The 56884-nt window shown below is 57.0% G+C and carries 59 protein-coding genes (2 of these 59 only partly in view); 43 read left to right on the top strand and 16 right to left on the bottom strand.

Features of this window, described 5'->3' with window-relative positions; genetic code table 11:
• From HY010_10890 to flgL, 28 genes are all read left to right on the top strand, one after another.
• Positions 1-1247, top strand: partial view of a FliI/YscN family ATPase gene (locus HY010_10890; protein ID MBI3476231.1) — the 3' portion only. The gene continues 64 nt to the left of window position 1, outside the view; the window shows 1247 of its 1311 coding nt (coding positions 65-1311); its start codon lies beyond the left edge, outside the window; it ends in the stop codon at positions 1245-1247.
• 3 nt (positions 1248-1250) lie between these two features.
• Positions 1251-1691 carry a hypothetical protein gene (locus HY010_10885; GenBank protein ID MBI3476230.1) on the top strand — a complete coding sequence of 147 codons (441 nt, stop codon included), beginning with the start codon at positions 1251-1253 and terminating at the stop codon, positions 1689-1691.
• 187 nt (positions 1692-1878) lie between these two features.
• Positions 1879-3615, top strand: coding sequence for a hypothetical protein (locus tag HY010_10880; protein ID MBI3476229.1), 1737 nt, complete (start codon positions 1879-1881; stop codon positions 3613-3615).
• 16 nt (positions 3616-3631) lie between these two features.
• Positions 3632-3868: a flagellar biosynthesis protein FlgD gene (locus HY010_10875; GenBank protein ID MBI3476228.1), complete on the top strand. Its 237-nt coding sequence runs from the start codon at positions 3632-3634 to the stop codon at positions 3866-3868.
• 36 nt (positions 3869-3904) lie between these two features.
• Positions 3905-5143, top strand: coding sequence for a flagellar hook protein FlgE (locus HY010_10870; protein MBI3476227.1), 1239 nt, complete (start codon positions 3905-3907; stop codon positions 5141-5143).
• A gap of 271 nt (positions 5144-5414) precedes the next feature.
• Entirely contained in the window at positions 5415-5879 is a 465-nt protein-coding gene (locus tag HY010_10865; protein ID MBI3476226.1) for a flagellar basal body-associated FliL family protein, read from the top strand.
• A 27-nt stretch (positions 5880-5906) separates the two neighbouring features.
• Complete coding sequence (locus HY010_10860; protein ID MBI3476225.1) at positions 5907-6173, top strand: FliM/FliN family flagellar motor switch protein; 267 nt, start codon at positions 5907-5909, stop codon at positions 6171-6173.
• Entirely contained in the window at positions 6170-6652 is a 483-nt protein-coding gene (locus HY010_10855) for a flagellar biosynthetic protein FliO (GenBank protein MBI3476224.1), read from the top strand. The genes HY010_10860 and HY010_10855 overlap by 4 nt, the downstream gene beginning before the upstream one ends.
• A gap of 44 nt (positions 6653-6696) precedes the next feature.
• A complete protein-coding gene (fliP, locus tag HY010_10850; GenBank protein ID MBI3476223.1) occupies positions 6697-7518 on the top strand; it encodes a flagellar type III secretion system pore protein FliP in 822 nt (273 codons plus the stop codon).
• A gap of 4 nt (positions 7519-7522) precedes the next feature.
• Entirely contained in the window at positions 7523-7789 is a 267-nt protein-coding gene (locus HY010_10845; GenBank protein ID MBI3476222.1) for a flagellar biosynthetic protein FliQ, read from the top strand.
• Positions 7790-7791: 2 nt separating this feature from the next.
• Positions 7792-8559 carry a flagellar biosynthetic protein FliR gene (fliR, locus tag HY010_10840; protein ID MBI3476221.1) on the top strand — a complete coding sequence of 256 codons (768 nt, stop codon included), beginning with the start codon at positions 7792-7794 and terminating at the stop codon, positions 8557-8559.
• Positions 8560-8564: 5 nt separating this feature from the next.
• Positions 8565-9632 (top strand): EscU/YscU/HrcU family type III secretion system export apparatus switch protein, encoded by a 1068-nt coding sequence (locus HY010_10835; GenBank protein MBI3476220.1) that lies wholly within the window; start codon positions 8565-8567, stop codon positions 9630-9632.
• 30 nt (positions 9633-9662) lie between these two features.
• Positions 9663-11744 (top strand): flagellar biosynthesis protein FlhA, encoded by a 2082-nt coding sequence (gene flhA / locus HY010_10830; GenBank protein MBI3476219.1) that lies wholly within the window; start codon positions 9663-9665, stop codon positions 11742-11744.
• A gap of 31 nt (positions 11745-11775) precedes the next feature.
• On the top strand, positions 11776-12555 hold the full coding sequence (locus tag HY010_10825; GenBank protein ID MBI3476218.1) for a FliA/WhiG family RNA polymerase sigma factor: 780 nt from the start codon (positions 11776-11778) through the stop codon (positions 12553-12555).
• A 95-nt stretch (positions 12556-12650) separates the two neighbouring features.
• Entirely contained in the window at positions 12651-13556 is a 906-nt protein-coding gene (locus tag HY010_10820; protein ID MBI3476217.1) for a FliM/FliN family flagellar motor switch protein, read from the top strand.
• Positions 13557-14101: 545 nt separating this feature from the next.
• A complete protein-coding gene (locus tag HY010_10815) occupies positions 14102-14326 on the top strand; it encodes a FliM/FliN family flagellar motor switch protein (protein ID MBI3476216.1) in 225 nt (74 codons plus the stop codon).
• On the top strand, positions 14323-15207 hold the full coding sequence (locus HY010_10810) for a hypothetical protein (protein ID MBI3476215.1): 885 nt from the start codon (positions 14323-14325) through the stop codon (positions 15205-15207). The genes HY010_10815 and HY010_10810 overlap by 4 nt, the downstream gene beginning before the upstream one ends.
• A gap of 62 nt (positions 15208-15269) precedes the next feature.
• Positions 15270-16088: an HDOD domain-containing protein gene (locus tag HY010_10805; protein ID MBI3476214.1), complete on the top strand. Its 819-nt coding sequence runs from the start codon at positions 15270-15272 to the stop codon at positions 16086-16088.
• 197 nt (positions 16089-16285) lie between these two features.
• On the top strand, positions 16286-17020 hold the full coding sequence (gene flgF, locus HY010_10800; GenBank protein MBI3476213.1) for a flagellar basal-body rod protein FlgF: 735 nt from the start codon (positions 16286-16288) through the stop codon (positions 17018-17020).
• 22 nt (positions 17021-17042) lie between these two features.
• The gene (gene flgG / locus HY010_10795; GenBank protein MBI3476212.1) at positions 17043-17834 is read left to right on the top strand and encodes a flagellar basal-body rod protein FlgG; all 792 of its coding nucleotides are present in this window, start codon (positions 17043-17045) and stop codon (positions 17832-17834) included.
• Positions 17835-17864: 30 nt separating this feature from the next.
• Entirely contained in the window at positions 17865-18437 is a 573-nt protein-coding gene (locus tag HY010_10790; protein ID MBI3476211.1) for a flagella basal body P-ring formation protein FlgA, read from the top strand.
• A gap of 2 nt (positions 18438-18439) precedes the next feature.
• Entirely contained in the window at positions 18440-19147 is a 708-nt protein-coding gene (locus tag HY010_10785) for a flagellar basal body L-ring protein FlgH (GenBank protein ID MBI3476210.1), read from the top strand.
• Positions 19148-19185: 38 nt separating this feature from the next.
• Positions 19186-20358, top strand: a complete 1173-nt coding sequence (locus tag HY010_10780) for a flagellar basal body P-ring protein FlgI (GenBank protein MBI3476209.1) — start codon at positions 19186-19188, stop codon at positions 20356-20358.
• 1 nt (position 20359) lies between these two features.
• Positions 20360-20707 carry a hypothetical protein gene (locus HY010_10775; protein MBI3476208.1) on the top strand — a complete coding sequence of 116 codons (348 nt, stop codon included), beginning with the start codon at positions 20360-20362 and terminating at the stop codon, positions 20705-20707.
• Positions 20708-20830: 123 nt separating this feature from the next.
• On the top strand, positions 20831-21115 hold the full coding sequence (gene flgM / locus HY010_10770) for a flagellar biosynthesis anti-sigma factor FlgM (protein ID MBI3476207.1): 285 nt from the start codon (positions 20831-20833) through the stop codon (positions 21113-21115).
• 15 nt (positions 21116-21130) lie between these two features.
• On the top strand, positions 21131-21520 hold the full coding sequence (locus HY010_10765) for a hypothetical protein (protein ID MBI3476206.1): 390 nt from the start codon (positions 21131-21133) through the stop codon (positions 21518-21520).
• Positions 21521-21523: 3 nt separating this feature from the next.
• Positions 21524-22891, top strand: a complete 1368-nt coding sequence (flgK, locus tag HY010_10760; GenBank protein ID MBI3476205.1) for a flagellar hook-associated protein FlgK — start codon at positions 21524-21526, stop codon at positions 22889-22891.
• A gap of 4 nt (positions 22892-22895) precedes the next feature.
• Positions 22896-23780 carry a flagellar hook-associated protein FlgL gene (gene flgL / locus HY010_10755; protein MBI3476204.1) on the top strand — a complete coding sequence of 295 codons (885 nt, stop codon included), beginning with the start codon at positions 22896-22898 and terminating at the stop codon, positions 23778-23780.
• A 148-nt stretch (positions 23781-23928) separates the two neighbouring features.
• Here flgL and HY010_10750 read toward each other — a convergent pair whose 3' ends face one another.
• The 4 genes from HY010_10750 to HY010_10735 all read right to left on the bottom strand — a co-directional run bounded on the left by HY010_10750 (position 23929) and on the right by HY010_10735 (position 26957).
• Positions 23929-24360 (bottom strand): flagellar protein FliS, encoded by a 432-nt coding sequence (locus tag HY010_10750; GenBank protein ID MBI3476203.1) that lies wholly within the window; start codon positions 24358-24360, stop codon positions 23929-23931.
• Positions 24357-25706 carry a flagellar filament capping protein FliD gene (gene fliD, locus HY010_10745; GenBank protein ID MBI3476202.1) on the bottom strand — a complete coding sequence of 450 codons (1350 nt, stop codon included), beginning with the start codon at positions 25704-25706 and terminating at the stop codon, positions 24357-24359. Before fliD ends, HY010_10750 begins: the two co-directional genes overlap by 4 nt.
• Before the next feature lie 6 nt (positions 25707-25712).
• Complete coding sequence (locus HY010_10740) at positions 25713-26042, bottom strand: flagellar protein FlaG (GenBank protein MBI3476201.1); 330 nt, start codon at positions 26040-26042, stop codon at positions 25713-25715.
• 66 nt (positions 26043-26108) lie between these two features.
• Positions 26109-26957 (bottom strand): flagellin, encoded by an 849-nt coding sequence (locus HY010_10735; protein MBI3476200.1) that lies wholly within the window; start codon positions 26955-26957, stop codon positions 26109-26111.
• A 359-nt stretch (positions 26958-27316) separates the two neighbouring features.
• Here HY010_10735 and HY010_10730 point away from each other — a divergent pair, with 359 nt between their 5' ends.
• From HY010_10730 to HY010_10710, 5 genes are all read left to right on the top strand, one after another.
• The gene (locus HY010_10730; protein ID MBI3476199.1) at positions 27317-27595 is read left to right on the top strand and encodes a flagellar FlbD family protein; all 279 of its coding nucleotides are present in this window, start codon (positions 27317-27319) and stop codon (positions 27593-27595) included.
• Positions 27588-28361: a flagellar motor protein gene (locus tag HY010_10725; GenBank protein ID MBI3476198.1), complete on the top strand. Its 774-nt coding sequence runs from the start codon at positions 27588-27590 to the stop codon at positions 28359-28361. The genes HY010_10730 and HY010_10725 overlap by 8 nt, the downstream gene beginning before the upstream one ends.
• Positions 28358-29179, top strand: coding sequence for a flagellar motor protein MotB (locus HY010_10720; protein ID MBI3476197.1), 822 nt, complete (start codon positions 28358-28360; stop codon positions 29177-29179). The genes HY010_10725 and HY010_10720 overlap by 4 nt, the downstream gene beginning before the upstream one ends.
• 228 nt (positions 29180-29407) lie before the next feature.
• On the top strand, positions 29408-30886 hold the full coding sequence (locus HY010_10715) for a hypothetical protein (GenBank protein ID MBI3476196.1): 1479 nt from the start codon (positions 29408-29410) through the stop codon (positions 30884-30886).
• Between the two features lie 68 nt (positions 30887-30954).
• Positions 30955-32931 (top strand): choice-of-anchor D domain-containing protein, encoded by a 1977-nt coding sequence (locus tag HY010_10710; protein ID MBI3476195.1) that lies wholly within the window; start codon positions 30955-30957, stop codon positions 32929-32931.
• A gap of 205 nt (positions 32932-33136) precedes the next feature.
• Here the strand turns inward: HY010_10710 and HY010_10705 are convergent, their stop codons facing one another.
• The gene (locus HY010_10705; GenBank protein MBI3476194.1) at positions 33137-33496 is read right to left on the bottom strand and encodes a PilZ domain-containing protein; all 360 of its coding nucleotides are present in this window, start codon (positions 33494-33496) and stop codon (positions 33137-33139) included.
• Positions 33497-33699: 203 nt separating this feature from the next.
• Positions 33700-34665, bottom strand: coding sequence for a diguanylate cyclase (locus tag HY010_10700; GenBank protein ID MBI3476193.1), 966 nt, complete (start codon positions 34663-34665; stop codon positions 33700-33702).
• Between the two features lie 115 nt (positions 34666-34780).
• On the opposite strand from HY010_10700, the gene HY010_10695 reads away from it, so the two are divergent.
• The 4 genes from HY010_10695 to HY010_10680 all read left to right on the top strand — a co-directional run bounded on the left by HY010_10695 (position 34781) and on the right by HY010_10680 (position 37989).
• Positions 34781-35686 (top strand): pirin family protein, encoded by a 906-nt coding sequence (locus HY010_10695; GenBank protein MBI3476192.1) that lies wholly within the window; start codon positions 34781-34783, stop codon positions 35684-35686.
• 48 nt (positions 35687-35734) lie between these two features.
• Positions 35735-36199 carry a hypothetical protein gene (locus HY010_10690; GenBank protein MBI3476191.1) on the top strand — a complete coding sequence of 155 codons (465 nt, stop codon included), beginning with the start codon at positions 35735-35737 and terminating at the stop codon, positions 36197-36199.
• The gene (locus HY010_10685) at positions 36192-37319 is read left to right on the top strand and encodes a beta-lactamase family protein (GenBank protein ID MBI3476190.1); all 1128 of its coding nucleotides are present in this window, start codon (positions 36192-36194) and stop codon (positions 37317-37319) included. The genes HY010_10690 and HY010_10685 overlap by 8 nt, the downstream gene beginning before the upstream one ends.
• Before the next feature lie 133 nt (positions 37320-37452).
• The gene (locus HY010_10680; GenBank protein MBI3476189.1) at positions 37453-37989 is read left to right on the top strand and encodes a DUF3617 domain-containing protein; all 537 of its coding nucleotides are present in this window, start codon (positions 37453-37455) and stop codon (positions 37987-37989) included.
• A 65-nt stretch (positions 37990-38054) separates the two neighbouring features.
• Here the strand turns inward: HY010_10680 and HY010_10675 are convergent, their stop codons facing one another.
• The 5 genes from HY010_10675 to HY010_10655 all read right to left on the bottom strand — a co-directional run bounded on the left by HY010_10675 (position 38055) and on the right by HY010_10655 (position 43513).
• Positions 38055-38609, bottom strand: a complete 555-nt coding sequence (locus HY010_10675) for a fasciclin domain-containing protein (GenBank protein ID MBI3476188.1) — start codon at positions 38607-38609, stop codon at positions 38055-38057.
• A 410-nt stretch (positions 38610-39019) separates the two neighbouring features.
• On the bottom strand, positions 39020-39577 hold the full coding sequence (locus HY010_10670) for a hypothetical protein (protein ID MBI3476187.1): 558 nt from the start codon (positions 39575-39577) through the stop codon (positions 39020-39022).
• A gap of 74 nt (positions 39578-39651) precedes the next feature.
• Positions 39652-41190 carry a CapA family protein gene (locus HY010_10665; GenBank protein MBI3476186.1) on the bottom strand — a complete coding sequence of 513 codons (1539 nt, stop codon included), beginning with the start codon at positions 41188-41190 and terminating at the stop codon, positions 39652-39654.
• A gap of 230 nt (positions 41191-41420) precedes the next feature.
• A complete protein-coding gene (gene groL, locus HY010_10660; protein MBI3476185.1) occupies positions 41421-43091 on the bottom strand; it encodes a chaperonin GroEL in 1671 nt (556 codons plus the stop codon).
• Between the two features lie 92 nt (positions 43092-43183).
• Positions 43184-43513, bottom strand: coding sequence for a co-chaperone GroES (locus HY010_10655; GenBank protein MBI3476184.1), 330 nt, complete (start codon positions 43511-43513; stop codon positions 43184-43186).
• Positions 43514-43841: 328 nt separating this feature from the next.
• Between HY010_10655 and HY010_10650 the strand changes: the two genes are divergently transcribed.
• The gene (locus HY010_10650) at positions 43842-44303 is read left to right on the top strand and encodes a carboxypeptidase regulatory-like domain-containing protein (GenBank protein MBI3476183.1); all 462 of its coding nucleotides are present in this window, start codon (positions 43842-43844) and stop codon (positions 44301-44303) included.
• 15 nt (positions 44304-44318) lie between these two features.
• On the opposite strand, the gene HY010_10645 is transcribed toward HY010_10650, so the two are convergent.
• Together HY010_10645 and HY010_10640 are read right to left on the bottom strand one after the other, a co-directional pair.
• Positions 44319-45389, bottom strand: a complete 1071-nt coding sequence (locus HY010_10645; protein MBI3476182.1) for an MBL fold metallo-hydrolase — start codon at positions 45387-45389, stop codon at positions 44319-44321.
• 94 nt (positions 45390-45483) lie between these two features.
• Positions 45484-46341, bottom strand: coding sequence for an AraC family transcriptional regulator (locus tag HY010_10640; GenBank protein MBI3476181.1), 858 nt, complete (start codon positions 46339-46341; stop codon positions 45484-45486).
• 146 nt (positions 46342-46487) lie between these two features.
• Between HY010_10640 and HY010_10635 the strand changes: the two genes are divergently transcribed.
• The 4 genes from HY010_10635 to HY010_10620 all read left to right on the top strand — a co-directional run bounded on the left by HY010_10635 (position 46488) and on the right by HY010_10620 (position 52036).
• Complete coding sequence (locus HY010_10635; GenBank protein ID MBI3476180.1) at positions 46488-46850, top strand: STAS domain-containing protein; 363 nt, start codon at positions 46488-46490, stop codon at positions 46848-46850.
• A gap of 84 nt (positions 46851-46934) precedes the next feature.
• Positions 46935-47645 (top strand): hypothetical protein, encoded by a 711-nt coding sequence (locus HY010_10630; protein ID MBI3476179.1) that lies wholly within the window; start codon positions 46935-46937, stop codon positions 47643-47645.
• A gap of 425 nt (positions 47646-48070) precedes the next feature.
• The gene (locus tag HY010_10625; protein MBI3476178.1) at positions 48071-51553 is read left to right on the top strand and encodes a TonB-dependent receptor; all 3483 of its coding nucleotides are present in this window, start codon (positions 48071-48073) and stop codon (positions 51551-51553) included.
• Positions 51554-51655: 102 nt separating this feature from the next.
• Entirely contained in the window at positions 51656-52036 is a 381-nt protein-coding gene (locus HY010_10620) for an EVE domain-containing protein (protein ID MBI3476177.1), read from the top strand.
• A 33-nt stretch (positions 52037-52069) separates the two neighbouring features.
• Here HY010_10620 and HY010_10615 read toward each other — a convergent pair whose 3' ends face one another.
• A complete protein-coding gene (locus tag HY010_10615) occupies positions 52070-53215 on the bottom strand; it encodes an FtsX-like permease family protein (GenBank protein MBI3476176.1) in 1146 nt (381 codons plus the stop codon).
• A 233-nt stretch (positions 53216-53448) separates the two neighbouring features.
• On the opposite strand from HY010_10615, the gene HY010_10610 reads away from it, so the two are divergent.
• Positions 53449-54978: a DUF839 domain-containing protein gene (locus HY010_10610; protein ID MBI3476175.1), complete on the top strand. Its 1530-nt coding sequence runs from the start codon at positions 53449-53451 to the stop codon at positions 54976-54978.
• 129 nt (positions 54979-55107) lie between these two features.
• Here HY010_10610 and HY010_10605 read toward each other — a convergent pair whose 3' ends face one another.
• A complete protein-coding gene (locus tag HY010_10605) occupies positions 55108-56679 on the bottom strand; it encodes an AMP-binding protein (protein MBI3476174.1) in 1572 nt (523 codons plus the stop codon).
• 123 nt (positions 56680-56802) lie between these two features.
• Positions 56803-56884, bottom strand: partial view of a hypothetical protein gene (locus HY010_10600; GenBank protein MBI3476173.1) — the 3' portion only. 2318 nt of this gene lie beyond the right edge of the window; 82 of the gene's 2400 nt are visible here — the last part of the coding sequence; its start codon lies off the right edge, out of view; it ends in the stop codon at positions 56803-56805.

Raw genomic sequence — 56884 nt, 5'->3', positions numbered from 1 at the left:
CGGGCCACGTAACGCAAGTGGTCGGCAATCTGGTGGAATCGGCGGGCCCGTTTTGTTCCGTCGGGGAGACATGTGAAATCGTTACTTCGAATGACCAGCGTATGCCGGGGGAGATCGTTGGCTTTCGTGACTCGACCGTTCTGGCAATGCCGCTCGAACGACCGGCCGGAATTCGCCTGGGAGATCGTATTACTGCGTGGGGCGCTACACCGGCACTGCGTGTTGGTCCTGAATTGCTCGGCCGCGTCATCGACGCTACCGGCGCACCACTCGACTCCGGCGCCGACTATCGCGCAGCTTCCCGCTTGCCGCTCGACGGTTCGGCGCCCTTGCCCCTTGATCGCACTCCAATTCAAGAGCCAATCGGCTGCGGTGTTCGCGCCATCGATGCGTTCCTGACCTGCGGGCGCGGCCAGCGTATCGGTATCTTCGGAGGCAGTGGCGTCGGCAAGAGCACCTTGCTCGGCATGATGGCTCGCGGCACCGGCGCCGATATGACCGTTCTGGCCCTGGTGGGAGAGCGAGGCCGCGAAGTACGCGAATTCCTGGAAGATGCTCTCGGAGAAGAGGGTCGCCGCCGCTCCGTTGTCATCGTCTCGACCTCTGATCAGTCACCGCTCTTGCGGGTGCGCGCAGCCTTAGCCGCCACCACAGTTGCTGAATATTTCTGTCGTAAGGGCAAGAATGTCCTGTTGGTCGTCGACTCGCTGACGCGCTTTGCTATGGCCCAGCGTGAAATCGGATTGGCCGCTGGCGAGCCGCCGACTACGAAAGGCTATACGCCGTCGGTGCTTTCGATGTTGTCCCGGCTGGTCGAGCGCACCGGGAACTTCGCAACCGGAAGCATCACCGCGTTTTATACCGTGCTGATGGAAGGAGACGATCAGCAAGATCCGCTGGTCGATACCGTTCGCTCGCTGCTCGACGGACATATTGTTCTTGATCGCAACCTGAGTTCTCGCGGGCAATTTCCTTCCATTTCCGTGCTCGACAGCTTGAGCCGCTTGATGCCGAAGGTTTGCCGTCCCGAACACATTGAGAAAGTGCGCGGGCTGCGGACTCTGCTGGCGGCCTATGCGCGGTCGGAAGATCTGATCCGCATCGGCGCTTACAGTGCCGGCAGCGATCCCCTACTTGACCAGGCCATCGCAGCGCTTCCGCAGATCAATTCTTTCCTCATCCAAAGCGTAAGTGAACATGCTCCCTTGTCGGAGACCATGGAGAAGTTCATGGCGTTGCCCTCTTAAGGTATGCCGTTCCGATTTTCATTGGCGGCTGTACTGCGTATCCGCGAAAGCCTCGAGCATAAGGAACAACTCGCCCTCGAACAGTGCTATCGACAGCTGTTCTCTCTCCAACAGCACTTATCGAAGCAGGACGAGCACATCAGCCGGATTCGCGCGGGGTATGAAGAGTTAGTGATGCGTGGATCCAAGGCTGCCGACCTCCAGGAACTTCTCGAACAGAGATTTCAGGCAGAACGTCAGCGCGAAGCGATCCTGCAGCAATTGACCGAAGCACAAGAGAAACTCCGTCAGCAGATTGATCGTTACCGAAGCGCACGACAGCAACGCGAGACCGTTGGCCAGGTGCGGTCCAGCCGGTTTGAGGAATACCAGAAGCGCGAGTCTCTCGCGGAGCAAAAAGGCCGGGACGACCTGTTCCTGCTACGCCGGCAACGCCGCAAGTAGGCAAGGCTTGCCCACCGGCAACTAGGCACACGTTGCCTATCCAGGCGAAATAAATCGACAACTTCGATCTTGCTATCGGCACAATCCCAACAAGTCTTTAGTTTTCAGTCCATAAATTTTCAAAATGAATCGAAACCCACAATGAAAACTGTGGCGGCCCGTTTGCATTACACGAAGGGTCGGACCTATGGACCTGAATCTCATCAACGTGCTACCGCAGAGCAAGGCATCCTCGCCTTCGCCTTCGACCCACGTTTCCGCAAACAACGCGAAGCAGGCGTTCGCCGATGTGCTATCGGCGCAGCCTCACCCTAAGGCCCCACACGATTCGGCTGCTGAAAACAATGCTTCTGCGCAGAAGCTTTCCGAGAAGAAACAAGATCCAAAGAAAGACAAAGGCACAAAGCAAGCAACCCCAGATTCAGAACGTTCCGAACCCGCCACTAGCGTGGTACCCGCCATTCTGCCAGCGGCTCGGGTCGTTGCGAACGAACTGCTGGGCCTATCGTTCTTCCCTGTGGCGACGGGCACCGAGCCCGCAACTTCCACAGGGTCTCAGAAATCGGGTGATTCGGAGGCTAAGGATTCCGCCTCTGAATTGACGAAAGTCCCAGGAACGCCGGATACAGTGAAATCTCGGGTCGCCATTTCTCCGCAAGCTTCTACGGGAACTCCCTCGCTAGTTGGCGCAGTCGCCCAAGATCGCTCGACCGGGGACGCGTCACCTTCGAGCCTTCATCGCAACGCGTTGGACGGCCAGGATGCTGATGCCTCGCTACAGAGCGAAAGTGAAGTAGCTCGTGGCAATGAGACGCCGAAATCAGATGTCTCGGCGACCGACCGGACGCAAGCATTCGCCGTCCTGATCGGTCCTTCCGACAGCGCGGCTGCAACTCGACCAGATTCACACCTGGCCAATGGCGCGAAGACCGAAGTAGTGTCTGACTCCAAGTCCGTGGCTGGTAAGGGCGACGACGTTCCGACTACAAATACGAGCGCAGCGGCATCGGCCTCAACGGAACCGACTATGAGTGCATTAGTCGCAGCCGCTGAAAAAGTTGGCGCCATCGTTTCCACCGGGCAGACGAACAATTCCAAGCCCGGCGCGCGCCAAATAAGCGCCGCCACCAAGACACTTGTCTCGCAAACAAAATCTGAGACTACTAAGTCTTCCAAGCCTTCCGGTATGGGTGCTACTGTTTCGGTCGGACCGACGATATTCCCGCATTCGTCCAGCAAGCAAGAAACCACGGGTGCCACGATCGCTTCGCAAGACGCTTCCTCCACCATCAAGCCCGCAACCGCGGATGCGACTCCGAAAGACGCAGTTCCATCGGGTGCAACAAGCGCCAAGGACGGAGCAGTATCTGTGGCAGCAACGCCGCACAGCCCGAACGCTCAATCGCGAGATGGAATTGCGTCCGGGCCAGCCGCTACCGCCACGCCCGCCACCCCACCGCACCGCGATGCGAGCAGCCTCTCGCTCGGGCGAGAAAACTCCCTGATGGGAGCGGAAATCAGCGGCCTGTCAAAGACGAGTCTGATCGAGCATTTCCGTCAATCCGAAATGCGCTTCGGTATGCAATCGGGAGAGTTTGGGCGCATTGAAGTTCGCACTCTGCTCGACCATCACGAAGTCACCGCCAGGATCTCGGTAGAACGCGGCGATTTGAGCCGAGCTCTCGAGTCGGAGTTGCCCGGCCTTCAGAAGAGACTTACCGATCTCGATGTTCCATCAGCCAAGATCACGTTGCACGAACAGTCGTCCTCGATGTCCATGACAGGAGAACAAGGCCGACGGCCGCGGGCGCAGGATTGGCAATCCAACCAGCCAGCACCGTCATTGCAACTCGAACCAGCACTCGCCTCAACGGATTTGATCGAGACTTCGATCGCAACGGAAGGACTCAGTATTCGCATTTAGTTCCAAGGAGAAACTTATGATGATCCAACCCATGACGCAGGCAGCGGCCAGCAGCACACCGGCATCATCGAGCAGCCCGGTCAGCGCGAAAGACACTTCCGCGAACTATCTTCAGCTTTTGATTGCCGAATTGCAGGCGCAGGATCCGACTTCGCCGCTTGATCCCAACCAGATGACTGCGCAGATCGTGTCGCTCAACCAACTTGATCAGCTCATTCAGATTCGTTCGTTGTTGCAGGGCGTCGCAAAGTAACTAGCCAGACCACGACATCACTCAGGAGACATTCACATGCCGTTATTTTCGATTCCACTATCCGGACTGGACGCCGCCAGCAACGCGTTGTCCGTCATCTCCAATAACCTCGCCAATCTGAATACCATTGGCTTCAAAGGACAGCAGACTTCGTTCCAGGATCTCTTCTATCAAACCATCGGCAACAATGGTTCGGGTCCGATCCAGGTTGGAGCCGGTGCCGCAGTTTCGACAACCAGCGGGCTATTTACCAATGGCGCTCTTGCGCAGACCGGTGTCGGCACGGACGTCGCCATTGCCGGCAACGGTTTCTTCGCTGTCCAGGATGTCAATGGCGGGATGAACTTCACGCGCGATGGGCACTTCGGCGTCGATGCCAAGGGTCAACTGATCACTGACAATGGGGACTTCGTCCTGGGCTATCCCGCGGTGAACGGTGTCATTCCAACTGGGCAGACGCTGGCGCCGATAGCACTCTCCCAGGCGCAGGTAAGCCCTCCGAATGCCACCACCAACATGCAACTCTCCACAAACCTTGACGCGTCCGCCGCGAACGGCACCACGTTCTCGACTCCGATGACCGTCTACGATTCGCTTGGCGTATCGCATGTCCTCACGGTAAATTTCACGAAGACCGCGGCCAACAACTGGTCCTACGACATCACCATCCCCGCCACCGATGTGGGACAGACGGGTAATCCGGTTTCTGTCGCCACCGGCGCGATTGCCTTCGACAGCAGCGGAGTCTTGACCACGCCTGGGGCTAACATCTCCGGCATCACAGTCAACAACCTGGCGAGCGGCGCAGCGCCATTGAGTGTTACCTGGGATCTTTACGATGCCCAGAACAGCCCGAAGATTTCGCAGTTTGCAACACCCAGTGCGACGTCAGGAACCTTCCAGGATGGCTATGGAGCCGGCAACCTGCTGGGATTCAACGTCAATCGCGACGGCGTGATCGAAGGCACTTTCAGCAATGGCAAAACTTCTGCCCTGGCTCAAATCGCGCTCGCGACCTTCGCCAACGTGCAGGGACTGGAGCGCCAGGGTGGCAATCGCTTTGCCGCCACGTTGCCTTCCGGTTCTCCCACGATCGGCGCTCCGGATTCCGGTGGACGAGGTACTCTCACCGGTGGTGCGCTCGAACAGTCCAACGTCGACATCGCGAAGGAGTTCTCAAAGCTGATCATTACGCAGCGCGGGTTCCAGGCCAGCGCACGCGTCGTGACCACCTTCGACGAAATTACGCAGGACACCATCAACCTGAAACGGTAGGCGGCGCGCGTCGTTTGGTTAGCTCTCGATGAGAGGCGATTCCGGCAAGATCGAAGCATCGATCGACGGAATCGCCTCCCCTCTGTCTTTGCTCTAATTGAGCGCATCTGCCATACCGTGATCGAATCACGGCGCTGGCACCCGCCGCGCCCTAAGTCGTTGTAGGCATGACCCCTTCCAGCAGTTCCACGCTATTTCGTCCGCACAGCGTTCCAGCCCTATTCTCGGCAGCGAAGTTGCACTTCTTGAGCTGACAACCTGATCGACGTTTATGAGTACTCCTGAAAGCAAGAATGGCAAGTCGAGTAAGACGACGGTGATTCTCGCCGTATTGGTCACATTGGGGTTGAATGCCGCCGTCTATTTTTTCTGGCTGCGGCATACCTCGGCGGAGGCCGCGCCCGGCCATTCGTCATCGGCTCCGGTGGCGGCCGTATTACACCTCGAGACCTTCACTCTCAATATCGACGATCCCGACCAGCGCACTTATCTGCGAGTGGGGATCGACCTGGGTCTTGATCGCGACCTCAAGGATTCGAAGAGCAATGTGGTATCGCCTACCGCGATTTTGAGGGACGCCATCCTGAACGTCCTCATGGCAGCGAAGCCTCAGGATGTAACCACAGTGGAAGGGAAGCGGAAGTTGAAAGAACAGATTCTGGCCGCTCTGAAGGAGCGATTGCCCGAGCTCGGAGTACGCGAAGTGTACTTCACGGAATTCCTGGTACAGCGCTGAAGTATCGAACGACGGAGCGAAGTCGCAATGGCTGAAGTGATCGAGCAACCAACGGTGACGGTCAATAACCCGCTGAAAAAGCTGGGATGGATACCCTTAACCGTTTGTTTAGAAACTGTCCTGGAACGTTTTTCAGTGCAGGAGTTACTGCATCTGGCACCGGGCTCGATTGTGCAGGGGACCATTCCCGCCGGTGCTCAAATACCGGTCCTGGTGAACGGAAAACTAATGGCCTGGGCCAAGCTTGACGTCGTCGGCGATCACCTGGCCGCAAGAATTACGGAGCTCCTATGATTATCGATGTTCCCGAAGTTGGCGTGACCGAAGTTGAAAGCACAGAACCTGCGCGGCAGCCTGCTCTCCGGAATCGCCGGACCAGCCGCGCAAAAGATATTGGGAAGCAACGCGGACGCCGTACGACCGCCCTGCGTACTCGAACCGCTTCGTCTACATCGCGCACGCCCAACCCGCTCTCGCCGAGTCCAACTTCCGAAGGCAAGCTCGAGCTGCCCTCAAATTCTTCCCAGCGCGGCATCTGGAATGTCCTTCTGCGCTACTTCAGGAACATGCGCGCTCCGCAAAAGCGCATGCGCGTTTGTGAGAGCGTCTCACTGGGCGATAAGCGATTTCTTGCCATTGTCAGAGTCGATTGCGAGAGCTTCCTTCTGGGAGGCTCGACCGGCAGCGTCTCTATGCTCGCAAAACTTAACGACCAGGGATCGTTTTCTGCAGTGCTGCAAAACAAATCTGTCGATGCCGGCTTGCTCCGATGAAGTTTCCTCGCCTCACAAGCTTGCTGGCAGGGATCATGCTCCTCATGATCCCAGCGGTCTCGACCGCCGCTGAGATTGAGCCGGCGCTTGCATCTACTCCAGCTACTCTCCCGGCATCAGTAGACCCAACTCCCGCAACACCCGGGACTCCGCAATCGTCAAAGGATGATTCGCCCCCTCCCGTGCTGCCCACGAAGGACTCCAAAGAACAGAACGGTGAAATTCGAATCATCGGAGTCGGAAACAATTCGGCGCTGAACATTGCCGTCCTGCTGACCTTTCTGACGCTCATTCCGTCGATCCTGCTGTGTATTACCCCGTTTGCGCGGCTGTTGGTCGTCTTCCATTTCCTGCGCCAGGCTCTTGGGCTGCAAACCACGCCTTCCAACCAGACGCTCATCGGACTGGCGTTGATCCTCACCTTCTTTGTCATGCAACCGGTGGGCACCGTGATCGTCCACAACGCAGTGGAACCGTATCAGCAGGGCCGGATTACCGCCATGCATGCCTTCACGCGAGCCGCGCAACCGGTCGAGGACTTCATGCTGCACTTCGTGCGTGAAAAAGATCTGGCACTCTTCATCGATTTGGCAAAGGAACCTCGTCCGCGCGATCCGAAGGATATTTCTCTGCGCGTGGTCGTTCCCGCTTACATCATTTCTGAACTACGGACTGGATTCCAGATTGGCGCCGTCCTCTTTCTTCCATTCCTGATTATTGACATGGTCGTTGCCTCCATCACGACCTCGATCGGAATGTTTCAACTCCCCCCGGTCGTGATTTCCACGCCGGTGAAATTGCTGTTGTTCGTCATGGTGGACGGCTGGAATCTAGTTATCGGGTCGCTCATGAAGGCCTTCGGATAAAACTATGCCTGTTGAACAAGTGGTCCAACTCGGGCAACGCACGCTGCTTGAAGTCTTCCGTTTGGGTGGACCAATCCTGGGCGTAGCTCTTGTAGTCAGCCTTCTCATCAATATTGCGCAGGTGTTGACTTCCTTGCAGGACTCGACCATTTCCACGGTTCCTCGCCTGCTCGCGTCCGCCGCCGCTGCTTTCGTCATGATGCCGTGGATGTGGCGCCAGATGGCTCATTTCACGATCGACCTTTTCTCAACCCTGGGGAGCTACCGCTAAGCATGGACATTCCACTGGCCAAATTCCTCGGCGCATTGCTGGTCATAGGCTCCCGCATTTCGGGACTGATGATCTTCGTGCCGTTCTTTGGCCACGCTGCAATTCCGGTCCGGATGAAAGCTGTCCTCATGATCGCGATCACGGCGGTTCTGTATCCCGCGCTCTCCGGAAGATTGCAGACCCCGCCAGTCGAGCGGTGGCTTTGGGTACTGGGATGTGAAGTTCTGGTCGGAGTCGGAATGGGTATCACCACCAACCTGCTGTTCGAAGGGGTTCAGGTCGCGGGTCACGTTATGAGCGTGCAGATGGGCTACTCGCTGGTCAATATTCTCGATCCGCAAACCCAGGTCGAAACCACAGTGGTATCGCTGTTCACGGAATTAATGGCCCTGCTGACGTTCCTTGCGCTCGATGTTCATCACTGGATCTTGCGTCTGCTGGCGCAGAGTTTCGAGAGCGTTCCTCCCGGTCTCGCAACCTTCGGCCCTGGATTCTTTGTGGCCATCTTGCGCTGCGGAGGAAGCATTCTCGGACTCGGCGTACAGATCGCCGCCCCGGTTCTCGCGGCCACGATTGTCGCGGACCTCCTGCTGGGACTGTTGAGCAAAGCTGCTCCGCAGATGCCAGTTCTATTTCTCGGACCAGCGGTGAAAGCCATGCTCTCTGTTTTGTTGCTGGCAGGAGCGCTTCCTTACTGGCCGACCCTGTTTTCCAAAGTCATGCAGCAATCGCTCTCTCTGACCGAACGTGTGTTGGTGTTAGCCAGGTAAATGTAATGTCCGAGCACAAGACAGAAAAACCGACACCGCGTCGACGCCAAAAGGCCCGTGAACAGGGCCAGGTCGTCCGCACGCGCGAACTCCCCAGCGTGCTCGCGGCGGCGGCGGCATTCGGTATCTTTGCATGGCAAGCATCCCACGCCGTCGAAGCGTGGCGCGGATTCTTGCGGTCGAGCCTCGAGTTCTCCTTGCAATCCACACTGCAGCCGGCCAGTGCGGTGTTTCTTTGGACCAGTGTTGAGCTCCTGCGCTGGGCCGTGCCCGCAATGGTGGGAGCATTTACGATTGCTCTTGCCAGCAGTCTCGCGCAAGGTGGATTTACCTTTGCAACCGACCCGCTGACTCCGAATCTCAAGCGAATCAATCCTGTCGCTAAACTCCAGCAACTCTTCTCGCTTTCCGGTCTGAGCGGACTGCTGAAATCCTTGCTCCCTTTTTCTGCGATGGCGTATTGCGGGGCACGCGTGATCATGCGCGAATGGCCCGCGATCATCAGTGCATCCAACGTGGATCTGTTCTCTTTCCTGCGGTTGACCTTCGCCCTGCTGTTTGAAGTTACGTGGAAGTCGTTGCTCATCCTGCTGGTCTGGGCTGCGATCGACTATCTACTCGTCTGGCGCAAACACGAAAGCGATCTCCGCATGAGCAAAGACGATCTGCGCCAGGAATACAAAGAGACAGAAGGAAATCCGGCAGTTAAATCCCGGATACGCCAACTGCAACGCCGCATTCGACGCGCCCAGATGTTGCGCGATGCGCAAACCGCAACCGTGGTAATCGCCAATCCAACGCACTTTGCCATTGCGGTCCGCTACGAGTTGGATATGCCAGCGCCTATGGTCGTCGCCAAGGCGCGCGATCTTTTGGCTTTGCAAATCAAAGAGGTGGCGCGCTGGCATGGAATTCCAATTGTTGAAAATCCCCCGCTTGCACAGTTGATGTATCGAGTCGTGCCGGTGGGCCGCGAGATTCCCGCCAAGCTGTATACGGCTGTGGCTGAAATCCTGGCGGTTATTTTCCGTGCGCAGGCCAAGGTACGGCAGGACGCAAAACGAACGAAATAGACGAACGAAAGAAACGAAGGAACGGAAGCAATGGCGAAGGCCGCAAAACTCGACCTGTTAACCGAGATCAAGAAAGGTGGCGCAGACTGGGCGCTTCCCGCAATGACGGTAGGCATGGTGTTCGTCATGCTGGTGCCGCTCCCCAGTTTTGCTCTCGACCTGCTATTCACCCTCAGCATCACGGTCTCGGTACTGGTGCTGCTGGCGGCCGTGCAGATCCTAAAGCCGGCGCAATTCTCCGTTTTCCCCAGTCTCCTGCTGCTCCTGACCTTGTTTCGCCTTTCTCTTGACCTTGCGTCCAGTCGCCGAATTCTGCTCAACGGCAGCCAGGGCTCCGAGGCAGCCGGCAAAGTCATTGAGGCTTTTGGACAGTTCGTCGTCGGCGGCAATTACGTTGTCGGATTTGTGTTGTTCCTCGCCTTGATCGCAATTCAGTACCTCGTCGTGAGTCACGGCGCAGTGCGAACGGCGGAAGTCACCGCCCGCTTTACGTTGGATGCAATGCCCGGCAAGCAGATGGCGATCGACGCCGACCTGAATGCCGGCCTGATCGACGAGCACCAGGCTCGCGAGCGTCGCGAGAAAATTGCGCGAGAAGCTGAGTTCTACGGTGCCATGGACGGCGCTGCGCGCTTTAACCAGCGCGATTCCATGGCCACGATTCTGATCACAGCCATCAATATTATCGCCGGCTTCTTGATCGGTGTATTCCAGCAGGGCCTGGCTTTCCAGGAAGCGCTCAAGACCTACACCATTCTCACCGTTGGCAACGGCCTGGTCAGCATCATTCCTTCGCTGCTGGTTTCAGTAGCGGGCGCGATGGTATTGACGCGCGCTTCGTCCGATGCCAGCCTCGCCACTGACGTCCGGCAACAGGTGTTTGGCAAGAAACGACCATTGTGGCTGGCCGCGGGTGCTATGTTGCTGCTCGCACTCGTGCCCGGCATGCCAAAACTGTCATTCGTGCTGGCTGCCCTGGTCCTGGTCGCGGTTGCCCGCCGCATCAAAGAAAAAATCGACGACCCCAAGGCGCTGGCAACAACTACAGCGAAGGCGGGCGCACCGGCAACTGCAGCGCCAGAGATCGCCAATTCAACCTTCAAGCTCGACGACCTGGCGCTCGAGGTTGGCTTCGGCTTGGTCCCACTCGCCGACGAAAAGCAGAGCGGCCAACTGTTACCCAAGATTCGTGCGCTCCGTAAACACTTAGCCCGCCAGATTGGATTTCTCGTACCGCCCATTCACATCACGGACAATCTCTCTCTTCGCGAGAACGAATATGTCGTGTATCTGCGCGGTGTAGAAATCTCACGATGGGAACTTCGCCGCGACTCACTGCTGGCTCTCAGTTCGCAGGATGGTCCACTCCTGATCCCTGGGCAGGATACCCACGAGCCCGCGTTCAATGCCCCCGCCCGTTGGATATCCAAAGATCTGGAGGCAAAAGCGATTTCACTTGGTTATACCGTCGTCGACCCCACCACGACGATGAGCACCCACCTGAGTGAAATTGTCCGCCAGAACGCCTACGAACTCCTGACTCGACAGGAGACCAAACGTCTGATCGACCTGCTGAATGAGAGCCATCCCAAGTTGATCGAGGAACTTGTTCCCAAGTTGATGACCCTGGGCGAGGTACAGAAGGTTCTGCAGCAGTTGTTGCGTGAACGCGTGTCGATTCGCGATTTGGGGACAATTCTTGAAGCGTTGGTTGAAACTGCAGCGATCAACAAGAATCCAGTCGTTCTGGTAGAGGCAGCCCGCCACGCGCTGGGACGAGCGCTCGTCCGCCCACTCCTCGATCCCCGTGGAGAACTCAAGGTCGTGACCCTGGCCGCTGCGATTGAAGACGAATGTACGCGCGCAGCCAACGGTACTGCCTATGCCGCCGGTAGCGGACCGCATCCGTCACTGGTGCGGCGAATTCTGGAAGGGCTGCAGCATTTGCTTGGAGACCAAGTGACCCAGGCTCCTCCGGTCTTGCTCTGTTCCTCTCCCGGACGCTTCTACCTGCGGAGAATTCTCGAGCCATTTTTGCCGAAGATCGTCGTTCTTTCTCCGACCGAAATTCCTGCGACCACTCCAGTGCATGCCATGGGAGTTGTCCAATGACCACAAATAGTCTCACGCCAGCGAGGACATCATGACACCCGCGGAACAGACGTACGCTCAAAACTCACAGACTCTGGAAGAGCGTGATCAGCTCGTCCTTGGCCAACTGCAGGAGGTGCAATTCATCGCCCGCCGCATCCACGAACGTTTGCCGCAGTCGGTCCCGTTCGAGGATCTCGTCCATGCAGGTGTCCTCGGTCTCCTCGGCGCGGCGCGTAAGTTCGATCCGAGCAAGAACGTTCAGTTCAAGTCCTATGCCCAGTTTCGGATTCGCGGGGCAATCATTGACAGCCTTCGCAGCCTCGATCATGCTTCGCGTCGCACTCGAACACGCGGCCGTAAGCTCGACGAAGCCACCACGCACCTTTCGCTGCGCCTGGGCCGTCAGCCCACCGAAGAAGAAATCGCTGGAGAACTAGGTGTAACGCTGGTCGCGCTTCACAAGCTCACCAGGACTCTCGATAGCCTGGAAACCGTTGGCCAGCAAGTCTCGCAGGGAGTGGATCGTACCGAAACCCATGACCTGATTGAGTCGGCGCCGGCAGCCCCCGAGGACAGCCCCTTTGCCCGCTATGTACGCGCGGAGATGCAGCAGCACCTTGCCCAGGCAATTCGCGAATTAACCGAAAGAGAACAGCAGGTTATTTCGCTGTACTACGTCGAGCAACTCACCATGCAGGAAATCGCCACGATCCTCGATGTTCGGGAATCGCGCATTTCACAAATTCATTGTGCTGCCCTGACCAAGCTGCGCACATTTCTCGAAGACAAGGAAATCGAGGGCTTCCGATCGTTTGTAGCCGGAGCCTAGGAAGTGTCATGGCCGAAAACAAAGAGAGCGTCGTTAACTCGCCCGAAGTAGCCGCCCCGGAGAGCTCGTCAGCTGCGCGCCCAGAGCGCAAGCTTATGTTTCGATCGGTCCAGAAATGGGATGCGCAAAGCGGCGCAGGAATCCCAGAAAGTTCCGTTGATTTCGTTAGCAATCTTCACCGCCCCTTTGCTCGGGGACTGGCCCGGTCATTGAGCGTCTATTTCCGCGCGCTGGTCGAACTCGAACCGTCCGCAGCCCGAGAGATGCTCTACGAACAGGTCGCGGAGACTCTCACACCCGGTTCGCTTCCGGTCGCGCTCAAGATCGAGTCGCACCCGTCACCGGTCTTTGTCGTCATTGACGCTCCGATTGCGGCTGCCTGCCTCGACCTTTTGCTCGGCGGCTCCGGAGAGAAACCTCTCGATCGACCCGAATTGACTGAAGTCGACGTCCAAATCCTCTCCGAAATGAGTCGAATGGTGGCGCGCGAACTGGAAATCGCCTGGCACGAATTGCATCTCCGTCTCCACTCCGATCTCAGCGTTGGCAAAGCCGCTCGCCGCCTCATTCCACCATCGGGACGCCTGCTGAGTCTGGATTTCAAGATGAAGTTGGGAGAGAACGAAGGAAAGATCAGCGTTCTACTCAACCCTTCTCTGGTCGAATCCATGGCCAAAGCATTGAATCTTCCAGGACCAGCGCTGGCGGCAAATTCCGCCCCACCCATGAGCAAGGAATTTGGAGACGCACTTTCCACAATGTCTGTTTCAACGGAACTCGTCCTTCCTGCCATGCGTGTTGCCATTCGAGACCTGGTAGAACTCGGCCTCAACTCTCTGCTGAAACTTCCTTTGCGGGCCGATCAGCCGGCCCATCTCTTAGTTGGCGGACGAGAGATATTTTCGGCGCTACCGGCCCGGAATGGCCACTGGAGAGCCGCAAAGATTGAACAACCTATTCCTTCAACCGGTATTGAATCACGGAGGTCCGAACTGCAATGAACGAACTCACCCTGGAGAACGCAATTTCAAACTTACTGGAAAGCCTTACGAAGCCATGGGCTGACGCCGTTGGCCGCTTGCTCGGCACCTCTTGCCAGGTCACGCTCGAAAATGGAGATCTGTCGGATGCTGGAACTCATCCCCTATGCATAGGAATATCCTTCGACGGCTCGCTTCTTGGGGACGCGGCCCTGGTGATTCCCACTGACGGCCTGCAAACGTTGGAAGAGATGTCCTGTGATCCCGGGCGGCCACAATCTGACGCCACCCCCGATGCTGGGGCCTCCGCGATCCAACAGAACCTGCGGCAGGCGCTGGTGGCGGCGATGAGCGCGTTTCAGGCAAATCATGGACCGCTAGTGGGCCGCATGGAAGCTTGCGACCCTCCGACGTGGACTCCCCAGCAGACAATTGTTCTCGAGGCAACAAGTGCTGACCGTCCCACGGTGCGTGCATATTTCCTTTGCCATTCGAATCTCACCATCAACAATCTGGTCAACGCACGAACCTCTGCACTCGATGGTGCGGGCAACTTCAAGCTGGTCATGGACGCTGCTCTGGACGTCACATTGCGATTCGGACAGCAGTCCATCACGCTTGCGAAATTGGCCGCCCTCGGGCCCGGATCCGTAATCGAACTCGATCGAAAAGTGGAAGAACCAATCGACCTCGTCCTCGGCGATCGCGTGCTGGCGCGTGGTGAAGTCATGATCGTCGACGGCAACTACGGATTGCGTGTCACTGAATTGTTTGACAGGAGCCAACTGTGAGCACATCGAATCCTGCTGTGAGAGACTCTTCACTCGTCAACCGCCTGGTCGACCTTTTTGGCTCGTCTTCGCGCCGCTGGCAAAGCATGGTTACGCCCTGCGCGTATCCCGACTGCAAACGCAAGTCGGTGCAGTATTCGTTCGCGCGCCGTCTCGACGGAGTCATTGTCGATGGCGAATGGCTGTGCAGCCCACCCTGTTACGAGGCAGCCCTCTTGCGCCAATTCAACAGCCTGGTTGTGACGCGCAAGCAGCCCCGACCTGCCCGCAAGGCGCGCCTGCCTCTCGGTCTGATGTTTCTGTCGCGCGGAGAGGTCACGGAAGGACAACTGGCGGAGGCTCTGCAGGAGCATCTTTCCACGGGCTCACGTCTCGGCGATATCCTCTTGCAGAAGAAGTTCGTAACCGAAGAACAAGTTACAGCCGCTCTCGCCGCACAATGGGGTCACCCCACATTCCCGTCGAATAGCGCGATCTCGTGGCTGCCCGTCCGAGTCCCGCTCTATCTCGTAGAACTCTACCGTATCGTCCCGTTGCACTTTGTGGAGTCCTCGCGGACGTTACTACTGGGCTTTGCCGACGGTCCCGATCACCGCCTACTCGCCGTATTGCAGCGCATGCTCAACTGTTCTGTGGACGCCTGCTTCATCACCATGAGCGAGTACGAACGGCGGCTTCAGTTCCTCATGACTGAAAAACGGTTGCACGAAGTGGTTTTCGACCGGGTCTGTCCACCGGTCGAGATGGCCCGAATCTGCGCCAGTTACGTTGGGAAGCTCGGCAGCCGGCGGGTTCATCATGCCCTTTGTGGCGAGCACCTGTGGGTACGGATGAGCGGACACAAGAATGACGTTGACCTGCTCTTCCGTCACAACTCCTAGATGCACAAATAGAGCGATCCACTAAGCTGCGAAGTGCTTATGGCCGATGAAGTACCCGGCCAATGCACGAACCAGTCCAAGTCGGCAAAGGGGAGGCGAGACGAAGCCAGGCTCCTCTCCCCTGGAAAGAGCAGGCTCAACCAAGTCCCTGTCGCTATTTCCCGCCGTTCCCGGCTCTGCCGACGACGCTGGTGGAACTGGAGCTGCTTTTGGGCGGCCAGAGCCTCGACCTGGCAAAGATCGTATCCGTGGTACGCGGGGATCCTGGCTTTGCAGCCGAAATGATCCGTCTGGCACGCAGCTACGAGGACCAACGCCCGCTTTCTCTCGAAACCTGCTTGATCCATCTCGGTACGCGCACTCTGCGACGGGCCGCGCGCATGGTGCCAGTGTGGACCCAGCCGCTCTCCGAAGCAGAAGTCTGGAAGCTCCGCTGGCGTTTGCGCCGGACCCGTTTCGTTGCTCTCGCAGCCGAAACGATCTCCATCCAACTTGGTGACCTCTCGCCTGAAACTGCATACATGGCAGGATTGCTACACGACCTTCCCGCCCTGGTTTGCCTGAGCGATAACTGCAACTGCTCACTCAAGGACATCGCGCCTTCTCGGGAGAACTGGAATCTGCCCGACTACCTGGTGGAGAGCATGCGCTGGCACCGGCAACCGGTGCAGGCAGCGCCGCAGCATCTCCAGACGGTCCGGCGAGTTGCAGTCGCTCGAGAATGGGTGAACAAACTTCAGACCACCTCCGCGGACCGCCCGGCGGCTTTGGATCAGCTTGTCGCGGACAACCTCCTCTGGCAGCACCTGCCGAACAAGATGGAAGTCCTGCAGAAGCTGGCGAACAAGGTGGATGAATGGCAGCACGCGTACTCAGGCTGAACTCGTCGCCAGAATAGTACGAAGTTAGAACGCATCGTCGATCCCTGACGGGCTTCCCGCCACCTGAAATCGCAGATCCTCATCTGTATCTCATCCAGTAGTTCTCCACCAGTGGTTTTCAAGCACTTAGCAGAAAAAGACAACGATCCATGCTGGGGCATGAAGTGCTCTTCTTCTACGCAGTCAGGAGAGTGTCAATGGATCCCGGATACTACGCTGCATGCACCGCAATGATGGCCCAGGCTCAGTCACTCGAATTGGTTGCCAACAACCTTGCCAATGGCAGCACGGCAGGGTATCGCGCGCAGCGTAGTATCTTCCGGTCCGTACTGGCTGCAAATGCCGGGATGCCGATCAGCGAAGTCAACCAGGCTACGAACAACTTTGGCGTGCTCGAAGGCAGTCGCCTCGACATGGCACAAGGTGGATTGCAAACCACCGGCAACCAACTTGACCTGGCGATCGAAGGTCCTGGGTTCTTTGCCGTGCAAACCGCCAACGGAAAAGTCTTCACCCGCAACGGATCCTTTCATTTGAGTCACGGGCAACTGGTGACTTCCGAAGGAGATCCCGTATTGGGCCAAAAAGGCATCATTAAAGTTCCAGATGGCCCGGTAACCATGAGTGGCGATGGAACACTCTCGGTTGACGGCGCTGTCGCGGGAAAAATCGAAGTGGTTGAGTTCCCACCCGAGGTGCAACTCCAGAGTGTCGGCAAGACGTACTATTCCGCAGAAAAAAGCAATGGAGTGCCCTCCAAGAAATCAGTCGTCCGGCAGGGAGCACTGGAATCTTCCAATGTCGATCCTGTCATGGGTGCAGTGGACTTGATCACCGTACAGCGCTCCACGGAAATGATGCAGCGCGCACTTTCAATTTTTGACACGCAGTTCAATCGCATCGCGGCCGAAGAGTTGCCGCGCATGGGTTAGTCGCAATTATTAAGGAGACTCAATGTTTCGCGCCCTGTACACAGCCGCCAGCGGCATGAGTGCCCAGCAGTTGAATCTCGACAACGTGGCAAACAACCTGGCCAATGCCAGCACGGCCGGATTCCGTCGGCGACGCCTCCAGTTCTCCGACATGATCTACCAGAACATGATCATGCCCGGTTCCGCCGCCACCCAGCAGACTACGGTAGCCGCCGGACTGCAAATTGGTTTGGGCACGCGTCCCGGAGCCTCCGAGATGGTTCAGGTGCAAGGCGACTTTTCGCAAACCGGCAATCCTCTTGACCTCACAATTCAAGGCGCAGGTTTCTTTCAAGTGAAATTGCCCGACGGCTCGACCGGCTACACGCGCGCCGGCACATTCCACATGGACGCGCAAGGCAACGTCGTAACCGCTGATGGCAACCCACTGGATCCGGCCATCACCATTCCGCCCGATGCACTTTCCATCACGATCGGTGAAGACGGCACTGTTTCTGTGACCCAGCCCGGACAGACCGCTGCGCAGCAAGTGGGCAGCGTACAGCTCGCAATGTTCGCCAATCCGGGTGGACTGAACAGTATCGGCAAGAACATGTTTCTCTCCACGACCGCTTCGGGAGACCCGATTGTTGGGACACCGGGCGGATCCGAAGGTTTGGGCACTCTACAGCAAGGTTTCCTCGAACAGTCGAACGTCAGCACCGTCGACGAATTCATCCAAATGATTCTGGCGCAGCGCTCGTATGAATCGAATTCACGAGTCGTACAGGCTGCCGATCAGATGTTGCAACAGTTGAACACTCTCGGACGATAACGTAGCGCAAGAAGGGCAGCGTCAGGAAGAATGATTCGCACTTCACAACTGGCAATCGGGATTTGTTTGCTGCTGGGTGGCTCGTACAGCCTCCGCGCCAGCACATCCATGTCCTCCATGCTCACCGCTCGCCCGATTGTCGAGGCACTCCACAACGCAGGTGTAGAAGCGAAAGCAGGAGAAATTGAATTCGTGGGCTCTGTACCAGCCTCTGACACCGACGCTGTTTTGCGCGTCACAGGATGGCGGAAACTGAACACAGGTACGGTATGGGTGCGCCTGGTGTGCCGCCGGGCTCAGGACTGCTTACCGTTCTTCATTCTCCTGCATCCAGCCGAAAAGGGAATCGTCCCCTCATTCTCCATTCTCCCAGACTCAAAAACGCAGTCGGGATCGATCCGAAAGACTCTCAGTCCATCTCTGATTCGCGCCGGCAGCCGCGCGACACTGCTGCTCAAGAGCGGGCCAGCCAGCATCCGGACATCCGTCATCTGCCTGGAGAGTGGTGAACGAGGGGCAAGCATTCGCGTTCGCAACGTGGCTACAAAACGTATTCTCGCCGCCCAGATTGTCGGTCGGGGCTTGGTCGAGGCTCGGTACTGACTATGAAGAACTCGCTACGACAACTTGTCTCGTTCACTGCGGCGCTACTGATTGTTGCTCTGTTGCCGAGCGCCGAGGCGCGGACGAAGTTCAAGTCTCCGCAAGAACTGCGCCAGGAATATCTGCAACGAGTCACGCAAACTTCTGGAACGGCCGAGCCTGTCTTTACCGGCAGTCTCTGGGTCCCCGACGGAAGACTGACATACATGGCGTCGGACTACAAAGCGTCCCGCGTCAACGATTCGATCATCATTCAAGTGGTGCAGCAGACCACATCGTCCGCCAGCGGCGGCACGGACGCACAACGAACTTTTGATACTTCATCCGCTGTCACGGCTCTGCCGGGGCGTCTGAAGGTCGGCGGCATCAATCCCCTTTTCGCCGCCAACTCCTCCAACAAATTGAAAGGCCAGGGGCAGATTTCCAGCGCCTCGCGACTGCAAACAAGTTTGTCCGGCCAGGTGATCTCAGTTCTTCCCAATGGCAACCTGGTCGTCGAAGCCCAGCGCGAAGTTCTCTTGAATCACGAGCGCGAGACAGCAACGGTCCGCGGTGTAGTTCGCCCCGGCGACGTTAGCCCCAACAATGTCGTGCTTTCCACTTCCTTAGCGAACCTGGAAATTGAACTGAAAGGGAAGGGCGTCGTTTCCGACGCCACTCGCCCACCCAACGTCATTATGAGGAGCCTGCAATGGATTTTTGGATTCTGATCAAACGCAGTCTCCGCAGGCTGATATCTCTGCGCGGCATGGGAGATCCATTTTCCTGCGCGCTCCTTCTTGTGACCGTGCTTGCCCCGAGGATTCTGGTCGCAGGAGTAGTCGAGGCGTCTCCGTCGCAACCGCTTCTCACAAGTGCGCCCGTCAGCGCGGCTATTGCCCGCGATCGCGTTCTACTTCGCGACATCACCAGTATCGAAGGCGTGCGCACCAACTCTCTAGTGGGCTATGGCCTTGTCATCGGTCTCAACGGAACCGGCGATCGCCGGCAAACATTCTTCACGACTCAAACTCTTGCCAACGTGATGCAACGGTTGGGAGTGCAGATCCCCGTTGCAGCCGTTCGTGTGAACAACGTCGCAGCTGTTTTCGTTACCGGATCGCTGCCCGCCTTCGCTCGCTCTGGCACACCAATCGACGTCGCCGTCTCTTCCATCGGAGACGCCAAGAGTTTGGAAGGCGGCGTCCTTGTATTGACTCCATTGCAAGGCCCGGACGGCAAGGTTTATGCATCCGCGCAGGGCCCTCTGACCCTGGGAGGCTATTCCGCTGGAGGGCAAGGCAACACCAAGCAGGTGAATCATCCCACGGTTGGACAAATTTCAAATGGCGCGATCGTCGAGCGTGATGCGGCCGTCGACCTCAGTCATCTGACGACAGTTTCGTTCATGCTCCACGACTCTGATTTCACGGCGAGTCACGACGTTGCCGAAGCCATCGACAAGGAATTCGGACGTCACCTTGCAACCGCTGTCGACAGTCGAAGGATTGACGTCAGCGTCTCGTTGGCTGGCGCGCTGCCGGTGCCGGAATTGATTTCACGGGTGCAGAATCTTGCGATCGCGTTTCATCCGCCCGCGAAGATCGTGATCAACGAACGTACGGGCACGATTGTCCTGGGCGGAGACGTGAAGTTGTCGGCGGTCTCGGTATTGCATGGCAATCTCACGATCGATATTGCCACTACGCAGGTTGTGTCCCAACCCCAGCCATTTTCGAAAGGCGATACGACGGTTGTTCCCGAGATCAACACCCAGGCAAAAGAAAGCTCTGTAAACAAGATCCAATTGCCCGACGGTGCGCGCGTCGAAGATCTCGTCAATGGCCTTCATGAGATGGGTGCGACCGCGCGCGACGTTGTTGCCATCCTGCAAGCGATCAAAGCCGCCGGTGGCCTGCGCGCGGAATTGGAGATTCTCTAATATGGCGGATCTACTCAACCTGACGGGTGTGGCTGGTATGCAGGACTGGCAGCGGGCGCAAGACGACCGGGCAGTAAGCGACTTGAAACATCCAACGGCCGATAACCCCAAGAAAATGCAGGCCTCCGCGCGCGCCTTTGAATCCTTATTAATAGGAAAGTGGCTGGAGGCCGCGGAACAGTCCCTCGGCACCGTCCCCGGCGGTACTGAGGAGGAGCAGGAAGATGGCTCAGTAAAGCAACTTTCGTCCCTCGGAACGCAGTCTTTGGCCGAGAGTATTAGCGCTCATGGCGGATTCGGGATCGCCAAGTTGTTGCTGGCGTCGATAAAAGAGCCCGCATCGCACTGATAGTACGAGATTTATGGCGGGTTACCAAGCGGTGACTCAAGGCAGATAAAAACTGCGAAAAGTGACTAAAGGTCCGGACCAAAGTGACCGATACAGGATCAGCTCACAGCTAAAGGTGATCACATGAGAATCGATCTAAACAACGCAATTGCGCAACAGCTCGCCGCTGAAAAGAACAGCACCCATAAAGGTGGCAAGCCCCAGCCAAGCCCGCTGCCGCCAGAGGACAAAGCGACTTTCTCCAACCACGGCCCATCGATCCACCAACTGGTCCAAAGTGCGCTGCATCCCTCCACCGTGCGCCAGGAAAGAATTGCAGCCCTGCGGGATGCGGTCAACAGCGGAACGTATTCCGTGGACGCGGACGCCGCGGCGAACGCGATGATCAGGGAATCCTCCGGCAATTAGGAAGAGAACAAGAGTATGTCAGTCCCAGGTAGAAACGGTCAGAACGATAAGAATGGGTTGGAACTGGCGTGGCAGATTAGTCTGCCGGTGCTCCGCAAGCTGTCGGCGGAGCTCGATGCCAGTAATGGCGCGCTTGCTCGTCAGGATTTGCAGTCCTTTGAAAAGCACGTCGCTGCGCAAGAAGAAATCTGTAACCTCCTGCTTGAAGCTGGAGTTCTATCCACGTCATCGGTTCCGGTGCGCCAGGCCCTTCAAAGGCTTGATCACCAGAAGCGTGTGTATTCCGCTCTGCTGCGGCGCGCAAGAACCTGGGTACAAGTGCTCCTCACAATTCACCAATCCCGTGCCGGCTACTCTGAGGATGGCAGTCTTCTCTCGGGCAGCACATGGTCGAGCGAGGCATAGAGCATGGGTGGACTCACCGCTTCAATGTTGATGGCCGCGCAAGCCTTGCAGGCCGAACAAGGCGCGCTTGCTACCACTTCCAACAATATTGCGAACGTCAATACACCCGGCTACTCGCGCGAAGTTCCGATCTTCACGGAAGCAACTCCGGTACTTCTGGGCAGCGTACTCTACGGCCAGGGCGTCACGCTAAAGAGCGTCGATAGCATTCGAGACCGCCTGCTTGAACTGCGCATCCTCGATGAGAGCCAGCAGCAAAATAATGCCAGCACCCAAACTGGCTTTCTCAACCAGGTCCAAGCCCTGTTCAGCAATTCAGCGCGCGGCATCGGTTCTGACGTGACTGCATTCTTCAACAGCCTCAACCAGCTCTCCACCGACCCGACCAACCTGCCCTTGCGGCAGGCTGTGCTCACGGCCGCAAACAATCTTGCGAACGATTTCCACAACACAGTCAGTCAACTCTCAGAGATTCAAACCAATCTCAATCAGAACGTCGTCCAATCGGTGAACAACATCAACCGCTTGACTGCCGAGATCGCACGTCTCAATGTGCAAGTCAGAGCCTTAACCAGTCTCGGCAAGGATGCGGGTGCGCTGGAAGATCAGCGCAACGAACTGGTCAATCAACTTTCGCAGATCACTGACGTTCACGTGATTCAGACCGAACAGGACGAAACCATCACGACCGGAAGTGGTACGGCGCTGGTTGTGGGCGGACAAAGCTTCACGCTGCAGGCTTCTCCAGACTCTTCCGGTAACCAACACGTATTTGCGCTGGGTCAGGACATCACCGCCTCCCTTAAAGGAGGACAGCTCGGCGGACTCTTCGCCGTCCGGGACCAGGCCATTCCCAATGTGCTCATCCAATTGAATGACATGGCTTCCGGATTCGCTGCGAACTTCAACGCAGCGCACCATCAGGGTTTCGATTTGAACGGCGCTGCCGGACAGGATTTCTTCACACCGGTCGCAGCGGGAGCAGGAGCGGCACTCGGTTTCGGAGTGGCGATCACCGATCCGAACGCCATTGCCGCCAGTTCCGACGGAGCGGCAGGCAGCAACGGCAATGTCCAGAAATTGCTGGATGTCCGGAACCAGGCATTGCCGTCCGGCAAAACGCCCGACGACTCTTACGCAGCACTTGTCTTCAGTGTCGGCGATGCCGCCGCCCAAGCTAAAGCTGAGATGGATGCTTCTGCGCTCTCACTGCAGCAACTCAAAGACCAGCGTCAGGGCGTCTCCGGCGTCTCGATCGACGAGGAATCTGCCAATCTAATCCGCTACCAGCATGCTTTCTCGGCAGCGGCGCGCGTCATCACCACGATCGATCAGATGACGCAGACCGTCATTAACATGATCCCGGCCTAAGCCTATGCGTATTAATCCGAATCCCACTGACGACGTTCTCGCTGCACTTTCAACCACGCAGGAACGGCAGCAGACCGTCCTTCTGCAGCTGTCTACCGGCAGGCGTGTCAATCAGCCCTCGGACGATCCGGCGGCTGCAGCAATCTACAGCGGCAACGTCGCGGTGGAATCACGCATCGACCAATATCTGCAAAGTGTCGCGAGCGTTCGAGCGCTCAACCAAACTGCCGACGCCGCCCTGGGATCGATTGTGACCAATCTCAATCAGGCGATTAGCCTCGGCACCGAAGGCGCCAATGGCACCATGAGCCAGCTGGACCTCAATGCCATTCTTCAAGTTGTACAAGGTGTGTTGAATAGCGTCGTTCAGTTAGCCAATACATCGTTTCATGGAACCTATATTTTTGCGGGAACCGCCACCACTACTTCTCCTTTTACGCTAACCCCGACCGGTGTTACCTACAACGGAAATGAAGGCGTGAACAACGTTGCCATCGCGGATGGCCGCGCACTTGCCATCAACGTGCCCGGAGATCAACTGTTCCAGCAGCCCGGATCCAGCGTTATGGATTCACTCCAGCAACTCATCACCGCCCTTCAGAGTGGAGATCACGCCGCCATTGGCACCGCGACCACGGCTGTGAGCACGTCGTTGAGCTACCTGAGCGCACAGCGCGCCTTCTATGGCAACAATCTCAACCAGCTGAACGGCGATGAACAGGCGCTCCAGCAGCGCAACCTGGCACTGAAAACGCAAGACAATGGCCTGGTAGGAGTCGATCTCGCCAAGGCTGCCACCGACCTGGCGCAAGCGCAGACAACGCACCAGGCTGCCCTGGCGGCCGCTGCGAAGGTCCTGCAACCGTCCCTGCTCGACTACCTACGGTAGGCCACGTCGTGCCGTTGCCGTGTAATGCTGCTTCTAGAAACTGAGAGTATTCCGGGCCTCATAGGTCGACTCAATGGAGTTGGGTGCGCCCTATGGGCGGGCGGAACGATCAGCTCATCGGGGACTATCAATTGAAAACCGCTGGGACCTAGGCCGAACAACTCAAGCTGGAAGAACCTTTTGTTTCGGGTACAGCAGGACCGGCGCTCGCTTTTCGCGTTGCTTCCGCTTGCTCCCAGGCCGACCGTACTTCAAGAAAGAGGCGAATCTGTTCCTGAAATAGCGCCGGATCGACCTTGGCGTGGCCTTCTACAATCCTGCTTCGAGCCACCGCGTAGAACCGGCTCAGGCTCGTGGCCGCGGCGCCTCCGTTGTTGAAATCAAGCCACGAGTCCAGTTGGTCTAACACCAGCAACGCATGCTTGACCTCATCAGCCCGTGTCTCGATGTTCTTGTTGTCGATCGCGTCCAGCGCGCGCTTGAGGTCCCGCACGAGGGTGTCATACAGCATGCACACCAACTGGACCGGCGTCGCACTCTGCACCGCCGCCACACGATATTGGAGCGTGTCCGAATTCATTTGCTGCTGCTCGTGCTCAAAGTTCCCAGCTGGCTCTCGATCTGCTTCTGGAGTTGTGGCAACTGCTGCAATATGATGTTTGCCTGCTCGTACTGTTTTTGCCATTGCTGCTGTTGTGCAAGGAGAAACTGCTCAAAGTCGTCGACTTGTTTCTGCAGACTCTGCTGCGTTGCCTGCAAGCCCTTCATGTCCACCGAGACCAATCCCTGTGTGGGACTCGTTTCCTCGGTCAAGCGCTTGCTGAAGAAAGATGCAAAACCATCTGTGCTCTGAAAGAAATTCTTGAAGTTTGCGTAGTCACTGTTGGCGGCTTTGGTGAGGGCGTTCTTGTCAACCGCCATCGTCCCATCGTTCCCGATGGTGATTCCGAGCGACCGCAGTGTCGTAAAGGCGCCGGCGCCGCCGACCGAATACGTGCTCATGTCCAGCAAGTGCTGTTGCAGGATGTCTGCCGAGGTGTCTCCAACCAGGGCACCCGCCCGATGGGAAGTCGTATCAACTCTGAAACCATCAGCCATTTGTTTCGCGATCGTATTGTACGAATCCACGAAGTCGGTAACCGCCTGCACGGCGGCCTCCGTATCCGGAGAGATGCCAATCGCGACCTGCTCGCCCGGAGCTGCAGCCGACAGGCTGAAGCTGACATTCGGAATGACGCCAGTCACTGTATTGCTGCTGCTCGTTATGGGAACGCCATCGACGGTGAGGGTCGCGTCTTTACCCGACGCCGCCTTGGTAAAGCCCATGCCGCTGGTATCGTTCGTGATCGTAATGTCGCTGCTCGCGCCTGAAGTGTTCGCCACCAGTGCCAGGCGTGCGCCAGAAACGTCGGTCGTCACGTTCGCGGTAACCCCAAGGTTCGCGCTGTTAATGCTCGCGGCCAGTTTGTTCAATGTGTTGTTGGTGCTGTCGATGGTGATCGTTGTCGGTGCGTTGCTTCCCAACTGGATCGTGAAACTGCCGTTGTTGAGAGCAGTATCGCCGGTGGCTACCGCCGCGCTGTAGTAGGACGCCGTCGTGGCGAGAGTGTTCACAATCACTGTGTGAGTGCCAATCACTGCGCCAGGGGTTGCGGTCGCGTTGACTACCGCTGAATCGGAAGAGGTGGTGAGGACCGCGCCGAGACCGCCGGTCAAATCCTTCATATTGTTGATCTTGGTCAGCAGGTCAGCGAGACCGGTATTCAGTTCCGTCAAGGCGTTAATCTGAACTTGTAAGCCTTGCTGATGATTCTGCCAGACACGCTCCGGAGCACGAGCCACATAACTCAATTGCGCCACCAGCGTATTGACATCGATGCCCGTGGTTCCGGTCAACGAACTTAGATCGATACCGAATGTTCCCATGAATTCCTATCCTCGCGCGTTGATGCGTTTCTGTTGGGCGGCCATCATTTCAGTGATCGCCCGCGCCGTACGGAGAATCTCCTCGGAGGGGATCTGGCGCACGACTTCTCCAGTAGATTGATCCACCATCTTCACGACAATCTCGTGTGTGCTGGAATCGTTTTCAATCGCAAATTGTATGGACGATAAATCTCGCTTGAGTGCCGAGACGACTACGTCGGGTAACTCCGATGCTGCCGGTGCCGACACCTGCGGCGGTAAGGGAGCGGACTTGTGCGCCGCGCTCGTGGCAGCTCCACCAAACGGAATTTCAGGAATCGGATTCTCGATGCGCATGGTCTAAGGAAAACGCCTGGTGGCGAGTACCACCGCCACCAGGTCGGAGAGTACGCCTTACCACTGTTACCGCAACAACTGGAGAACGCCCTGGTTCATCTGGTTCGACTGTTGCAGAGCGGCGACACCAGTCTGCTGCAGAATGTTGTACTTCGACATATTCGCAACTTCCTGCGAAATGTCCGCCGACCGGATGGAGCTTTCGGCCTGCGTCAGGTTCTGCACCTGGTTGCTGATAACGTTGCCCGCGCTCTGGAGGCGGTTCATGACCGCGCCGAGTGCGCCGCGATCGCCGGCTACGTTGGCGATAGCAGTGTCGATGTTCGCCAATGCAGCCTGCGCATTAGCGGCGGTCGTCAGGTCGCTCTTGCTCAAATCGACCGGTGTTTCGCCAGCCGCGAAACCGATGCTGGTGGAGGCCAGTTTTCCGACCGTGATGTCGATCGAGCTGCTGCCCACCGTCGTTGCGTCCGTGAGGTAGACCGCGGAGGTCACTCCGCTGAATACTGCGGCGCTGTTGTAGGTGGTGTTGCTGCCGATGCGGTCAATTTCAGCCTTGATCGCGGTGAATTCGGCGTCCAGAGCCGTGCGCTGCGTGTCGCTCACTGTGCCGGTCGCAGATTCGGTGGCCAGTGTGACGGCGCGGTTCAGAAGAGTGGTGACCTGTGCCAGAGAACCGTCGGCAACCTGCAATGCGCCGAGGCCATCGCTGGCGTTACGGGCAGACTGGCTGAGGGCGGTAACGTTCGCCTGCAAGCCATCGGCAATAGCCAGTCCGGCGGCATCGTCTGCGCCGGAGTTGATCCGCGAGCCCGAAGACAAGCGGAAGAGGGTTTGCTGCAGCGACGCGCTAGTCATGTTCATTTGGTTCTGCGCCGCCAGAGACGGAACGTTATAGAGAATGTTAAACGACATTGGTGAAGCTCCTTAGTCAGGTGGATTCGACCTATGCTTCAGCTAGCCGGTTAGCGCATCGCGGGAACCCTTGCTTTGCAGAAGGCCGTTTGTGTCGGGACCCTTATCGACACAATCTCGGCCCGGACTTTATCTACTCTGTTACACGCCTGTACCTGTCCTGTCCGTCACTAAGGTGGTTTCAGGCCATGTACGTTGGTCACCGATTGCCCTTCTCATACTGTTCTCATCATTAATGAGTTCCGCGAAGCACACGCCCCAGCTTATGAAATGCCGTCAACGTACCGATTAAGGATCGCGGATGACCGCGCTTCGGGTTGGAGTTTTGGCCCAGTTTCCGGCGACGGGAAGGGAATCGCATGATTCACCTCACACGATTAAACAGTCAGCCCATCGCCGTGAACTCGGACCTCATCAAGTTCGTCGAGAGCGCGCACGACACCGTCCTGACGTTGCTTAACGGGGAGAAGGTAGTGGTGCGCGAACAGCCCGATGAAGTCATCCAGCGAATCATCGAATTTCGCCGTAGCGTGCTGGCGGGCCTGCCATCGTTGAATCCGCAGGGCGCACTCGCAACTCTTCTAAAGTCTGACGCCGGCCCGGGCGAAACCGATTCCGAAAGAGCCCGCCGTGGATAAGAGTACGTTGGGTGGAATTCTTCTGGCTGCCGCTGGCATCCTCCTCGGCCTCATGATCGAAGGCGGCCGTATTGGCCAGATCCTACAACCCACCGCCGCCATGATCGTTTTTGGCGGGACCCTCGGCGCCGTAATGGTTCAGTTTCCGATGGCTACGGTGTTGAAGGCTGGAAAGTCACTCACGCAGGTCTTCTTTGAACCTGCCAACGATCCCGGCAAACTGGTTGACACGCTGGTTGGGTATGCCACCAAGGCCCGCAAAGACGGCATCGTGTCGCTGGATGCGCAAGTCAATGACATTCAGGATCCATTCCTGAAGAAAGCTCTGATGTTGGCGATTGACGGAACTGAACCCCAGGAACTTCGCAAGATCATGGAGTTCGACCTCGACAGCAAAGCGGAAGAAGAAGAGCGCATCCCCCAGGTCTTCGAATCCGCGGGCGGGTTCGCTCCGACCATCGGGATCATCGGTGCTGTACTTGGCCTGATCCAAGTCATGCAGCACCTGGAAAATATTGACGAAGTCGGCAAGGGCATTGCAGTCGCTTTCGTAGCGACCATCTACGGCGTCGGTTCCGCCAACATTTTCTTGCTCCCTTCATCCGGGAAGTTGAAGATCCGCATGCGGCAGGAACAGGCTCTGCGCGAAATGACGTTGGAAGGCGTGGCGTCGATTCTGGAAGGCATCAACCCTCGCATGCTTGAAACCAAACTTCAGGGCTTCATGGAAGAGCACCACCAGAAGCAGGGAGACAAGCCGGCATGAGACGCCGTAAGAAACCGGCCCCCCACGCCAGTCACGAGCGTTGGTTGGTGTCCTATGCGGACTTTATTACGTTGCTGTTTGCCTTCTTTGTTGTCCTGTACGCATCATCGCAAGTTGACCAGCGAAAAGTGGGACAAGTCGCCCGCGCCATTCAAGTCGGATTCGCAGATCTCGGAATGTTCTCCGCACAGAAGCAGGAAGCTGTTTTTCGCGTCGAAGCGGCTGCTCAGTCGCCGGCCATCTCGCCGCCCACGATACCGGAATTTGAGCGCCTTGTGAATGACATGTCCCCGGCACGCGGCTCCTTCAAGAATGTTCCTGTGTCCGAGGTAAAGCGCCAGCTCGAAACCGTGCTGCGTGACGAGATCAAGAAAAATCAGATCGAAATGAGAGTTGTGCCTGACGGCCTGGTCGTGAGTCTCAGGGAAGTCGGTTTCTTCAAGAGCGGCGACGCTCATTTGTTGCCCGGCGCAGAACCGGTGCTCGCCCACGTCGGACAGGCTCTTGCTTCCAGAGGCTTCGATATTCGTGTCGAAGGGCATACGGACGATCTCCCGATCCACACCGCTGCCTATCACTCGAACTGGGAACTCTCGACTGCTCGCGCTACTGAAGTCGTTTCCGTACTGGTGACGCGATACAGCTTCGATCCCGCTCGAATTTCCGTTGCCGGATACGCGCAGTATCGTCCACTCGCCAGTAACGTTACCGAAACCGGGAGAAGCAAGAATCGCCGCATTGATCTGGTTGTCCTCTCTGGTCCTGCCGACGAGGCTGATATGCCGGCGAAGTCCTTTGGAACGGGCAATAAACCCTAGGGTCATCTTCGAGGATGCACGTTTGGTAACTCGTCACAGTGTACTTACGTCTAGGTGGTGCCTGTTTTTTGCCTCCGCAATGGCCGATATAGCACGCGTGGGTCGCTCGGCCGGACCTCGGTTTTAGGGCAGCCGGATGCGTTAACGCCTAACCGATGACTTTCGCAAGTAAGTACGCGGTGACGTGCACGCACTCGAATAGTTCGAGTCAAGTTCTGGAGGATTAAGATGTCGTCGCTGCGTGGTCGTCTCAATACATTTTCCGCCGTATTTGGATTTGCCGTCCTCCTGAGCGCACTGGTCGTGACTACCGGCTGCAGCGGCGCCCTGGGTTCCCATCAGGTCAATCGCGATCCCCTCGGATTGGGTGTCGTACCTGGACCATTGGGTTCTCCAGATCCGCAGACCATCGAAGTTCGCGTCGGAAGCGTACCCACCGAACGCATTGTGTCGCTCTCACTTACCATGACCTCTCTGAAAGCGACCAACTCGGGAGCCCAGGATCTTGAACTCCTGACCGCCCCGATCACCGTCGAATTTACGCGGAGCGCGATCGTCACCGAACCCGTGGTCGTTCGCGACATCTATCAGGACACTTACTCCGCCCTAGTTCTTCCGGATATGACCGGCCAGGTCGTATTCTTCGACAACAACGGACAACTCACTTCGCAAACTCTGAACATCACCGGACAGACCATCGCGCTCAGCCCGAACCTTGTGCTTGGGACTGATGCCCAGGTTTTTAACGTCTCACTGGATCTGGCGCAAAGCTTCACTGTCAATACCGACACCGTCACGATCAACAGTCTGGTGGCGACGACGGAAGCCGTGATACCCGCGCCGCCAGTCGCTCCCGCGGTCGGCCAGCCCGAATCCGGAAGCGTGGCGTTCCTCGTGGGCACCGTGACGGCCGTGGATACCAATGCAAAGGTCATCTCTTTGCAGCCGCCCGCCGGGAATGAGATGCAAATTGCCTACGACAACAACACAGTATTTGCGAATTGCGATCCCGCCGCGCTCACCGGAATGATGGTCGAAACCCAGGCCGAAACTCAAACGAGCGCAGTTGTTCTCGCAACGCAAGTGGCACTGATCGAAAACAGCGCCTCCAGTTCTGAATTGTATGGCACCTTCACGGGGCTGGCGCCCGACGGTATGAACTACAACTTCTTGGTGGATGGCGGTATGGGCGTCAATTACGCCGGCGGATTGCTGGGCAAAAACATCACCGTGGACTGGCTCGCCACCGGCTATTCCGTCAATGCCGCTCGCCTCGATCTCTCAGGATCCACCGATCTTGTGTTTGATGAAGTTCGCATATTTCCTGGGCAGTCTGTAGAAGTGAAGTGGGACACGCTGATTGTTCCCGATCCCGATGCGGTGAATGCCGGCTTCATGTCTCCGCGCATGATCGAATTGGAAGAACAGACCGTCACTGGACAAGTCTCCTCTTACAACGCGCTACTCGGAACCTTTACGCTCGACGTACCATCCGATTCAGCGATCAGGACAATGAACACGGGCTTGATTTCCATTTCAGTCCGTCAGGTCCCCCAAACTTATCTGCGCAATAGCCCGACCTTCAATGACGGCGACGCCGTCAAAGTTCGCGGCTTGATTTTCGTTCACCCCGACTACAGCTATGTGATGCAGCACCCGGGCGATCCACTTGTTCTGGTGATGGTCGCCGATCGCATCTCCAAGTAGATGGAGAGCAGCTGCACTGCAGCAACGGGGAAACGTGCGCCTAACCGAAAATTAAGGAGAGTCGAATCATGGGGAAGGCATCGCAATTTCTTCGCGAGGGATTTCGAGTAGCAGTTCTGACCATATTGGTTGTGTGCGTGGTTGCTCCCCGGGTAGTCGCCGGGACTACTGGACGAAATGCGCGAAGAAAATCGGCCTTGCTAGCGGCGCCCGCGGGTGCTGCCCCTGTTCTCACATTCACTCCCGGAATCGGCAGCACCGTCGCCGGAACCGGAATTGGCGGTTACGCCGGTGACGGCGGCCCTGCCAGCGCGGCACAACTCAACTTTCCTGCCGGCATGGCCCTCGACAGCCAGGGCAACTTCTATGTCGCAGACTCCGCTAACAGTGTCGTCCGCAAATTTAGCGTTGCAGGCACGATCACTACGTTCGCGGGCACCGGAATTCAGGGCTACAGCGGTGACGGCGGACCCGCCACGCAGGCTCAACTTGCTTTTCCAACAGCCGTTGCACTCGACGCCGCCGGCAATCTCTACATTGCTGACTTCTTCAACGCATGCGTCCGCAAAGTAGCCGTTAACGGAAACATTTCCACGATCGCGACTGCATCCGGCTTCCTGATTCGAGGCGTCGCTGCCGACGCAGCCGGCAATGTCTATTTTTCAAGCTCTTTTGAAGGCGTGTGGAAGATCGACACCGTCGGCAACGTCACCAAGATCGCCGGCAATGGCGCGCCCGGCTTTGGTGGGGACGGCGGCCAGGCGCTCCTTGCCCAGACCGCAGGCGTAGCAGGGCTGACGGTCGATAGCCAGGGTAACCTCTATTTCGCGGAAGTAACAAACAGTGACGTCCGCAAAGTCGCGACCAACGGAATCATCACCACCGTTGCCGGCAATCAACAGTTCGGATACTCGGGCGATGGTGGCCCCGCCGGCAGCGCGAAACTCAACGGCCCCAGCGATGTCAGAGTCGATGCCGGCGGCAATCTCTATGTTTCTGATTCCTCGAACAACACCGTCCGCAAAGTGAACGCAGCGGGAACCATCAGCACGATTGCTGGTGATGGCAACTACGGATATGCCGGCGACGGAGCCCTTGCCTCTGCCATGCAGTTCGCAGGCCTTACCGCGATGGTTCTCGACAGCAGTGGGAACTTGTTTATCGCCGACAGCGGCAACAACGTGATCCGGCGCGTCAAAGTTAATGCTACTGCACTCGATTTTGGAACTATAACCGTAGGCCAGACGAGCGTCGCGCGACGAGTGGTTGTGTCGAACGCCGGGGCAGCCAGTCTGCATTTCAGCGCCATCGCTGCCAGTTCGAACTTCGGGGTCCAGTCCACGTGTTCGATCGCAACGCCCTTAACGCCGGGTGCGGATTGCCCGCTGGATATTTCTTTTAGCCCACTCGCCGGCGGAAACCTGACCGGCACCGTGACAGTCACCAACGACGCCCCCGGAAGCCCGCACATCGTCGCCCTCACGGGGCAAGGCCAGATCGCGGCGCAGCCTGATTTTTCAATTGCAACTTCGGTTCCGTCTTTGACTGTCGGCACCCAGGCATCCGGCGCCCTGTCAGCGACTGTGACTCCCTCGGGCGGTTTCACCGGCGCAATTACGATGAGTTGCAGCGGCATGCCTTCGCATGCAGCATGTTCTTTTTCGCCGGCGGTACTCCAGGCGAATGGAAGCAATACTCCCCTGACCTCATCGATCACCGTCTCTACCGGTCTCTCCAATGTCGCCGCCATGCAACCGCCCGCGGGATCGACGTTCCTGGCGAGCATGGCGGGCGTGTTGAGCACAGGCCTTGTGGGCTTCGTATTTGCACCGATTGCATTGCGCAGGCGCATCGCGCAGAGCAAGCGGGCGCGGCTGACGCAAGCCCTGCTCATCGTTCTGATTCTCTGCGGCGGATTGTTCGGATGCGGCACACTGGGCGGAAAGACCGGTGTCACGACTCCTGCCGGCACCTACACCGTGACCGTGTCCGCCGTATCTGGAAACGTTTCTCACAGCAAGACGTTCTCGTTGAAAGTGCAATAAGTCAGGAATCCTGGCTTACGGTTGGATAGGACTGCGTCTTCAGCTACGAAGCGGCGTTGGATTACAGCCCACGGGTAGGCCGTGGGCGGCGCTGAACAACGCCGCGACCGGCACCCGCACACTCTTCAAATCAGGGAAATCGAATCAGGAAAAGAGAAGGCGCGAAGGCGATCCGGCACCATCAATGTTTCTGCTGTGCGGCTCTCTACTTGCCAGACTGAAACGAACGCACTTGTGAAAAAGCCACGTGCATGGGAATAGAAGTCGAGTTCCGAAGATACTGATCCAGGACTAATACAGCTTCAGTCGACAAGTCGTTGAACTTGAGGCCCATGCCTACGCCGGGATGGCATGTTTGCACGGTTGCGCTGCCTTGAATCGGCTGATCGCCAACCCACAACCGGTACGTCACAACCGACCCTGGCGCGAGCGGAAATATGGTGGCGATGTAGCAGCCCCCCAGGCTCGCATCCGTCGTAGTCCCGCGAGACGAGAAGCAGCTCGTGGCCTCGCGGACTTCGATCTCCAGACAAACCATGTAGCGCGGATGCTCGCGGCGATCCATCTTTATGCCTCACGAATGAACAAGCCATTCCGGACAGGCGCGTCTTGGAAGGCCTCACTTCTCCTATCGGCATGTATGCGGAAGAGTAATAGTGCCCGGCGGGTTACTAAAGAGCATGGCTGTTCGCGTCAGTTCGAAAACTGGCTCCCCGTTTGGAGATTTACCGGAGTTCATCAGCCTGGATGGGTATTGGTCCGACGCTCTTAACGGCTGGACGTACTTTGAAGGTCGGCTTCGATATGCTCGACGCGGTTGCGTCCATTCTTTTTCGCCAGGTAGAGACCCTTGTCAGCATGGTGCAGCAGCACTTCAACATCCTGGCCGTCGATGTCAGTGGACACCGCGATGCCCAGGCTCAGCGTAACGGTCCGCGATCCGCGTGTGCTGACCACGGGCTTGGCCGCCACGTTTAGACGCAACTGGTCGGCGCGAATGATCCCCGTCATGGCATCGCAGCCCGGAAGGATCATCAGGAACTCTTCGCCGCCGTATCGCCCCACCGCGTCGTATACGCGCAGCTTTGCGCGCAGTCGGCGCCCTATTTCGCGAAGCACTTCATCGCCAAACAGATGCCCGCAGGTGTCGTTGATGTCCTTGAACTTGTCCAGATCGCCCAGGATTACGCAGACTGGTTTCTGGCTTCGTCGCGCTCGCTCCAGTTCCCGGCGAAGGGTGTCCATGACCTCGCCGCGATTCATCAGGCCGGTGAGAGAATCATGGGTCGCCGCGTGACGCATGGATTCCTGCGCCGCAACCAACTCCTCCTGCAATGCCAGGATTCGTTTCCCGACCAGCAGGCGTGCCTTCAATTCCATTTCATCAAACGGTTTGACGAGGTAGTCATCGGCGCCCGCCTGCATCGCTTCCAGCATGTCTTTCTTGGCGTCTTTACCGGTCAGAATGATGATGTAGGAATACTGTGGGCCCTTGGCGGCTTGTCGAATCTTCTGGCAGATCTCGATGCCGTCCATGCCCGGGAGAACCCAGTCCAGCAGGACCAGTTTCGGACAGTCCGTGCGTTGCAATAGGCTCCAGGCGTCATGTCCGTCCTTGGCGATCGTCAACTTGAAGCCCCAATTCTCCAAGTGCGTGCCAACCAGTTTTCGGTAGACCGGTGAATCTTCCACCAGCAGGACTTCCATGAACGTGTCTCCAGATGTAAGCCTCATTATCGGCCTTTCTTGGGGGTGTACCGACAATTCCAATCAGGAGTAGTGTTACCGCAGTAATTCAGCGAGTCCGGTTTGGAGTGGAGATCATCAAAAAGTTTAGTCTGGAGGCGCCATGTCAATTCGCCCGGTGAAGCGAGTCATTCAATCGAAGCCGACGCTCGAAGGAGCAGGCGTGCATCTGCGGCGCGCCTTCGGATTTGGAAACACTAAGGAGTTCGACCCTTTCCTCCTGCTCGACGATTTCCGCAACGATGTTCCGGAGGACTACCTGTCAGGATTTCCATGGCATCCGCATCGCGGTATTGAGACCATCACCTATGTGCTGGCCGGAACCGTCGAACACGGCGACAGCATGGGCAATCATGGCGCGATCGCTGCCGGCGATGTGCAATGGATGACCGCTGGTCGCGGCATCATTCACCAGGAAATGCCGAAAGGCGACCAGTCCGGACGCATGCACGGCTTTCAACTATGGGCGAATCTCCCTGCCGCCCTGAAATTAACGGAGCCTCGTTATCAAGAAGTAAAGGCCCTGGATATCCCCGAGGTGACCGACGATGACGGTACTCGCGTACGCATTGTCTGCGGTAACTTCTGGGGCAAGAGCGGCCCCGTCGATGGCATCGCCGCTGATCCCATTTACCTTGACGTCTCTGTCTCACCCGGCCGCAGAAAGAGTCTGCCCGTGGAAACGACCCGTCATGCGTTTGCATACGTTTTTGCCGGGAGCGGAAAGTTCTGTAACGCGTCCGCCCCGCTCGCTGTCCCAACTGAAGGCGTGAAATGGTTGGACACTGCACCGCCCGTTGAAGCCGACAACCGCTCTCTGATTCTGTTCGACCGTGGAGATGAAGTCACCGTGCAGGCCGGAGACGACGGTATTCGCTTCCTTCTGGTTTCCGGCAAGCCCCTCGGGGAGCCGGTCGCCTGGCGTGGTCCCATCGTCATGAATACCCGGGAACAACTCCAGCAGGCATTCTCTGAACTGCAGGAAGGTACTTTCTTGAAGCAACGGTGAGGGTCGCTGAGCACGACGTCATGTACGAAGCAGTGGTAGACTGCGCCTATGGCCGCCAAAAAGAAAACCAGGAAGAAGAAAGCGCAACCCAAGAAAGCCACCCGCAAGAAAACTAAGCCTGCACAAAAGGTCGCAAAACGGAAACCCGCTCCTCGCAAGAAAGTGAAGAAGGTAGCCCGGAAGCGAGTTACTCTCAAGGCCAAGCCGGTTCCTAAGAAGCCAGCCTCCTCTGTAACGACCGCTGCACCGAAGAAGCAGGTCGACAATATGGTTGCGTTCCCGCGCGAGAGAACACGACACACTTCGGGTCGCATGTCCGGCGATCTGCAGGGTTTGTCTGACGTTCAGGGCTCGGATTCGGAGAGCGTCGATGAGTTGCTGGAAGAAGGCAATTCCTTTGAAGCTAACGTCGTCCGCGGCGTGGAAGAGGCCGGCAATACCGAGGGGCGGGAAGTCCATACTCACGAAGTTTCGGAAGACGATATCCCAGGGGAATACCTGGACAATGACTAAGCACGCTCGTATCGTGCGCCTGGTCATCCTTGGCGTCCTATTTTCGATAGGGGCCTTCGCGCAGGACGCCAAACTTGCGCCCGATCAGCAGGCGAAACTCGAAGCCATCATTGCGCACTTCATGGCCGCGAACCAGATCCCCGGCGTTTCCGTCAGCGTCGTCGAAAACAACACCTACGAATGGTCCGCCGGGTTCGGCATGGCCGATCTGGAAAACTCTGTTCCCGCTACCTCGCAGACTCTTTACCGTCTTGCCTCCATCTCCAAGCCGATCACCTCCACCGGGACGATGCTGCTCTGGCAGCAGCACAAACTTGACCTGGACGCTCCCGTGCAGAAATACTGCCCGGCGTTTCCGCAAAAGGATTCCACTATCACGACTCGCCAGGTACTGGGCCACCTCGGCGGGATCCGTCATTACAAGCCGGCGGAAGAGGGCGATCAGGAACTCGGCAACACCCGCCACTTTGACGACACGATCGACTCCGGACTGAAATTATTCGCCAACGACCCGCTGGTCGCCAAGCCTGGTACCGCATTTCACTATTCCACCCAGGGATTCACCCTCGTCGGATGTGTTCTGCAAGGCGCATCAGGGGAAAAGTACATCGACTACGTTCAGAAAAATGTGCTGCAACCAGCCGGTATGGTCCACACCCGCACCGACGACCGTTTCGCGATCGTTCCATACCGCACGCGCTTCTATGAAAAAGACAAATCTGGAACGATCAGGAACGCCGATTTCCTCGATTCCAGCTATAAGGTCGCAGGGGGCGGTTGGCTCTCCTCGGCGGACGACATGGCTCACTTCATGGTCGCGATGCTTACCGACAAGATCGTGCAGCGCTCTACTCGTGACCTGATGTGGACATCCCTGCAGGCATCCGATGGTAAGGCCACTGGCTACGGACTGGGCTGGGGACTTGGAAACGATCTCGGCGTAGCGGACGTCGGGCATGGCGGCGGCCAGCAGGGAACCAGCACGTACATCCTCATGGTCCCCGAACGCAAAGCGGGGGTAGTTGTTCTCATGAATCTCGAAGGCGGCGACGCCTCGGCTCTTGCGTTCGAACTCATGAAGGCATTGCTCGGTATATCTCCGGCAGCTACTGTGAAATAAGAAGTTGAATGCGGAGGCCTTCGTGGCTGGGAATCAATCTCTGGACTTGGCAGCTGTTTCCTTCGTATGCCATCCTCCAAGATGCGGATTGATCTCCAAGAGGCTGATCCGCGACTCTAACGCTGGAGGCTCTATGCGTACCGCGATTCTGCTCGCACTGATTGCTGTTTGTACGACTTCGATCTGGGCCGCCGACAGGATTATTCCGCCCAACATTAAGACCGGACTCTGGGAGATGACGGAGACGCACACCATGTCCGGAATGCCTGCGATGCCCTCGATTCCTCCCGAAGCGCTCGCCCGCATGACTCCTGAACAACGTGCGCAGATGGAAGAACACATGAAGAGCTCCATGGGCGGCGGCCCAAAAACCACCACCCGCAAATACTGCGTCACCAAAGAGAAGCTGGAAAAAGACATGGTGTTTGGCGAGAACCGTCCCGAATGCACGCGCACCGTTCTCAGTTCTTCGAGCACCATGACTGAAGTGAAAGTACACTGCCAGGAGAAGGATGTGACTTCCGACGGCACGTTCAAGATTGAAGCGCTGTCCTCGGAAAGCGTCAAAGGCACGATGCGCATGGTCACCAACGCGCACGGACGAAACATGAATATGGACTTCGACTTCCTCTCCAAATATCTGGGCGCCGCCTGCGGCGACGTAAAGTAAACCCAGAGTCGAGAAACAAGGCGGCCCTGTTCATCACAGGGCCGCTTTCTCATTTGCATCGACGCCTAGTTCGGCATTACTACGGAATCGATCACGTGGATCACACCGTTCGATTGAAATACGTTGGCGATCGTGACCAATGCGGTGCCACCCTTCTCGTCTTTCAACATGATGTGCTTTCCATCATGCAGTGACACCCAGAGTTTCCCGCCTTCGACTGTGGTTAATTCGGCCATCCCATTGCCAGCTTTGATCTTGTTCATCAAGTCTCTGGCGCTCAACCGGCCCGCTACCACGTGATAGGTCAGAACCTTACTCAGCGTGCCTTTGTTCTCCGGCTTCAGGAGCGTGTCGACCGTGCCGGCCGGCAATTTTCCGAAAGCTTCGTTCGTCGGAGCGAATACGGTGAACGGGCCGGACCCTTCCAGCGTCTCGACCAGCCCCGCGGCTTTGACCGCGGCCACCAGCGTGGTGTGGTCAGCAGAGTTCACTGCGTTCTGAATAATGTTCTTGGTGGGATACATTTCCTGGCCGCCAACCGTTGGATTCTTCATTCCAGCGACTGCGGTACCGATGGCCAATGCCATCAGCGCTACCGAAACAACAAGCTTGCGTTTCATAGATCGAAATCCTCTCAGAATTGAATTTGTGATTCCGATTGAAGTACGCAGAGGCTACGAAGATGGATTGCTTGGGAAAGAGAACTATTTGACCAAAAGAGGGAATCCGAAAATGCGGCTGGACCGTACTCAAAGCAGAGGGTAACCAGGTACCTGGGTTTCTGCGCTAGCGAACCGGACAGCCGCGCTGTCCGGTCCTATCGCATCACGAGTCAGAAGGCTTGACGCCGCACTCGTGTTCATTGAACTGAGTGGTCAGGCTCTGTTGTACGTCGACGAGTCTCTTCAGTGACGTTACAGGGACGCTGAACTCGCGAGCACACAGAGTGCACACTCCGATCACAGGAGTAGTTCCGATCCACTTCGCGACACGGAGATTTCGCTTTGCGGTCAATCTATTAGCTTCATCTCTAGTGCGGCCAAAGCCACCCAAAGGTGCCGGCAGTCAATAAGCCGTAAACGAGTCCGTCGAAAGTATCTTTGATGACGGCACTCCATCTCTGGCCTCTCCAGATCCCGTTGCTGACGTTGGCGAGGCCGTATGCCAGGAACGCGGCCGTGCCGACCACGCGAAATACGGTCAGATAATGTGTACCCGGCCCAAGAGTATGTGCCGCCAGATAGGCGACGAAAAAGCCGATCAGCAAGCAGTATCCAAACCACTGGCCGAGGAATTTTGGCATCGCCGGTGGGCCATTCGGGATGATGATGAGGTGGCCGACCGGTCCCTGTTTGTATTTTTCGATGGCGGCCGGAGTCTTCATGTCCTTCGGCAGGCAATAGGGGAACACATAGAGACCGGGCTTGAGATTGTCCGGGCGTAAGGTGGACATGAACTTGTCCTCGTTAGGTAACCGGTGATAATCGCTGCGATGATACGGCAGCAGCATATGCATGATCGAACTCGCGACAAATACGATCACTGCCGATAACACAATGGGCAGCCAGAGGGCAGCAAGGGGAACCATGAGGAGCCTCCTTCAAGACACACTGAATTCGCAGGCGAGGCTACGTCAGCAGCCCCTGCTCCGTCAAGTGGAGATCAAGGCCGAATGACACCCACAAGATTGTTCGGCGGCAAAGTCTCAATCTGAACATGGGTTCCGTACTTTGCCGACATCTCCTGCACTCGCTGCAATATTTTTTTGCCTTGGTCGGCGCCCGCGAGGCGAGGTAATCCACTCTCGGTCAGTTTCTTCCCATAACCCAGATCGACGGGATACAACCTGACCTCAGAGACCTTGCCGTGATCGAAACGACTCTCGGCCACAACCGCATCGAACGGTGGATTGCCGGCAAAGCTGGAGGCGTTCATCAGGTTCGTCAAGTCGGCGTCCGTGGCCTTGCCAGGATCACCGAAAGCGTCGAGCAAGGCTTTGTTGTACTGCTGATAAATGTCGGCCGAGATCGGTTCCTGAATATCTCCCCAGAAGAAGTTCCCCATGCCGTAAAAGATCGGGCGTCCCTTGTAGATCTCAATCGGGCCCAGGTGATGAATTCCAGTGGCAATAAACATGTCGGCACCGCTATCAATCGCTCGGTGCGCGAGATCCTGTACAAAATCTGCCGGGACGTCGAGGAAATCATTCTTTGGTTCAGGCGCACTACTGTTGGCAGGCTCGTGAGAGTGGATCGATACCATCAGAAAATCTGAGTGCTGCTTGCCTTGCCGGACGCCGTGCAAAATGTCGGCGAGATCGGTGGGATCCATCGCGTATTGATATCCGAAGGTTCTGCCCGCCCTGAATTTCTGCCCAAACAGTGACAGTTCTTCAGGGGCATCTGCTGCTGGAGGGCTCGTGAGTACTTTGGCGTCGTCTTTCTGCCATCCCGGATACAGTTTTGTCCGGAGACCATCGAGATCCTTCATGATGTCGCTGGGAACGACGGTCGTCTTCTTTACGGCAAGTGCGCTAATTCCGGGACGGCCCGGTGCGGCTCCGTGCGTCGCGAGCGCTTCGCTGCCTGGTCGAAAGGTGGACGCCATCGAAACCAGCGCGATCCGCCCCTTCGGACTTTCAAAATATCCCGCCGAGCGTGCCAACCCCTCTGTTTCTCCCACTCCGGCGTAGCTCAATCCGGATTCATCGAGCAGGCGGCTGGTTTCGCGCATGCCTTCAACGCCCCAGTCGAGGGAATGGTTATTCGCACGCGACAAAATATCAAAACCCATCGCTGCTAAATCCCTGGCCACGGCAGGCTGCGCCACCAAGCTCATATCGTCGGGACCGGGAGAAGGGAATCCAGTGAACCGCCGCAGATCGAGGATGGAGGACTCCATATTGCCGTAGGTGACATCCGCTCGCTTGAGAATCTGCAGCAGCCGAGCAAACGCCGGATCGCTGGCGGCATATTGCGAAAGCGGACGCGAGATGATGCAGTCTCCGACAGCGACGAATGTGAATCCATCGGGGACATTCGTTTCCAGTTCGCGAGCGAGCGGACGGCGCACGTCAAACCTATCGGCGTTCTTGATGACGGGGTCGGAGGGATTTTGGGCGGCGAGCGGGAGAGGAGTGATGGTCGTCAAAATGGCCAGGACTGCGAGAATTGCTTGTTGCCACCGAAAATTCACGCGCATTGTGCTACCCCCACTGAAACAGATGGCCCAACCCGACCGACAGCATACTACCGCGGGCTGCGTGGAGTTGAGTCGGAGCGCGCTAATTTTCAACTGATCGCGGCGCAACCTATTGACGCGTTCGCATCTCTCGAGAAGAGACGCCTGCGGACATGAATCTGGCACATAAAAATGCCCCGCCGTAAGGCGGGGCTAGATTCAAGCTCGAAGCTCGTGGCTCGAAGCGGTTCTTAGTACATGTCTCCCATGCCGCCGCCACCACCGTGCCCGCCGCCTTGAGGAGCGCCCTTCTTCTCTTCAGGGATCTCCGCAACCAGCGCTTCGGTGGTGAGCATCAAGGACGCGATCGAACCGGCATTCGTCAGAGCGGTGCGGACGACCTTGGTTGGGTCGAGCACGCCTGCCTTTACCAGGTCCTCGTAGTGACCGGACTGGGCGTTATAGCCCCAGTTGGTGTCCTTCGAGTCGTTGATCTTGCCCAGAACAACCGCACCTTCTTCGCCCGCGTTCTCGGCGATCTGGCGCAGCGGCTCGGTGATGGCGCGCTTCACGATGTTGACACCAATCTGCTCGTCACCTTCCAGCTTCAACTTGTCGAGAGCCGAGACGCAACGGGCCAGAGCAACTCCACCGCCCGGGACAATCCCTTCCTCAACGGCCGCGCGCGTCGCATGCATCGCGTCTTCCACGCGGGCTTTCTTTTCCTTCATTTCTGTTTCGGTAGCGGCGCCGACTTTGATTACGGCTACGCCGCCGACCAGTTTCGCCAACCGCTCCTGCAGCTTCTCGCGGTCGTAGTCGCTGGTGGTCTTGTCGATCTGGCTGCGAATTTCTTTCACGCGGCCCTGCACGTCGCCCGGCTTGCCCTTACCTTCGACGATGGTGCTGTTGTCCTTGTCGATGGTGATCTTCTTGGCCTGGCCGAGATCGCTGACCTGGACGTTCTCGAGCTTGATGCCCAGATCTTCGGTGATGGCCTTACCGCCGGTGAGGGTGGCGATGTCCTGCAGCATTGCCTTGCGGCGATCGCCGAAGCCCGGAGCCTTGACGGCCGCGACTTGCAGCGTGCCACGCAGCTTGTTGACGACGAGGGTGGCGAGTGCTTCGCCTTCCACGTCCTCGGCGATGATCAGGAGCGGCTTGCCGCTCTTCGCGATCTGCTCGAGCAACGGGAGCAGGTCTTTCATCGAGCTGATCTTCTTTTCGTTGATCAGGATGTACGCGTTCTCGAGCGAGACTTCCATGCGCTCGGGATCGGTCACGAAGTAAGGAGACAGGTAGCCGCGGTCGAACTGCATGCCTTCGACAACGTCCAGCTGGGTTTCAAGCGTCTTCGACTCTTCCACGGTGATGACGCCGTCCTTGCCGACCTTCTTCATCGCTTCGGCAATGATGTGGCCGATGGTCTCGTCGTTGTTCGCCGAGATCGTGCCAACCTGCGCAATCATTTCGCCGGTAACGGGCTTGGAGAACTTATCCAGTGCGCCGCCCTTGCGATTGCCTTCCTTGTCGACGCTGCCGCAAATCTCGAGCACGGCCTTCTCGATGCCCCGCTTCATGGCCATCGGATTCGCGCCCGCAGCAACGGTCTTCACGCCTTCACGGTAGATCGCCTGAGCCAGAACGGTGGCGGTAGTGGTGCCGTCGCCCGCGATGTCCGAGGTCTTCGACGCAACTTCACGCACCATCTGAGCGCCCATGTTCTCTTGCGCATTCGCCAGTTCGATTTCCTTGGCGACGGTGACGCCGTCCTTGGTGATGGTCGGCGAACCGAATTTCTTTTCGATGACGACGTTGCGGCCCTTGGGGCCGAGAGTCACTTTCACGGCATCGGCCAGGATGTTGACGCCGCGAAGAATCGCCTGTCGCGACTCTTCTCCATGAACAATTTGCTTTGCCATTTTTTCTGCTCCTAATTTTGTCTGTGCAGGCCAAGCCTGCGAAATGTCATGAGTCTCAAGCTAGAAGCCAGTAGCCAGCGGCTAGAAGCTGACTACTTGCGGGATCCGGCGGTTTCTTTCTTGGTCGCGCCGCTGAGGATGCCAAGTACTTCCTCTTCGCGCATGATGATGAAGTCTTCACCATCGATCTTGATTTCGGTCCCGGAATACTTGCCAAACAGAATGCGGTCGCCTTCCTTCACGTCGAGCGGGCGAACCTTGCCTTCTTCGCTGATCTTGCCTTTGCCGGCGGAGACAACTTCTCCCTCCTGCGGTTTATCCTTTGCGGAATCAGGAATAATGATGCCGCCACGTGTGGTTCCTTCTTCTTCCACTCGACGGACCAGAATTCGGTCATGGAGCGGGGTAAACTTCGTAGCCATAGTTGCGTACTCCTTTCAATTGAGTTGATACGGGTTTGAATGCTGGGCCCTGCGGTTTCCTGTTAGCACTTGCAATGGTTGAGTGCTAATTATCAGATATGAGTGCTGAATTGTCAAGAGCAGGAGCTGCTGGAAACCGTGTTCTGTAGCCTCAGCTGACCAAGAGCAAACCTATACAACTGCCTGATACCACTACGTTTATGTTTACGGCAACGTCGGTTTCCCAGAGAGTATCCTCCCAGCAGATCTCCGGGACCAGCCGCGCACCGGGGGCGTAACGTACCGGTTTTCGTGACAGAAATCGAACTCCTGCTTAGAATGGAAACCCATGAGAAGGCTTCGTTTAGGGATCGGTATTTTCTTGCTGGTTGGTTTGGGGCTAGGCGTTGCAATTGCCCAAGACGACGAACAGTATGCCGCAATAGCATTCGTCGTCTTGCGGGACTACAACGGCAAGCCGATCAAGAATGCCAGCGTCATCATGCATCCCGTCGGCAAGAAAGGGAAGCAGAAGAACTCCGGCATGCAGCTGAAGACGAACACCGACGGCAAAACGAGCTTTGATGGCATCCCGTACGGCGCATTGCGGGTGCAGGTGCTGGCGCAGGGCTTTCAAACCTACGGAGAAGATTACGTCGTCGACAAACCGGAATTGGAAATCACGATCAAACTGAAGCGTCCGCAAGGGCAGTATTCGGTCTTCGAAGATCATCCCGAAGCCAAGAAAGATGAGTCGAAGCCGGATGCGAAAACTCCCGAGGAGAAACCTGCGGAGCAAAAGCCGCAGTAGCTCGCGTCCAGTCTTCTATCGAGCCTTGATCTGGTTATACGAAGCCTTGACCAGTCCGGCGAATGATTGGTCGAAGAAGGACTGATCTTCTGCAACATTCCCAGCAAATTTGTCTCGCCACGCTTTGGAATCAATCTGTTTGGGCAGCTCCTCCTGTGTTTCTTCCAATGTCTTGCCATTGTTGATTTCTTTTTCAACGCCGGTATTCACCACCTGCAAAAACGAAATCATCTGCGCGATGTAGCTCTTGTCGTGGAGAACGTCGCCATGGCCCGGAACAATCTCTTGCGCATCAAATTGCGCCAGAGCCTGCAGGGTGCCGACCTGGTCCACCGGGAAGCCGCCGAAGAAGTAGGGCACGGGATGATCCACCAGGTCGCCGGTAATTAGAATTCTTTCCTTCGGCAAGTACACGATGGTGTCTCCGGCGGTATTGCCTCGTCCAATGAAACGAATCTGCACGAGACGCTTGCCGAGATCGATATTGAGTTCCCGGTCGAAGGCGACGTTGGGAACCAGTTGCACGGCATCCTTGAACTCCGCGACGACGGGCCCTAATCCGGAGAGCGCTTCCTCATAGTCTTTGCGCGCACCCGGTGTCAGAGGCTGGCCGTCCGGATCCTTTCCGGAGTCGAGCACCTTGCGAAATCTTTGGGCTCGGGAAGGATAGCGAGTCACGGCCCCAGGGTTGAAGTCGGCGATCGTTTTCTGCGTTTGAATCTGGGCGATGATCTGAATATCGGGAAATGCTGCAGCATAGACGCTGTTTCCCAGGGTATGGTCAAAATGCCAGTGAGTATTCAGAAGATAGGTGACCGGCTTGTTCGTCCACTTGCGAATCTGTTCCACGTCAGCGCGGGTAGTCGAGGGCAGCAGGCACGAATCGACAACGAATACCGTCTTGTCTCCGATGATGACCGTCGTGTTGCTTTGCGGGAACCCGTCGGGCGCGTCGGGATGGCGAATTTCAAAGATGCCCTCAGCTAGTTTTGTGATGGTGCGGTCCTTCCAAGTCGACGAGTCGCTGAGTAGGAATGTGGTCGCGCTCGTCACAAACAGGATGAATAGCGTCAATCTTCGGCGCACTGACTGCCCTGCGAATCGCATTGATATCCCCCGGAAGTTACTCCAACTTTGAATTTAGAGAGTGGGGATGGGGGCGTCTTGAACAATCTTGCGGTTAGCGAGTGCGACTGAATTCCGCAGCATAGCGACCCGGCGTAATCCCCACCAACCGACGGAACTGCCGAGTGAGGTGGCTCTGGTCGGCAAACCCGGTCGTGATCGCAATTTCACAGAGAGCATGTTGTTGGCGCAATAATTCCTTGGCTCGATTAATCCGCAACTGGGTTTGGTAAGCATGCGGGGGCAAACCCGTTTTGCGAAAAAATATGCGCTGCAAGTGAAACGGACTGAGATCCGTAACTCGGCCAAGCTGCGCGAGTGTGATGGGCTCGGTGAAGTGTGCGGCAATGTATTCCCGCGCTCGTGTCACCGCGGTGTGGTCATACGGAGCGCGGGAATGCGAGGTAGTGTTCGAGCGGCGGGTCAAGAAGAGGAAGGAAAGAAAATTCCGCAACAACTCATCGCACTGCAAACGCGACTCTCCGTGTTGAATGGTGCGAACCATGCTAAGGAAGCTGCTCAGCATGCGGGGAGAATGCTGGAACATGTTTGGGAACGCAGGCAGTAGCTCCTTTTCCTGATTGATGTCGCGAGCAACCGTGCGGAGCAGCGAACGGTCTACGTATGCGCTGTAGAAACTCACAGTCGCCCCTGATTCCACCCAGTTCTCGTGAACCTCTCCCGGCGGCGTAATGACCAGGTCACCGCGACCGACCAGACGGGAACTGCCGCGACATGCCAGGTACCCTACGCCGGCCGTGTAAGCACAGATGTGTAATTCGTCGTGCCAGTGTCGAGGAAAAGGATGGGATACGCGGGTACCACCGTGGAAGATGATCCCCGGTGCCAGTCTCGACTGCCACACTGCAAGCGAACCCGAGGTTGGGGCATTGCGGTGGACTAACGGGCGCATCAGTTCTCCAGGGTTCTAGACGGCGGAGGCACGAGAATGTAACCAACCGCGAAGGAATCGCGCGAGATTTTGCGGGGCTAAAAGTGGCGCCGTTTGGTCCCAAGTAGAGGTGACATAACGCACGGACTGGCCTACAATCGCGTCCCATGGGTTTGCAAGAACTGACGGTCGAGCGTTACGCGGGTGTGACGGACGAACAGCGCGTTCTGCTCATTAAAGGACCGCTGACCATCGAGACCACGCCGCAATTTGAGCGAGCGGTACGCCACGAAAGCGCGGAGACGATGATCCTCGACCTGACCGACGTTCCCTATATCGATTCCGTCGGCCTGGGCTCACTGGTCTCCACGTATGTCTCTCACCAGAAAACAGGGCGCTGCCTGGTGCTCACCGGAGTGACTGCTCGGGTCATGAAAGTCCTGAAAATTACAAAGGTTAACGATTTCTTCATGACGTTCCCCACCACCTGGGAAGCGGTAGAAGCGCTGGCCAATACAGGGACTGCGTAAGACAAACTACAAAATAAGAGCTACCGTAGTTGCCGTGAACGCGGCGCTGCGGACACGGGCGCGACTCCCCAACAGAGAAAATTTATGAATCCAGTCAAGACGCTTGTGTTTCTTATGCTTGCCTTGCCACTTTATGCACAGACAGCAGATGAGTTGGTTGCCAGGAACCTGGTCGCGCGCGGCGGAGCCGAGAAATTGCGTTCCATTAAGACGATGACGATGATCGGTACCATCAGTTTTGGCGACGCTAGTTCGCCTCTGACTGTGAAAGTGCGGCGGCCCAGCCAGATACGAGAGGATTTCAAGATTAATGGCGGCGACATCACTCGATCGTACGACGGCAGCTCGGGATGGGAAGTCCAGGGCGGAAAGACTCGACAACTTGAAGGAGGGGAATTGAACAATATCCGCGAAGAAGCCGAGAACGCGATCGAAGGACCCCTGCTCGACTACGCCAGGAAGGGAAGCCGGATCGAAGCGCTCGGCAAGGCGGACATCGATGGCAAAGCGGTTTACAAACTGAAAATCATGACCACGCTGGGCACGAGCATCACTCAATTTCTGGACGCGGCCAGCTATCTCGAAATCCATGAGGAGATCGAGCGCTCTGCAAACGGCAAGCTGATGATCATCGTGGAGGACGTGGGCGACTATCGCGAAGTGGACGGCGTGAAATTTGCTCATCGCTTCGTGAGTGGATCGCGCGAGAATCCTACTGCCTCCACGCTGCAAATCGAGAAAATGCAATTGAACGTTCCTGTCGACGCGGAAGTCTTCGCTCCGCCGCGGAAGTAGGCGCGGAGCAACGCGTTTGCGCGGCCCCGCGATGGCCGGCGGAATCTCTCCGGACGCTTCGATCAGAGGGCCATGCTCAATAACACCCGCCAATATCGCAACACGCCCCGCGTACTTGTCCGACGTGTTTGTGTAGCGATTCTTTTTCTTTCGAACACCGGCTGACTTCCCGGATTCTGTAGCGTTGCTCTCGCTGACTTCCAGAAGTCATAGCGCAGCAAGAACATCGGAATTGATTCTCACAACAAGACAAACCTTGACGCTCGTTGTGATTTTGTCATCTCCCTGTGGACTCGACGCACGCACTACACAAGTCCTCTCTCACAACCCTCAACAGGAATGGCCAACTGATTGCCCTTGTGAAGGGATCACGAGACTGGTGTGCCATCGGGCGCACGGCGCAAGTGATTCAAGGGAGCAAAGACATGCGAAGCATGGAATATGTGTTCAGTTGTGTTGTCTTGTTTGCATTGAGTACCCTCGCGGCGGCACAAGCGGGCATGGGATCAATTGCCGGAGTGGTCAGCGATCCTTCTGATGCGGTGGTGCAGGGCGCCACGGTCACGGCGAAAAACTCCGCCACGGGAGCGGTTCGCACAGCGACCAGCGCCGAGGGCGGGAACTACACCATTACCAGCCTTCCCCCAGGAGAGTACAGCGTAACCGTCGAGAAGACGGGCTTCTCGAAGCTGACCTTCGATCATCTGACGGTATCGACGTCCCTTGTCGTTCCACTCAACGCGCAATTCCGTATCGGCGCAACCACGGAGAACGTGAATGTAACCGTGGATACGGTGGCGCCGATCGAGACCGAAGACTCACAGGTGTCGAACCTGGTTGATTCTGAGCGCATGAAGGCGTTGCCCTTGATTACGCGCAATCCTTATGAGCTCGTGCTTCTGTCGCCCGGAACGTCTTCGGCGAGCAGTTCGCTAGGCGGATTCAATGTCAACGGCGCTCGCGAGCGCAATAACAATTTCCTGTTGGATGGGGTCGATAACAACGACACCTCCGTTCCGGGCATCCCGGGCGGTGCGCTGGCGGCCAACCCGGAGTCCACTGAGGAATTCCGGGTCATCACGAATAACTTCAACGCCGAGTATGGACGAGACACCGGCGCGATCATCGACGTGGTCACAAAGGCAGGCACAAATCAATTTCACGGCGGCGCGTACTGGTTTGGCCGCTATGACAAGATCGGCGGTGCCCGCGATTGGTTCAATCGCGCCGCGGATGGCCCACGAGATCCGTACGTCCGGAACCAGTTTGGCTATTCGATTGGCGGTCCGATCTGGAAAAACAAGACGTTCTTCTTTTTCAACCAGGAGTTCCAGCGGTTTCCCACTGCACGCACCAATGCTGCTCAAGTACCTTTGCAGGCCTTTAAGGACGGGCTCTTCACCTTTAATGGTATTGACGACAACGGGGATCCAATCTCCCGAACGATCGACTTGCGGCAAGGGTCAGCAGACAATCAGACAATCACAGCAAACTACGAACTCTTCAACGGATCGGGAGTGACATCGATTCCTGCAGATCCGACCATGCAGAAGATTTTTTCGCTCTATCCGCAGGCAGCGTTTGAAACCGGCGACGGGTTCAGCGGTGTTACATTCTTTCCCAGCTCTTCGAATCAAAGGAGCTATCAGGCAACGGGGAAGCTCGATCATCACTTTACCGATTCGGAATACTTGAGCTTCCGATACAGCTATAACGATCTCAAGGATCCCAACTCGGGTGCCGCGTCTGCGCTGCCGGACAACGTTGGCGCAGCGTCACTCAAAGCGATCGCGACCGGCGGAGTGGCTACGCTCACCTCGAACCTTCGTCCAAGTCTGATCAACAACTTCTCGTTCGGCTGGAATCACATCTTTGCGGGGTTTGGCTGCGATGGACTGAATGTTCTAGACAGTGCGTTCCCGGTCGATCAATTCGGGAACGGTACGGATTTCGCTACCAATCCGTTCACCAGTGTCGGCTGCGGCGGTCTGTTGTCTGACGGACAGGCGAGGAAGACCGGCACGATCAGTTTCGGAAATACTCTGACCTGGGTGAAGGGCGCTCACACGCTGAAGTTTGGCGGTGACTTCCGCAACGTTAAGGAATCCGGCGACAACAACTTCAATAGCCGGCGACAACCTGACACTCGAATCGGAACGGCCACCGGAGGCGGATTTGATTCCGCCGGCATCGGCGTTTCCGACCCGGCTCTGAACGACGCGATTGCCGCTTACTACGGTTTCGTGGTCTCGGACCTGCAGGCTCAGTTCTTCGACAAATCCGGGGTTCGAAAGGGAAGCGACAACAAGGATTTCCGGCAGCGAGAAGGCAGTGTGTTCGTCCAGGACAGCTGGAAAGTACGTCCGAATATCACCTTTAACTTCGGGGTTCGTTATCAGTTCAACGGCGTCCCCTACGAAGTACACAACAACCTTTCGAATCTTCTGACGGATCCGCGCACGTTCCCAGTCGTGTTCTCTACCGTAGGGCCGGGAACTGGTCACCAGTTGTTCAACGACGATTACTCGAACGTCGAACCACGAATTGGCTTTTCCTGGGATCCGTTCCGGGATGGAAAGACGGCGATTCGCGCTTCTTTCGGCATCTTCCATGATCGGATATTCGGCAACTTGTTTGGCAATGCCCGAGGCAATCCGCCATTCGAGCAGGACTACAGCACCTTCGTGCTCGACACGATCGGGAACGCATTCGACACCGGAGGATTTCCGCTCGCGACTCCAGACCAGATCCCGTCGGCGTCAGTCCCAGATGGCGCGTTGCTCGCTCCGGTCATCTTCGACACGCATTTCCGCAATCCAGTCACCAACAGCTACTTCTTCGGAATCCAGCGCAATTTGCCGGCAGGCCTGGTCCTGGATGTCAGCTACGTCGGCAACAACAGCCACCATGTGTTCCGAGTGTTCGACGCAAATCCACCGGATCCGGTGCGCGTCGCGGCGCTCGTGGCATTCTGCAGCGATCCCAACAACGAGTTCGGCTGCGTACCAGGCCAGGTCTCATCGCTACGCTTGTACTCGGGAGCAGACCAGGGGATTCTGCCGTTTAACGGTGTGGCCCATAACGCGATCGGTCGCAATACCTTCTCAGCGGCGTTGAATAAGAGCGACGGCAATGCTAACTACAATGCATTACAGACAAAAATCACCAAACGCTTCACGCGCGGATTCCAAATGCAAGGCTCGTACACCTGGGCTCATTCCATTGACGATGCGAACGATCCGATTGTCGCGGGAACGGGGCAGGTGAATTTCGTGCGTGATGCACTCCTCCCGGCACTGGATCGTGGCAATTCCGACCATGACATTCGCCATGTCGGAGTTATCAATTCGGTTTGGGAATTGCCGCTCGGAGCCGGCCGAACCCATTGGAATCAGGGCGTGATGGGAAGAGTTCTGGAAGGATTTGAGATGACCGGAATTCTGACCATGCAAACCGGGCACCCCTTCGATGTGATCGGAACTCGCGACAGTCAGCGCGTGGGCCGAGTCAGTCGTGGGGATGTCATCGGCGACCCGTTTGCGGGCGGCGGGACATTCTCACCTGGGACCAAGGTGTTCTTCTCGAATAACCGGGCGGCGTTCACCAGTCCTGCTTTCGACACATTCCCAACGATTGGTCGCAACTTCTTTCACGGCCCGTCGTTCGTGAACCTGGATATGAGCGTCTCGAAGAAGATGAAGATCTGGGAGAAGACCAGCATCGAACTGCGGCTGGAGGCATACAACCTGCTCAATCACGCGAACTTCAACAATCCCGGAGATGATCCTGGACTGGTTGGCAACCAGGTCGGTTCGGCGTTCTTTGGGCAGATTCTGAGCCAACTGGGGCGTCCGGACGGTACGACCGGTGCGCGGCAACTTCAGATGGCCGCGAAGTTCGTTTTCTAGGGCTTAAGAAGCATTCGTTTGGAGGTGCCTGGTTTTCCGGGCACCTCTTTTTTTGTGTGCGACTGCTGCGAATACTGCTGAGGTTTCGTAGAATAGCGGGCCATGGACTACCTACTGAAGACAGAGCCGACTGTATATTCTTTCGCGAATCTTGAGAAAGAGAAGAGCACGATTTGGGATGGCGTCACCAATCCCGTTGCGGTGAAAAACCTGCGTGGGATGAAGGCGGGGGATCGTCTCGTGATCTACCACACTGGTGACGAGAAAAGTGCCGTTGGGACAGCAACGGTCGAGTCTGTGGAGGTCAGCGACCCAAAACTTCCGCAAATCCGAATCAAGGTGGGCAAGCCGATTGCTCAGCCTAAGACACTCGCAGAGATTAAGGGCGAGAAGCTTTTTGCGGATTCTGCGCTCGTGCGGCAAGGTCGGTTGAGCGTCGTACCGCTATCGGACGCCCAATTTAAGTATCTGGTCGGCAAATAGCGAATTTTGGAACGGCACAACGGACCGCAGATTCTATCCGATGTGCCGCAAAGCGTCGACGATGTGCAGGTGCGACGCTCGGTAAGACGGGACGATCGCGCTCGACAATCCTACGAAGGCTGCGACCAGCATCACCGCGAGCGCCGTCAGGCTGGTCATGTGCATCGACACCGGCATGCCGATGCCGGGCCGGGAGAGAAGGCCGATGATCAGCGTCGCGGACATCACTCCAATCAGACCCCCGATCAACGCAATTGCCAGCGCTTCGCTGAGCAGTAATTTGAAGATCCGCTCGCGCGTGAAACCCAGCGTACGAAGTACAGCCACTTCGCGCGTGCGTTCCCGGATTGACATGGCCATGGTGTTTGCGCAAACGAGCAGCATGGTGAACGTGACCGCTCCGCAAATCCCCAGGATAAAGGCCTTCACGTTACCCAGAGTAGCGATGAAATCCAGGCGAAATGCCTGTTCGCTCTCGCTCTTGGTAGGCAAGGGAGCGCTGTGGAACATGGCATCGATGGAGCGCGCCGCGTCCGGCATATGATTCGCGGTGTCCACACGCGTGAAATAAAAGCCGGCAGAATTCTTGAACCAGGACACGGACTCTTCCAGATACTTAGCATGGAAGTACAGATTGCTGCTCGGTGGATCAATTTTGTAGATGCCACGCAGCGTGAGCTCGAGGTTCGTAGGAAAGATCGTTCCCTGCAGCGTAATCCGGTCGCCGATCTTCCAGTTATGCTTCTTCGCTAGATCGACGTCGACCACACAACCGGCGCGATCCTTCTTCCAAGCTTCCAGTTGTTCGGGCGGCATCACCTTATCGGCAGCGACATCAAAATACTCCTCTGGATCGGTTGCGAATTGGGCAAAGAAATTTGCCGGCTTGTCGTCGATATACCGGCCGCCAAACCATGTCATGGGAACAATATGGACGACGCCAGGAATTCCGCGGATTTTATCCCGATAATAGATGGGTAGAAAATTTGCGAGCGAGACCTTGTGCCGCGTCATGATCCGGAGAGCGGAGTCCGGCGCTCCCGGGTCAATGTAGAAGCTGCGCCAAAGCGTCAACATGACACTCAGCAGAAGGAGAGAAAAGGCGATCGAAGCAACAGTAAGCAGGCTGCGCAGCCGATTGCGAAACGCGGACCGGGTGACAAACCGGGAAAAGTTCATGGCGGACTGCAAATTATATCGTGTTATTGCTTGCAGAACATCTCATGGAAACGCGCCTCGGTTCTCGCTTTCCACTGAACTTATCTCCTGATTGGCGACTTTTCATCGACCGTTCACGTGGCTGCAATCTCAGTGAAACTCTGAACCGCTACCTTCATCGGAAGCGTTAGCCCGAAGTCCCAATTGCGCAAGAAGAACAAATCCCAATGAGGAATTTCAAAAGGAGTCTGTGTATGAACGTTTTGCAAGCTTCGTCTTTGAAGCTCGGTCTCGTGGTAGCCTTGGCCGCGCCGTTGGCTTTCGGCCAGCTCGGAATTGGACCCATCACAACCGGCGTCAAGTTCGCCAAGAAGCATGTTGGACATCCGGCAACGACCATAGCCAGCGGTTTCAAACTCCAGGCAGTTGTCACCGGCACCAATGTGATCGAGAATCCATCGGGGCCGATCACCAAGTTCGGGATTCTCACGGACAACACGTTGACTGAGCCTGACGAGAACGCCTATCTCGTATTCGACCAGAATCCAGGCGGGCCTGTCCCGGGCTACGACTACGGACGGCACTTTCTGTTTCAGGGACATGAGAACGCGGGGAACCTGGCGTTCATCACCCGCATCAACATGGACATCACGGATAAGAAGCATCGCGTGACGCTCCTGAGCCCGGTAGGCACGAATGGATTGACTGGCTTCAATGCCATCGATGGCTCGGCCTATCTTCCGCTGGCGAACAAGATGCTCTTCTCACAGGAGGACGGCGGAGCAATCATCGAAGCCAATGCTACGTGGCCACCGAATGTCCATACCTTGGACGGAATCTTCGGAAACCCGGCGTTCTTCGAAGGGATGCACCCTGACGATCAGGGAAACCTGATCATGTGTGAGGATCTGGGCGGCACAAGCGTCAACATCGACCCGAACGATCCAAACAGTCCCAAGGCCGCTCGTCAGCCCAACTCGTTCGTGTACCGGTTTGTTCCCACCGATGTCACAAACATCGATGCGGGTGGCAAGCTGCAAGCGCTACAAGTGCTGATCGACGGCGCTCCGGTCGTGTTTCATGCGAACGATCCCTCGGGCGACGTGTTCTCGGTCAACCAGCTCCGCCTCCACACTCCCGGTACGTCGTACATAGCACAATGGGTCACGGTGCATGACACCGCCGTTGACGGAACCACAGCCTTTAACCCGAACGCTTTAGCAAAGGCCGCAAACGCCACACCTTTCAAACGTCCGGAAAACTTCCAGTTCCTGCCCGGTTCCGGCTTCCAAACGTTCTTCTTCGATGCGACCGGGGACACAAACGCGCTGGCGGGTGCGGTTCCAGCTCTGGCGCAACGTGGAACTTGGGGCTCGATCTTCCGGGTTGACCTCAGCACAGATCGCAATAGCGGGACGATCGGGATCTTCGTGCTGGGAACTGCGGAGCAGTCGTCCTTCGACAACCTGACCTTCGCAGACGCTCACACGCTGATCGCAGCCGAAGACCGTGGCGATGGTCTGCATACACAGCTCAACCGGTTGGATTCGATCTGGTCTTACACGACCGACGGGTCGGAACCACCGCTCCGCTTCGTTGCCCTGGGACGTGACAGCGTCTCGGAGACCAGAGGTGACAACGAGCCCACTGGAACTCATGTTTCGAATGGAAGCATGGATCCGAGCCAAATGCTGGGCACCGTTGACAGCTTGGTCGATGCACGCGGTTTCTTCACCCAGCAGCACGGGAAGAACACGGTCTACGAAATCCTGCGCGAAGAATAGTACGGAAGGAGCACTCGTCGCCCACTCTCTCGCCCTGGGAGAGTGGGCATTTTTTCTTGCTCCAGAACGACGCGGGATGGTCTATCGGACTATGCGCTTAGCAACTGGAACATCTTCTAAAGCATTACCTCAAGAAAACGTGCTACGCAGTTCACGTCTAAGGATTTTCCCAGATGGCGTTCGCGGGACTGCATCGACAAAACGCACTTCCCGCGGCTGCTTGTGATGCGCAAGCCGATCTGCGACAAAGTTGCGCAGTTCCTTGTCCAGTGCATCCCCGGCGGAGTAACCGTCCCGGATCACGACGAATGCGCAGGGAATTTCGCCAGCTTCTTCATCGGGCTTGGCCACCACTCCACAATCGCGCACGGCGGGATGTTCGAGTAAAACCGCTTCTACTTCGGCTGGAGCGACCGGGAAGCCTTTGTATTTGATCATCTCCTTACGCCGATCGAGGACATAGTAAAAATTGTCCGAATCGGCTCGTACCACGTCGCCGGAATAGTACCAACCGTCGCGCAGGACAGCAGCCGTCGCCTGGGGTTCTTTCCAGTAGCCGATCATGAACTGCGGGCCGCGCATCACCAATTCGCCAGGCTCACCAGGGGCAACTTCGTTGTCGTTGAGATCGAGCACGCGACATTCTGTGAGTGCGAGCGGCTGACCGATGGCTGCAGGACGGTACATAGCTGGCGGCGCGATATAGCCAACGTGCGTGACAGGAGATGCTTCCGTCATGCCGTAGCCCTGGTTGACGGGGATCCCAGTGAGTTCGGTCAAGCGACGTGCAAGTTCAGGCGCGAGAGGAGCCGCTCCCGACTTTATCCAGCGGACTTTGTGATTCTTGGGGAAGGCGCCAGCTTCAGCAGCGTGGCACAACGCATTGATCGCCGGCGGCACCATGGGCATCATGCTGACTGAATGTTCACAGGCCAGCGCGCACAACTTCTTCACATCAAAGCGCGGCATGAGCACAAGTTGAGCCCCGAGCGTCATGGCAGTCGTCAGTGCGACAGTCAGCCCATAGATGTGATAAAGCGGCAGAAAGCACAGCATGACATCTTCGGGAACGAGCGGTGTTCCGTTGGGCCCGAGCAGTTGGTACACGTTCGAGACCAGATTGGAGTGCGACAGCATGACGCCCTTCGGCAGTCCGGTGGTGCCGCTGGAGTAGGGAAGCGCCGCGAGGGTTTCCCGTGCTGAAGCTAACGGTTGCGGCAGCGAGGCGCTTACGGGCCTGAGCAGGTTGCTGAAATCTTCTGTCCCATTCGTCGAATTGCGGATCGCAAATACCCGGCGCAGCATGGGGAGTCCCGTGAGGTTCACGCCATCGAGCAGAGGGCCGTCGGTGACGAGGAAAGCCGCTCCCGAATTCTCGAGTTGATAACGAATCTCCCGTTCTCGATAAGCAGGATTTAACAACGTCGGGATCGCTCCCGCCAACGTCGCCGCATGGTAGCTGATAGCGAACTCCCACGAGTTCGGCAAAAAGATGGCCACGACCTCGCCGGGCTTTAATCCGGCGGCAACCAGTCCGCGTGCTAACGCTTCGACATGTTCTCCGTACTCGGCATACGTGAAGCTGCGGCCGCAGGAAGAATCGATCAGTGCAGTCTTGCCGGGATGGCGGCGGCAGGATTCGAGAACAATATCGTGAACGGTTCGGCCCGTGGGATCCGCAAACAGTTGAGTGCGCAGCATGCGGGGACGATTGTACAGGAGGGGCAGGGAAGGTATCGGTAGCGGTCAAAAGTGAGGCGCAACAGGATTCGTTGCGCCTCAGTGAATCGCCCATAGCGTCGTATTGTCTATGCCGGGAGACAGCTACTGGTTGGGCGGCTTCTCCTCCTTGTTGTTCTGCCGATCGCGTTTTTCCTGTTCTTGCTTCTGGCGTTTCTCTTCGGAA

This window comes from Acidobacteriota bacterium (assembly GCA_016196065.1).
Classification (GTDB): Bacteria; Acidobacteriota; Terriglobia; order Terriglobales; family Acidobacteriaceae; genus Acidiflorens.
The sequence above is the reverse complement of the archived record's forward strand: the minus strand, read 5'-3'. Positions and strand labels throughout refer to the sequence as shown.

Coding starts and splice junctions, on each gene's coding strand:
- HY010_10885 (MBI3476230.1), top strand. CDS start 1,251: ATGCCGTTCCGATTTTCATTGGCGGCTGTACTGCGTATCCGCGAAAGC.
- HY010_10880 (MBI3476229.1), top strand. CDS start 1,879: ATGGACCTGAATCTCATCAACGTGCTACCGCAGAGCAAGGCATCCTCG.
- HY010_10875 (MBI3476228.1), top strand. CDS start 3,632: ATGATGATCCAACCCATGACGCAGGCAGCGGCCAGCAGCACACCGGCA.
- HY010_10870 (MBI3476227.1), top strand. CDS start 3,905: ATGCCGTTATTTTCGATTCCACTATCCGGACTGGACGCCGCCAGCAAC.
- HY010_10865 (MBI3476226.1), top strand. CDS start 5,415: ATGAGTACTCCTGAAAGCAAGAATGGCAAGTCGAGTAAGACGACGGTG.
- HY010_10860 (MBI3476225.1), top strand. CDS start 5,907: ATGGCTGAAGTGATCGAGCAACCAACGGTGACGGTCAATAACCCGCTG.
- HY010_10855 (MBI3476224.1), top strand. CDS start 6,170: ATGATTATCGATGTTCCCGAAGTTGGCGTGACCGAAGTTGAAAGCACA.
- fliP (MBI3476223.1), top strand. CDS start 6,697: ATGATCCCAGCGGTCTCGACCGCCGCTGAGATTGAGCCGGCGCTTGCA.
- HY010_10845 (MBI3476222.1), top strand. CDS start 7,523: ATGCCTGTTGAACAAGTGGTCCAACTCGGGCAACGCACGCTGCTTGAA.
- fliR (MBI3476221.1), top strand. CDS start 7,792: ATGGACATTCCACTGGCCAAATTCCTCGGCGCATTGCTGGTCATAGGC.
- HY010_10835 (MBI3476220.1), top strand. CDS start 8,565: ATGTCCGAGCACAAGACAGAAAAACCGACACCGCGTCGACGCCAAAAG.
- flhA (MBI3476219.1), top strand. CDS start 9,663: ATGGCGAAGGCCGCAAAACTCGACCTGTTAACCGAGATCAAGAAAGGT.
- HY010_10825 (MBI3476218.1), top strand. CDS start 11,776: ATGACACCCGCGGAACAGACGTACGCTCAAAACTCACAGACTCTGGAA.
- HY010_10820 (MBI3476217.1), top strand. CDS start 12,651: ATGTTTCGATCGGTCCAGAAATGGGATGCGCAAAGCGGCGCAGGAATC.
- HY010_10815 (MBI3476216.1), top strand. CDS start 14,102: ATGGACGCTGCTCTGGACGTCACATTGCGATTCGGACAGCAGTCCATC.
- HY010_10805 (MBI3476214.1), top strand. CDS start 15,270: ATGCACGAACCAGTCCAAGTCGGCAAAGGGGAGGCGAGACGAAGCCAG.
- flgF (MBI3476213.1), top strand. CDS start 16,286: ATGGATCCCGGATACTACGCTGCATGCACCGCAATGATGGCCCAGGCT.
- flgG (MBI3476212.1), top strand. CDS start 17,043: ATGTTTCGCGCCCTGTACACAGCCGCCAGCGGCATGAGTGCCCAGCAG.
- HY010_10790 (MBI3476211.1), top strand. CDS start 17,865: ATGATTCGCACTTCACAACTGGCAATCGGGATTTGTTTGCTGCTGGGT.
- HY010_10785 (MBI3476210.1), top strand. CDS start 18,440: ATGAAGAACTCGCTACGACAACTTGTCTCGTTCACTGCGGCGCTACTG.
- HY010_10780 (MBI3476209.1), top strand. CDS start 19,186: ATGGGAGATCCATTTTCCTGCGCGCTCCTTCTTGTGACCGTGCTTGCC.
- HY010_10775 (MBI3476208.1), top strand. CDS start 20,360: ATGGCGGATCTACTCAACCTGACGGGTGTGGCTGGTATGCAGGACTGG.
- flgM (MBI3476207.1), top strand. CDS start 20,831: ATGAGAATCGATCTAAACAACGCAATTGCGCAACAGCTCGCCGCTGAA.
- HY010_10765 (MBI3476206.1), top strand. CDS start 21,131: ATGTCAGTCCCAGGTAGAAACGGTCAGAACGATAAGAATGGGTTGGAA.
- flgK (MBI3476205.1), top strand. CDS start 21,524: ATGGGTGGACTCACCGCTTCAATGTTGATGGCCGCGCAAGCCTTGCAG.
- flgL (MBI3476204.1), top strand. CDS start 22,896: ATGCGTATTAATCCGAATCCCACTGACGACGTTCTCGCTGCACTTTCA.
- HY010_10750 (MBI3476203.1), bottom strand. CDS start 24,360: ATGAATTCGGACACGCTCCAATATCGTGTGGCGGCGGTGCAGAGTGCG.
- fliD (MBI3476202.1), bottom strand. CDS start 25,706: ATGGGAACATTCGGTATCGATCTAAGTTCGTTGACCGGAACCACGGGC.
- HY010_10740 (MBI3476201.1), bottom strand. CDS start 26,042: ATGCGCATCGAGAATCCGATTCCTGAAATTCCGTTTGGTGGAGCTGCC.
- HY010_10735 (MBI3476200.1), bottom strand. CDS start 26,957: ATGTCGTTTAACATTCTCTATAACGTTCCGTCTCTGGCGGCGCAGAAC.
- HY010_10730 (MBI3476199.1), top strand. CDS start 27,317: ATGATTCACCTCACACGATTAAACAGTCAGCCCATCGCCGTGAACTCG.
- HY010_10720 (MBI3476197.1), top strand. CDS start 28,358: ATGAGACGCCGTAAGAAACCGGCCCCCCACGCCAGTCACGAGCGTTGG.
- HY010_10715 (MBI3476196.1), top strand. CDS start 29,408: ATGTCGTCGCTGCGTGGTCGTCTCAATACATTTTCCGCCGTATTTGGA.
- HY010_10710 (MBI3476195.1), top strand. CDS start 30,955: ATGGGGAAGGCATCGCAATTTCTTCGCGAGGGATTTCGAGTAGCAGTT.
- HY010_10705 (MBI3476194.1), bottom strand. CDS start 33,496: ATGGATCGCCGCGAGCATCCGCGCTACATGGTTTGTCTGGAGATCGAA.
- HY010_10700 (MBI3476193.1), bottom strand. CDS start 34,665: ATGAGGCTTACATCTGGAGACACGTTCATGGAAGTCCTGCTGGTGGAA.
- HY010_10695 (MBI3476192.1), top strand. CDS start 34,781: ATGTCAATTCGCCCGGTGAAGCGAGTCATTCAATCGAAGCCGACGCTC.
- HY010_10690 (MBI3476191.1), top strand. CDS start 35,735: ATGGCCGCCAAAAAGAAAACCAGGAAGAAGAAAGCGCAACCCAAGAAA.
- HY010_10685 (MBI3476190.1), top strand. CDS start 36,192: ATGACTAAGCACGCTCGTATCGTGCGCCTGGTCATCCTTGGCGTCCTA.
- HY010_10680 (MBI3476189.1), top strand. CDS start 37,453: ATGCGTACCGCGATTCTGCTCGCACTGATTGCTGTTTGTACGACTTCG.
- HY010_10675 (MBI3476188.1), bottom strand. CDS start 38,609: ATGAAACGCAAGCTTGTTGTTTCGGTAGCGCTGATGGCATTGGCCATC.
- HY010_10670 (MBI3476187.1), bottom strand. CDS start 39,577: ATGGTTCCCCTTGCTGCCCTCTGGCTGCCCATTGTGTTATCGGCAGTG.
- HY010_10665 (MBI3476186.1), bottom strand. CDS start 41,190: ATGCGCGTGAATTTTCGGTGGCAACAAGCAATTCTCGCAGTCCTGGCC.
- groL (MBI3476185.1), bottom strand. CDS start 43,091: ATGGCAAAGCAAATTGTTCATGGAGAAGAGTCGCGACAGGCGATTCTT.
- HY010_10655 (MBI3476184.1), bottom strand. CDS start 43,513: ATGGCTACGAAGTTTACCCCGCTCCATGACCGAATTCTGGTCCGTCGA.
- HY010_10650 (MBI3476183.1), top strand. CDS start 43,842: ATGAGAAGGCTTCGTTTAGGGATCGGTATTTTCTTGCTGGTTGGTTTG.
- HY010_10640 (MBI3476181.1), bottom strand. CDS start 46,341: ATGCGCCCGTTAGTCCACCGCAATGCCCCAACCTCGGGTTCGCTTGCA.
- HY010_10635 (MBI3476180.1), top strand. CDS start 46,488: ATGGGTTTGCAAGAACTGACGGTCGAGCGTTACGCGGGTGTGACGGAC.
- HY010_10630 (MBI3476179.1), top strand. CDS start 46,935: ATGAATCCAGTCAAGACGCTTGTGTTTCTTATGCTTGCCTTGCCACTT.
- HY010_10625 (MBI3476178.1), top strand. CDS start 48,071: ATGCGAAGCATGGAATATGTGTTCAGTTGTGTTGTCTTGTTTGCATTG.
- HY010_10620 (MBI3476177.1), top strand. CDS start 51,656: ATGGACTACCTACTGAAGACAGAGCCGACTGTATATTCTTTCGCGAAT.
- HY010_10615 (MBI3476176.1), bottom strand. CDS start 53,215: ATGAACTTTTCCCGGTTTGTCACCCGGTCCGCGTTTCGCAATCGGCTG.
- HY010_10610 (MBI3476175.1), top strand. CDS start 53,449: ATGAACGTTTTGCAAGCTTCGTCTTTGAAGCTCGGTCTCGTGGTAGCC.
- HY010_10605 (MBI3476174.1), bottom strand. CDS start 56,679: ATGCTGCGCACTCAACTGTTTGCGGATCCCACGGGCCGAACCGTTCAC.